Raw genomic sequence first — 57,671 nt, forward strand, 5'->3', positions numbered from 1 at the left:
CCCGAACAGAGCCGTTAAGCCCCGCACTGCCGATGGTACTGGAGTCGTTTCCGGGAGAGTAGGTAACTGCCACCTCTTGTCATTTGTAGTTGGAAGCCGTCCCCACAAGGACGGCTTTCCTGCTTTATAGGTATTATTGAGCGCGTTAACGGTTAATAATTTGCTGCTCGTGTTCTGACTGATAACAATACTTGATTACTTAGCTGACGCTACACAAAAGCCTCAAAAAAGTAAATAAGCTTATTAATGACGCTGTTACTTTTGTGCCCGTAAATCCTTTTTTGCCTGATTCAGTAGCCAAATTGCCAGGTCTTTAGCTGCTGAAAAATTCTGATAAGTTGCCGGTATCCGTCGCCCATCCGTGTATTCGTTATACAGCCAAGGATCCCCGACCGCAAAGACGGTGCCTTTTCCATACGTTGCTACGGCAATAACAACGTCATTGCCTGCTGTCAGAGAAGCTTTTGCCGGGTCTTTTAAGTCAATAATGGCTAAATCTTTAATGTAAATGACACTGGTATTTTTAAAGATGGGATGCTTTGGAGGAATATCGAGCCGTCCTTGCTCCCACTTAGTTCCTTCGACGCTGTTGCGATTCTTATCTGAAAACTTAATACCAAAAGCCTGTGCAAGTTGATTAAACCGAGGAATCTCGCAATTCGCTGTGTCATTGGCCATCATAACCAGAACGCCACCTGCTTTAACCCAGTCGCTGATTTCGTTTACATCCTGTGGACGAACGTAATTTGGTTGTTTGGTTTCCTTCTGTGTGTCAGGATCTACTATGATGTAAATATCCAAGCCGTTTAGACTAGCGGCTGTTGGCGCGGTCGTAATGGCTTGTGTGTTTGCACCCAGATCGCGGAAGATAGAACCCCAAAGCCAGAAGCCTGAATGGGTGCGATCTTCCCAGGTGTAATGAAAGCGTTCCTGACCGGTATTCGATGGGCGATATTCGTTGTTGAAAAAATAATCGAGGCCAACCGTTTTTCCTGCTCCTGTTGGCTGCTCGTCAGCAATTTCAAGTTCAACACTGGCCATAATGAACGGTCCAATGCCTTTTAGATCATTTTTCCGAATTGGTTCGCTTAAATAGTAAGCGTAGCTCCCATCCCGATACGGATCACCACCTAATCCGCCAACGCTTACAGTACCGTTGAGGCTAAGCAGACCGTCGGTATCGGTCTTGACAAATTTGTCGAGTATACACTGATACCCTTTTCGGGCATTGTTCAGCATGTTTTTAGGCAGATAACCTTTTCGAACGCCTTTTGACAGCGTATACACAAACATGCAGGAGGCAGACGTTTCAATGTAATTTCCTTGGCGGTTCCCCTGATCAATGATTTGATACCAGCCGCCGGAAGCCGGGTCCTGATACCGGACCACTACGGGCATCAGGCGTTGCAGGTAGCTTACCAACTGGGGCCGTTTAGGATGATTATCAGGAAAATAATCCAGTACGTCAACCAGCGCCATAGCGTACCAACCTAGTGCACGACCCCAGAAGTTGGGAGATTGTCCGGTCCTGGGATTAGCCCAGCGTTGTTGCCGACTTTCGTCATACCCATGGTACAGTAAGCCTGTTTTGGAATCTGCAAGGCGTTTTTCTATCAGTGCGAACTGATTAGCAATGTCATCAAAAGCCCCTGGCTCGTTGAACAAAAGGGCATATTCGGCATAAAACGGTTCGGCCATGTATAACCCATCGAGCCACATCTGGTACGGATACCGTTGTTTGTGCCAGAAACCACCTTCTTTTGTGCGGGGTTGCTCGTTAAGTTGCCGGCGAAGAAGGGCAGCCGCTTTCTGATACCGCTCACGGCCAGGCTGCGTCTGTTGGGCTAGCGTGAGCAGCACGCGGCCGGTTGTAATGTTGTCGAGATTATAATCGCTGGTTGTATACGTGCGGATACTGCCATCCTTGCCAACGAACTGATTGATGTCGTTCAGGATGTAATTGTAATACTTGCCGTCGCCGGTGCGATTCCAGACCATCTCGATAGCCTTAAGCACCAAGCCCTGTTCGTAATCCCAGCGGGCACTTTTCTGATTACCAATTACGATAGAATCTTTGTGCCGGGCCATAAAGGCGTCGGCCATTTGCTGTGACCAGGGTTTAGTCTGTGCAAAAACAGACGGACTGAAAAACAGAAAGGCAAACAGGAAACGGATCAACATGAGGGCGTTGCTTGTGTTGACCCTAAAAGCGATTAATCCAGACGAATCTACCCCTTAAAATTTACCTTGACATGCGAACCGTCGCAGTACGGCTTGTTGTTGCTTGACCCGCACCGGCAAAAGGCCGTGACGTTATGTTTCAGGGTTTCATGGCCTTCAGCATCCTTTATGCGGAGGTTGCCATATACCAGCAGCGGGCCGTTGGGCAGTGGCTCTACAATGCTTTCAGCCTGTATATCGTCTGGTCTGAGCTGCTCTTCGTTATGAAAATAGCTCAACGCCTTGGACGGACAACGGTCAACCTGTTCGATGATTCGCTCGGTAGTTGCGCCACTCATGTTTACCCAGGGGCGGGCGCGGGGATTGAACACCTCGATGAGCTGAGTCCAGCAAAGCTTGGAATGGATGCACACATTGGGTTTCCAGACCACAGTGATGTCGCCGTTGGTGTAGGTTTTGGTGATGTCGTCGGAGGGGGTCATGGTTCAATCAGGACAGTATCGAAATCGATGGGGTTTTTCAGCGCTTTATGAATAGGGCAACGATCCGCGATTTCGCGCAACCGCAGGCGTTGATCTTCCGACAAATCACCGTTCAGGATCAACTGCGTGGTGAATAACGACCGGTTACTTTCTACATCCCGGGCGTAGCCGACGTGGGCTACTGCCGATTCGAGCGGCCAGCCCTTTCGATCGGCATACATCCGCAGGGTGATCACAATGCAACTGGCCAGGGCGCTACACAGCAACTCGGTAGGACGCATGCCCCGGTCTAAGCCCCCGACATCGAACGGCTCATCGGCGACAATTACCTGGGTTTCGCCGGAAATGTGGGTTTCGTAGGGCGTACGTTCAATGCGTGCAGTTACGGTTGACATGCTGCAAGATAGCGATTTATCGGATGCACAGCCGGCGAACTACCGGCCCCATTCGGCTGGATTCTCACGCCAGGCGGCCAGCGATGTCATTGCATCGGCAGAAATATAATCCAGCGACTGAGCTTCGGTGAGTAATGCTTCGTAGTCGCTCAGACACACCAGCGATACGTTTTTGTCGGCAAAGTTCTGCGTCGCGAGCGGAAACCCGTATGTAAAAATGGCAGCCATACCCAGCACCTGAGCCCCGGCTGCACGGAGCGCATCGACTACTTTCAGCGAACTGCCACCGGTTGAAATCAGGTCTTCGATCACGACAACCCGGGTGCCAGCTTCCAGCCGACCTTCGATTTGGTTGCCCATGCCATGTTTTTTCGGCTCCGGGCGGACGTAGCAGTATGGCAGCTCCAGTACGTCGGCGACCAGTGCACCCTGTGGTATACCAGCCGTGGCAACGCCGGCAATGGCTTCTGCTGAGGGGAAATGCTGCCGAATGGCGTCGGCCAGGGCCTGTTTGATGTACGTCCGTACGTCTGGATATGAAAGCGTAATGCGGTTATCGCAGTAAATAGGCGACTGCCAGCCTGAACTCCAGGTGAACGGTTGATCGGGCCGCAGGCGAACGGCCTGTACCGTAAGCAGATGCCGGGCCACTTCGCGTTTGATGGTTGTTGGATTCAATGGGAAGAACCAGATGATTGATCGATGCTGCAAAGAAAGCATCAAAACCGGCGCGTTCGACGCGGCAGGTAAACCCCGGCCGGCAATAAATTTTCTGATTGGTGTTGATGATGTCTGCTGAATCAGAAAAATAGTTTATTTTAAACCTCACAAATCACCTTCCTTGTTAAACCTTCATCATTAATGTATCCGCTTACCCTGTCGCCGGAACTACTGTTGGAGAGCGTATTTCGGACGTCGCTCGACGGCATTTTATTATGCCGGGCCGTACGCGATGGATCAGAGGAGATCATTGATTTTACTGTAATTAAATGTAATAGCCAGGTTGCTGCTCTGACAGGTTTTACCGAAGAGCAAATACTCAACAATACAATGCTGACGCTCGACCCGGGCGGCTGTACGAATGGTATTTTTGATCAGTATGCGTCGGTGGTAACTACCGGCCAACCGGTTCGGATTGAGCATTACTTTGCGGGAAGCAATGTATGGCTGCTGCAGGCGTTGTCGAAGTTTGACGATGGGGTGCTGGTTTCTATGACCGATATCACTGCCACGAAGCTGGTTGAACAACAGCGACTTCAGGAACGTGAGTTACTACAAACCGTGCTGGATTATGCCCAGACGGGTATTGCGATCATGGACGCAGTACGGGATGACAGCGGGCGGGTAATTGATTTTGTGTTTACGGACATCAACCAGGATGCTGAGCGGATCACGAAACGGAGTCGGGCGGAATTGATAGGACAGCGCTATTCGCAGGTCTGGCCGGAGGCTGCTTCGAACGGGGTACTGGACTGGCACATTCGCGCGGCTGAGTCCGGCGAGCCCGTCAAACTGAACGGGATGAATTACCCGGTCGGCGACTACGATGGCTGGTACAATATCCGCATCCGGCCGTATGGCAACGGGGTGATCGCTACGTTCGTTGATGTCACGGCCCTTAAACAGGCGGAACTCGATAAAGAGCAGCAGGCTGAACTCCTCCGTTCGGTGCTGGACAACTCGTCGAGCCTGATTATTGCATTTGAAGCCATTCGTGACCCCAGTGACAACCGGATTGTCGATTTTCGGTACGTTGCCCAGAACGAAGCCAGCCGACAGAGCGTAGGGCGTACCGACGAGCAGGTGATCGGGCATACGATGCTTGAATACTTTCCCCACGTCCTTGAAACCGGGTTATTCAATCGGTATCTACGGGTCATCGAAACCGGTAAACCCATGCGGTTTGAGCAGGAGTATAACTATGATCAGCTAACGGGCTGGTTCGAAATCTCCGTGATGAAGTGGGGTGATGGGATAGTGCTGACGCTGGTCGACATCACGGCCAGTAAACGCCACCAGCAGGAGATTGAAGCGGCTAATCTCGGATTGCAACGCGCCAATGATAACCTGCAGCAATTTGCCTACGTAGCCAGCCATGATCTTCAGGAGCCGCTGCGCAAGATCACGGCGTTCAGTGACGTACTGGTTGATCAGTATGCCGACGTACTCGACTCGTCGGGGAAGGACATAATCCGGCGAATGCAGTCGGCTGCGGAGCGTATGTCGGAGCTGATTCGGGACGTACTGGCGTATTCGCGGGTAAGTACCCACCGCGAGCCACTCCGCCGGGTATCGCTTGCCAGAGTGTTGAAGGAGGTAGTCCGGGACCTGAATCTGGAACAGCCAACGGCCGAAATCACCATTGACGCCGATAATTTTCCTGAAGTGATCGGCGATCAGATGCAGCTTTATCAACTGTTCGAGAATTTGCTGAGCAATGCTGTAAAGTTTCAGCCGCCGGGCCAGCGGGCGCTTATCCGGATTGCTTTCAGAACCGTTATGGACCTGGATGCGCCGTTTGGCGGGCGTGGCTCGTTCTGTGAAATATGCATACAGGACAATGGAATTGGTTTCGATCCAAAATACGCCGACCGGATCTTTCAGGTTTTTCAACGCCTGCACACCCGGCAGCAATACGCTGGTACGGGCGTGGGGCTGGCCATCTGCAAACGGGTAGTCGAAAATCATAAGGGCGTTATCTACGCCAGCAGTCAGCCCGGACACGGTGCTTCGTTTCGAATTTACCTGCCTACAGTTGCCGATTAGCCCTGTACTTCGCTTGCATCTGCGTCCGCAGACCGGGTTATCCAGCGGACGCGGATTTGGTTTGTCATTCTTCCGGCGGTTCTTTACCTTCGTTAAGTCCCTTTGCGTACGTTTATGGATGCCACGCTTCCAACAGACACTGCTATTTCTGCCCTCTGGCAACTCGCATTAGATCATTCTGCCACAGGAATTGCAGTATATGAGCTCTTGGAGGACCCTTCGGGGGCGTTCCCTGACTTTCGCTTACTGATGGTGAACCGACGAGCCTCGGAAATTACTGGCGTCGATCTGCAACAGAAAGTGGGCGGGAAAGTGAGCGACCTGTTTCCGAATGTGCAGGAAACCGGCCTTTGGGAAGCCGCCCTCCAGACAATCAGAACCGGTCAGAAAAGCAGTCGGGAGTTGCTGTATACAATTCAGGAGACCGGCCAGGCGGGTTGGTACGACCTGACAATCAGTTCGGCCAACGACGGCCGGCACGTGGTGTTTTCATTCACTGAAAGTACGGAGCAGCGCGAACAGATAAGCCGCGAACTTCATCAGAACAGTTTGCTGCGGAGCATCCTCAACAGTGCGTTGAACGGTGTAATTTATTACCGGGCCATTCGTGAAGAGGTTCCCGACGACCAGAAGCCCGGCCGGATCATCGACTTTCAGGAAGTGCTGCACAACACCGTTGCTGAACAACAAACGGGGCAAACGGCGGACGATTTCAGGGATAAAACCATGCTGGAACGCTACCCGGAGCGGGGGCAAGCCGGCGAGATCGCCAATGAACTGTTCCAGGCCATGATCCGCGTGACCGAAACAGGGATTCCGGAGCGTAGGGTGCAGTACATTCCATCGCATCAAATGACTTTCGATCTGTCGATGGTTAAGCTGGAGGATGGGTTCGTGATATCGCTGCTGAATATCTCCGAACGGATTGAACAGCTCAGGCATATTGAGCAGCAGGCCCGTCAGTTCAGCGACCTGCTCGATAGCCTGGCGACCGGACTTGTTATCTATGCCATCAGGCGCAATGAAGCCGGTGCGGTCGTCGACCTGGTATACGAAAGTATCAGCCAGTCGGTGCTGAACGATATCGGACGTACCCGCGACGAGGTAGTAGGCAAAGGCGTTCAGGAGCTGTTTCCCGGCTCGACGACTACCTCGCTCTGGCAGAAATACCTGGAAGTGATTGAGACCGGGATGCCAATGCGGTTTGAGGATAGTTACCCGAAAGGCGATACGATCTATTACCTCGACATATCGGCGACTCCGTTCAGCACGGACAAACTGCTGGTCAGTTATACGAATACTAACGAGACCCGGAAAATGCTGCAGGTGCTGCGGAGCCAGGCAATTCTGTTTAATACCATGTCGCGAAACGTACCGGACGTCGGGGCGCTGGTTGTGAACAGTACCCTGCGGGTTGTGTTTGCCAACGGCGAGTTGCCCGAAGAGCTGTTTCCGCTGAACCTCCCGGCCGGCATCATCGACCGTCGGCTGGAGCAGGCATTGCGGCCAACCTACCGCACGGAACTGAAGCAGTACCTGCAGGATGCGCTGGCCGGTATCAGCCGGACACTGATTCAGCCGGTGGGCGACCGGGTCTACGAGGTCTATGTGGGCCCCGTCAACGACGAAGACGGAACCGGGGATACGCTGATGGCCATGGCCATTTACCGCAACATCAGTCAGGCCCGGCGTTATCAGCGGGAGCTGGAGCAGTCGGTGACGGAACTGAAGCGGTCGAACGAAAGCCTGGAACAGTTTGCCTACGTAGCCAGCCACGATCTGCAGGAGCCGCTGCGAAAAATTCAGGCGTTTGGCGACGTGTTACGAGGGCAGTACCTTACGGCCCTGGGCGCGTCGGGGGCCGATCTGGTCCACCGCATGCAGTCGGCAGCGGCCCGGATGTCGGACCTGATCAAAGACCTGCTCGAATTTTCACGGCTGACCAACATGCAGCAGTCGCACGAACTGGTGTCGCTGGCGTCGGTGGTTAACAGCGTCGTTCAGGATCTGGATATGATTATTCAGGAAAAGCGGGCCGTTATCGAATACGACGATCTGCCGGCCGTGATGGGTGATGCCCCGCAGTTGCACCGGTTGTTCCAGAATCTGCTGTCCAATGCGCTGAAGTTCTGCAAGGCGGACGTACCCCCCCACGTGTTTATTTCGGCGGTTATGGTTGAGGGGCGTACCATCCAAGGTGTGTTGCTGACGGACGAACGCCGGTCGTTTGTTCGGATTGATGTGAAGGACAACGGAATCGGTTTTGATGAAAAGTACATCGACCGGATCTTTACCATTTTTCAGCGGCTGCATGGCCGCAGTCAGTACCCGGGCACCGGTATTGGCCTGGCTATCTGTCGTAAGATTACGGACAACCACCGGGGCTACCTGCGTGCCACCAGCCAGGAAGGCGTAGGCGCTACGTTTCAAATCTTCCTGCCGATTGGCTGACTCCCTGCGTAGTATCCTGAGTAGTATAAATCCCGCAGCACTCCGCTTTAGGTGATATAGTCTCTGTTCGTATATAGGTCATTCCCACCTTCTTATGCAACGCCTGATTCTGTGGTTGCTCATACTAGCCGTGATGCTGAGCGCCGGCCTGCAACTACCCATTCCGCCGGCCCCGGATACCGACTGGTTTGAATACAACGGCGATGGTGCCCGGAGTCACTATTCAACGCTCGCGCAGATAACGCCCGACAATGTGACGCAGCTGCGGGTGGCCTGGACGTATGCATCGGGGGGCGCCGATACGGTGCAGAACCGGACGCAGATGCAGTGCAATCCGATTGTAGTGGGTGGCGTGCTGTACGGCGTATCGGCGGGTACGCAGGCGTTTGCGCTCGATGCGGCAACCGGCCGGGAGTTGTGGAAAACGGCCCTGTCCGACAACGGTGGCACTACCAGCCGGGGGGTTACGTACTGGACCGATGGCCAGAACGCCCGCATCTTTTTTGGAGCCGGCAAATGGCTGTATGCGCTCGACGCCCGAACGGGGGAGCCCATTGCCGGCTTCGGCGAACAGGGGCGAATCAACCTCAGAATAGGGCTGGAGCGGCCGGGCGCAGATGAGTACGTGGTGTCCAATACGCCCAACACGATTTATAAAAATCTGCTCATTGTGGGGGCACGGGTGGCTGAGTCAGAAACAGCATTGCTGGGCGATATCCGCGCGTTCGATACCCGAACGGGTAAACTCGTCTGGACGTTTCGAACCATACCGCAGCCCGGCGAAACAGGCTATGATACGTGGTCGCCACGGCCAGGGCGTCAGTACGTTGGTGGAGCCAATGCCTGGGCGGGGATGGCCATTGACCGGCAGCGGGGAATCGTTTACATCCCAACCGGCTCGGCAGCCTATGATTTTTACGGGGGGAATCGTCGGGGTACTAACCTGTTTGCCAACTGCCTGCTGGCACTGGATGCCCAGACCGGAAAGCGGTTGTGGCATTTTCAGCTCGTTCATCACGACATCTGGGACCGTGATCCACCCGCTCCGCCCAACTTGCTGACTGTAACGCACAAGGGACCCGACGGTCGGCCACGGCGGGTCGATGCCGTTGCGCAAATTACCAAGCAGGGCTACGTTTTTGTGTTCGACCGCGTAACGGGTAAGCCATTGTTTCCCATTGAGGAACGATCCGTTCCGACGGATGGCGTTGCGGGCGAACAGCCGAATCCGACGCAGCCGATCCCGATTGGACCGGATTACTTTACCCGGCAGTCGTTCACCGAAAAAGAGCTTAATTCATTTGTGGCCAATCGGGATTCGCTGGCGGACGTGATCCGACAGGCCCGAACCGGACGGGCGTATCTGCCGATCACCCAAACTCTGACCCTGTTTTATCCGGGTACCGATGGCGGAGGGCAGTGGGGTGGGGCCGCGGTCGACCCGAATGGTGTTCTTTACGTTCCGGCCAAAGAAATTCCAGTCTATACCTCGCTGGTAGAACGCCGAACCGCATCAGCCGGGACCGCGCTGACCGGTACGCAGCTGTATAACCTGCGATGTGCGGCCTGCCACGGCACCGATCGGCGCGGCAACCACGACGGTTCGTATCCGTCGCTGGTCGCGATTGACAAACGGCTGTCGGTCGATCAGGTCAGGCAGATCCTACAGAAGGGGCGCAGTATGATGCCTTCCTTTGCCCATCTGTCGGCGGCCGAACACAAAGCCCTCATTGACTTTCTGTTTCAGAACGAGTCGGCACAATCCGTAGTTTCGTCGCAGGCAACGACCGTGCCCTATCAGCATACAGGCTACAACCGCTGGTATGATGCGAATGGCTACCCGGTCAGTACCCCGCCCTGGGGAACACTGACGGCCATCGATCTGAACACTGGAAAACGGCAGTGGCAGGTACCGTTGGGCCACTATCCGGAACTGACGGCGCGGGGGGTACCGCCAACGGGAACGGACAACTACGGTGGGCCGCTCGTTACGGCCAGCCGGCTGCTGTTCATTGCCGCCAGCCGGGATGAGCAGTTCCGGGCGTTCGATACCCAGACTGGCAAGGTGTTGTGGCAAACGTCGCTGCCGGCGGCCGGATATGCGTCGCCAAGTACGTATGCCGTGGGTGGGAAACAGTACGTAGTAATTGCCTGCGGTGGCGGTAAGTTGAAGACTAAATCCGGGGACAAATACGTAGCGTTTGCGCTGCCCTGATGGGAGCGCTTACTCGGTCGTTTCCCGATTCAGGTGCACTTTCACGGTATCGATCCGCGTACCGCTCATCGACACGATCGTAAACGTGAAGGGAGAAAGCTCAATGATTTCACCTACCTTCGGCAGGTCCTCATTTTCGGCCAGAATATAGCCGCCGAGCGTATCGTAGTCTCCTTCGCGGATTGACCAGCCGTATTTTTCGTTCAGGTCGTCGATTTCGTGGCGGGCGCTGAGCAGCCAGGTCCTCTCGTCGAGCTGTCGTTCAACCCAGTCTTCGTTGGTATCGTACTCGTCCTGAATTTCTCCAAAAATCTGTTCGACCATATCTTCCACGCTGACAATGCCGGCCGTACCGCCAAATTCGTCAACGACAAGGGCGAGGCTTTTTCGCTCGGCCAGAAAGCGCATCAGCAAATCCTGGGCGGGCATCGTTTGGGGGACGGTAATGATCGGTGTCAGAATCTGTTCGATAGACGACGGCTTCTGAAACAGGGCCAGTGCGTGGCAGTAACCAATCACATCGTCGATATTTTCCCGGTACACTACAATTTTCGAGTGGCCGCTATCCTGAAAGGCTTGTCTGAGTTCTTCAAGCGTATCATCGACGGCGACGGCGGCAATCTCGGTGCGGGGCACCAGACAGTCCCGAACGCGTACGTCACGGAACTCGATGGCGTTGTTGAAAATGCGGGTATCAACCTCCAACTCTTCCTGCGTATCGGCCTTCTGGTTAAGCTGCTGAAGGTAATTGTTGAGGTCCGTCAGCCCGAAAACCGGCTTGATTTCGGTTTGCTGCCGCCCCATAACGTAGCGTATAATGAAGCGGGCGATACCAACCAGGATACGCACGATGGGCGCAATGGCCTGGTAAATTACCCACAACGGTACCGCCAGCCGCTCCAGAAACGCATCCGGGTGAATCAGGGCCAGACTTTTGGGCAGGTAATCGGCGAGAGGCAGAAAAATGACGGTCAGGATAAGGGTTTCGAGCATGATGAGCATAAACTCGCTCTCGGCCCACCCCGCCGGCAATATCGATAACAACAGAGGATTCAGTACCGTAACGCCCAGTACGGTGAACGTGACCAGAAACAGCGTATTGCCGGTGAGGGTTGTCCCGATAAAGAGGATTGGATTTTTCAGGAAGCCTGAAACCAGTTTCTCACCGAGTGGCCCCTGCTTGCTGTGAATCTCGAAGTACAACCGGTTTACAGATACGTAGGCCATCTCGACGGCGGAGAAAAATCCAGCCGTGACAAGCGCCAGCAACGCACCAAAGAGGAGGGTAAAGGATTCCATAGGAAACCGCAATCTATTTCTTTTTCTTCTTCCGATTTCGGTCGGCTTGCATCGGCTTGATGGTTGGCGACACGACTTTCTCGCGTTCCAGCCGCCGGTTTCGTATGAACTGGAATGAAAACAGAAACGCCAGACAAACCATCAGGATCCAGTAGCTTTCGGCAAAACTGGTCCGGCGGACTTCCAGTATCCACAACAGCAACGATCCGACCGCCAGCGCGATCAATATGGTTTCGGATAGTTTCATAAACAAAAACCAGTTGGTCAGCCGACCCATGCGCTCAGGCACAGCTCGGCTGACCAACTGACTTATTAACTATTACGCCATGCCCTTGTTCCGCATTTTCGAAAATTCGCGGTAGCGACGGACCGTTGCCATCAGAAAACCGATGACCAGGATGAGCGTGCCAATCCAGAGAACATTGATCAGCGGTTTTTCAAATGCTTTCAGCACGATGTAATCCCGTTGGGTCCGGTTGACGGCGAAGGTGAACTTGCCGGTACGCGGATCAATCTCGTTCAACTGAAGGCGAAGGCCAAGTTCGTCGCTCGTTTCGGCCTGGCGACCAACCATGCGGTCTTTGATGATGAATGCCGGCGACAGAATGTGCTCACCGTTTTTGTCCAGTACGCGAACGCGGGCTTTAACAGCCGCGTCGTTCGGGCCAATCTCCATGCCGTCAACTTCGGTGGTACGAACCACATCGTCCAGAATAGCCACGTAGTCGTTCAGGAAAAACGTATCCTTAATGGCTACGCTGTACGTTTCAGTTTTTTCCCAGCGGTTCTCCGCCGTAGGGTCCGGCACTGAAGATACGTAGGTGTAGAGATCGCGGCCGGTTTTTCGCTCAATGTCCGGCGACACAACCAGGCCCATTCGGTCGTTGACCTGCGCCCGGGGGTACAGCGTGAAGATTTTCCCGTCGGGTTCGCGGTATTCAACTTCGTAATACGTGTTCTCGGGATACAGCGCCAGGGTGTCGCCTTTCTTATGATACACTTTGCCGTTCACTTCAATGTCGCGCTGGGCAATGCCGTGGAAATCGCCTTCAACCACGTTTACCCACGAACGAGGGAAATAACCCGGTACGTCGCGGGCTTCAATCCGCTGGCCCCGGTACGTAAGCTGGAACTTACCCATGCGTTCGGGCTGGTTGAGCCACAGCAGGACGTTTTCCTTGTTTTCCTTGTTGTCGTTCTTGGTAAACTCGTCCTGCTTCGAGATCAGGATACCGCTGTTGTTCAGCGAAATCACCCGCGAGAAGCCCGATGAATACAAAATACCGATTAGCATGAGCGCCATACCGATGTGGGCCACTGCGCCACCCGACAGCCGGTAGTTACCCTGAGCAATGCCGATCAGGATGGAGCCGTTCGTAATCAGAGCAAACGTAGCTGACACCAGCAGCACCATGTAGATGGGATTCTTCACCTCACCAAAGGCAATCAGACCGGCGCTGATCAGCAGCGTCAGAATGGCCGGTGTTATGAGGGCATTCCAGTTCTTGTTCTCTACTTTCCGCCACCACATGTACTGGCCTACGCCCGTCAGCAGGGCGATCACCACGAAGAACCAGACCTGAAACTTATTGTAGTGCGCAATCTGATCGACAGGCAGGGCCAGGTTCGACACCTTTCCGAATGACTCCAGAATGCTGTTGTACACTGGAATCGATGTGGTCGCAATTACCTGAAAAGCCGCCAGGCACAGCACCGTAGCACCGATAAATAACCAGAATTCTTTCGTATAGACCGAAGCTTCCTGCTCATCGCTCGGAATCAGTTTCCATTTACGGGCAGCCAGCACAACCGACAGGACCACAAAGGCCAGCAGGTACACCAGCAACTGCCCCGACAGACCAAGGTCGGTGAACGAGTGAACCGATGCGTTACCGAGAATGCCACTCCGGGTCAGGAACGTAGAGTACAGAATCAGAATGAACTGAGCAATGGTCAGGATGATGGCGGTTTTGAGGCCGGTAGAGCTGCGCTTGGCGATAAGCATGGTGTGCAGCGAGGCTACCATAATCAGCCACGGTACGTATACGGCGTTTTCGACGGGGTCCCAGTTCCAGTAGCCCCCGAAGTTCAGGGTTTCGTAGGCCCAGTAGCCTCCCATCATGATACCGACGCCTAGAATCATCGCACCCAGCAGGGTCCAGGGCAGCGCCGGCCGAATCCATTCCAGCGGCTGGTTGCGCCACAGTCCCGCCATGCAATAGGCAAACGGAACCAGGGTCAGCGCAAAGCCTAAAAACAGGGTGGGTGGGTGAATTACCATCCAGTAGTTCTGAAGCAGCGGATTCATGCCTTTGCCATCTTCCGGAACAAACAGCGGATCGGTCGCGAAGATGGGCGCGTCGGGCATGGCCTCCCGAAGCAGCAGAAACGGCGATGAGCCAATCTTTAACGTATCGCCGAACACGACCCCCAGGATCATAGACGCCAGAAACGCCTGCACGAGGGCAAAAACGGTCATCATCGGCGCTTCCCACTTCCGGTTTGTGTTAATGAGAATCACGCCCAGCACCGCATTCCAGAAAATCCAGAGCAGAAAGCTTCCCTCCTGGCCATGCCAGAAACTGGAAATGATGTACTCGGCCGGGAGCGCTTTTGACGAGTAACTCCACGCGTAATGGTATTCGAAGTAGTGATTGCTGACAATGTAGAACAAGGCGGCTACGATACCGACAACCGCCACGCCATGAACGTAGAAAGCCCAGCGGGCCAGCACGCGCCAGTCGTTGCGTGGTTCGGCTGCATTGCTGGCATTGACTGCCTTGCCAGACGTAGTTTTCTTGCCGGACCTGGGGCCTTTGGACGAAACCGGAATACTGGTCCGACCAGCCCCGGCGCTCGCCACTTCGGCGTATTCGAGTTGCTCGGTCCGCTCAAACTCAACCGGAGCGTTGTCGGCCCGGCGCTGCGAAAGCGCTACGAGCAGATACGCGACGGTTGAGACCAACGCCGTTACGAACGACAGAATGACAAAGAAGTGACCGATATTACCGACCGTTGTATGTATCATTAGTTGAATGATTGAATTGCTGAATGCTTGAATGACCGAATTCAACAATTCAGTCATTCCGTCACTCAATAACTTATAGCCGTGCCGTTTTGGCTTCGTGTTCGGTGGTTTCCAGCTTACCGTCCTGGTATTTCGACGGGCATTTCAGCAGAATCTTGTTGCACTGAAAGTGATCGCCCCGCATCGAGCCGATTACGACAACCTGCTCCGAACGGTCGAAATCCTGTGGCTTCGGCGCGTTATAGACGACTTTCTGCACCCGGTTATCGTTGTCGACGAGCGTAAATTCAAAATGGTTCGGGTCGATCTGGGGCTGGTAAAACAAGCCCTCTATCTGCCCGGTGGCATTTTTCTTGAGTTTACCGACCACGTGAATCATATCGTCGTTGCCTTCCTTGGCCATCTGAGCGGCCTGGTTAAAGGTTACGTACGAACTAGCGTCGCCGGCGGTCGAGACGATGATAGCAATGGCAATGGCGATAACGATGATGCCGAAGATATGAGAAAGTTTCATTATACGTACGAATTGATGGTGAACGCCTGACCACAGTGATGGTTCATTACGGCCTGACGTTCAAGGGCTGATGTTTGTCTTTAACTTCGTTTTCCAGTTTGCCGATTTTCCGGTCAAGCTGAATCAGGTACACGATAATGCCGGCAAACACCAGCGCGATGACGGCCACAACGACCCAGATCTTACCGTCGGCCCGGAGCCGGTCGGCCATCTCAACCCCATCCGTGACAGGTTGTTGAGCGAAAAGGTTCTGGGCGGTCAGCAGAACCGTTGCCAGTGCAAGTTTGCCTTTCAGAAATAAGCTCATAATCGTAATCAGGTAACGAAAAAGGACTCCGAATCATTCCTCAATAACGGCGCGAATTCGGCTTAATCTGACCCGTAGTTCAGTAATCCAGACGCCCAGGAGTGTGAAGCCGATAACGGCCGGGTAAAACACCATCCGCATCTGGCTATTCATGTCGTACTGCCCGAATGCCGGATTACCCCCGTTGCCGGGGTGCAGTGAATCGGTCAGGCGCGGCAGAATAAATATCAGCGGAACAAAGACCGCAAACGCAAAGATGTTGTACACCGCCGAAATCCGGGCGCGTCGCTGTTCATCATCGAACGAACCGCGCAGAATCAGATAAGCAAAATACAGCAGCATCGCGACGGCGGCCCCGTTTAATTTGGGATCATTCGGCCACGGCTCCCCCCACGTAAAGTTAGCCCACATGGAGCCGGTTGCGCAGCCCAACAGACCAAATACAATACCTGTGTTGGCAAATTCAACCGCGATCCGGTCATGGTCAGCAAGGCCGCTGCGCAGGTAGCGAATCGAGAAAACGGCCGACGTAAGCAGCAAGGTCGTCATCCCAAACCAGAGCGGTACGTGGAAGTACACGTTACGGATACTTTCATTTAGAATTGGCTGCCGTGGTACATTACCCAGAACCCCCCAGAATACGGTGTAGGTGAGAATGGCAACGGCTAAAATTTTCCACCAGGAATTTTTCATCTTTCTTACAGTTTTCGGTATTCAGGGTCTGGTTTTCGATAAGGCATCGTTACGGTAGCTACTGAAGCGCCGGATACCTATCAACTACCGACCCTAACTTCGCCAAAGAAACGGAAACAGCATCCACGACAGTACGAGTACGATGGCATCAATGGCCAGCACAATCCCGATCTCATCCCAGCTTACGCTACGGTCGAGGCCGTCGATGGCGTTTTTCGATACCCGCAGCAGCATCAGCAGCAACGGCAGCACAATCGGAAAACTCAGTACGGCCATCAGGGTCGCTGAGTTCTCGGCTTTCGAAGCGATGCCTGCAATGAGCGTCAGCGAAACGGCAAAGCCAATTGCCCCCAGCACCAGGCTCAATACATACAACCCGACGTCTTGCACCGGATTACCCAGTACGGACGCGTAGACAATAAACCCCAGCCCGGCCAGCGCCAGCATCAGCACGGTATTGTACAGAATCTTCGACAGAATAATCTGCTGCGGACTGGCCAGCGTATAATAATACAAAAGCCGCCCGGCCCGTTCCTGCACAAAACTTTTGGCAATGGCATTGATGGCTGTAAAGAGCAGAATAATCCAGAACAACGTATTCCACACGATCGGTGTCAGCAGGCCACGCCGGGCGCTGAAACTCAGGTAGCACACGAACACCGCCCCGACGATGTACAACAACATGCCATTGAGTGCATAGCGCTGCCGCCATTCGAGCAGAAACTCCTTCCGCATCAACGCACCCAATTGCCGTACTGATTCAGCCATGCTGCTTCTTTTTAATGTACAAAATTACGACACAAGCAGGTAGGGTAAAAGAAATAAATTGAAGTTCGTGGATGAACTGAAAATTTTATCCAGTGAAACGGAAACCTAAACCGATGAGGAAATGCTTTCGTAAAAAATAAACCAGTGAGTATGGAGTATAGTACCCCGCTTACGCTCTGCGGCTTTTCATTTCTGGCGGGTTTTATTGACGCTATTATTGGGGGTGGCGGTCTCATTCAGACACCCGCTATGCTGTTTACGCTACCCAGCTATCCGGTGCCGACGCTGATCGGTACGACCAAGATTCCCTCGCTGGCCGGAAGTCTAATGGGCGCGACTCAGTACAGCCGCCGGGTAGCGGTGGCAGGGCGTTTCGTAGGTCCGGCGATGGCCATTGCCTTCAGCATGTCGTGGCTCGGCTCCTGGACGCTCACGCGGGTGCCGAACAGCTTCATGAAACCCCTCGCCCTGGTTATCCTGACGGCCGTGTTCTTTTACACCCTGAGCCGGAAAAACTTCGGGCAAGCCAACCAGCGTACTGTTTCGGCCGGGCAGCAACGTACCCGTATGTGGCTGATGGGGGCCCTCGTTGGGTTTTACGATGGCTTCTTCGGGCCCGGAACCGGTAGTTTTCTGGTGCTGGGCTTTATTGCCCTAATCGGGTTCGACTTCCTCAAAGCCAGTGCGCATGCCAAGTGGATCAATGCCTCGACTAACCTGGCCAGCGTATTGTTTTTTGTGAATAAAGGAACAATGCTCTACGCGCTTGCCCTGCCAATGGCCGTGGCCAACCTGTCGGGGGCGTTTTTGGGGGCAAGACTGGCCATTCTGAAAGGTAATCAGTTCATCCGGGTGTTTTTTCTGCTGATTATCGCGCTAACCATTCTGCGATTTGGCTACGATATCTTCGTCTCCATGGCCTGAGCAACGTACTGGGCCCGGGGCTCTCTTTTTCTCCGTGTCTCTGCTTGCATCATTAAACTTTCCGTCGTAATCTTGCGTTAATTTGAATGAATCTAAATAAATGTAACGCCTGACGGCGGCATCCACCGACACCATGAGCAAGCGCAGTGTTGCTGATCTGAAAATTGGAGAACGAGCCATTATCCGGTCCTTTAATGACCAGCTGATGTCGCTTAAGCTGTTGGAAATGGGCTGTCTGCCGGGGGCTGAAGTTTGTCTGCATTGCAAGGCCCCGCTGGGTGATCCTATCTGCCTGAACGTATCAGGCTACTGTTTATCCATGCGTCGGTCAGAAGCGGCTACAATTCTGATTGATAATTAGCAACATTCGTTCAGGGCCGGCCAGTTTTGGTGGCTTGCCCATGAGCCGAATACTGCGAATCCCGGCGGGGAACCGCGTACACCAATTTGAAAACGTCCCCCGTAATTGCTTTAGTTGGAAACCCGAATGCCGGCAAGTCATCGCTCTTTAATCAACTGACCGGCCTCCGCCAGAAAACCGGTAACTTTCCCGGCGTAACGGTGGATAAGAAATCCGGTCCGTGGTCAATCGACGCCCACACCGAAGCCATCGTTGTTGATCTTCCCGGCGTTTACTCAATTTACCCAAAATCGCTCGACGAGCAGATTGTCACCGATATTCTGGCCAATCCTGAGCACCCGGACTATCCGGATGTGGCTGTGGTGGTGGTCGACGCATCCAATCTACGTCGGAATCTGCTGTTATTCACCCAGGTAGCCGATCTGGGCGTACCGGTGGTGCTGGCGCTGAACATGCTCGATGTGGCCCAGAAACAACATCAGGAAGTCAATGCCGTTCGGCTGGCCATGCGCCTGGGTGTACCGGTGGTACGTATCAACGCCCGTTCGGGCGAGGGGCTGGAACCGTTGAAAAAAGCCGTTGTCACGCAATTGAATGCTCCGGCACTGCCGCGTCAGTTGTTCTTCGACCCGGCCGAACAGGTTGGCGAACTGATTGCCGACACCAAAGGCTCCTATCAGCTCGAAAACAACTACCTCGCCCTTCAGTACGTCATTCAGCACGATGGCTTCTCGTTTCTGGACCAGCAGCAGCGCCGGGGACTGGACCGCATCATCGACCGGTATCAGTTCAGGGAGCCGGAGTTTCAGGCCAGTGAGACCATTACGCGCTACCAGCGCATTGCCGATGTGATGGCGGATGCGGTTGTTGACCGCCGACCCATCGATCAGCCCACCTGGAGCCAGCGGCTCGACCGGATTCTGCTGCATCCGGTGTGGGGCTATGCTATTTTCGGCTTCATCATGCTGCTAATTTTTCAGGCCATTTTTGCCTGGGCACAACCGTTCATGGACGCTATCGATTCAGGCGTAGCCTGGTTGAATGGTACTCTGAAAGAGCAATTACCCGAGGGGCCGCTCACCGACCTGCTCACCGATGGGGTACTGGCCGGCATCGGTGGCATCCTGGTTTTCATTCCTCAAATCGCCTTCCTGTTCTTCCTGATTGCGCTCCTGGAAGAATCGGGTTATATGTCGCGGGTGATGGTCATTATGGACCGGATCATGCGCAAATTCGGGCTGAACGGCCGGAGTGTGGTGCCTTTGATTTCGGGCGTGGCCTGCGCGGTTCCGGCCATCATGGCGACCCGAAGCATCGGTACCCGGCGCGACCGGCTGATTACCATCCTGGTTACCCCACTGATGAGCTGCTCGGCCCGGCTGCCTATTTACACCATCCTGATTGCGCTGGTCGTACCTAAACAGCAGGTCCTTGGCTTTTTCAATCTTCAGGGGCTGGCCTTGATGGGGCTTTATCTGCTGGGTCTGGTCAGTGCGTTGCTGTCGGCCTATGTATTGAAGCTGGTGCTCCGGTCGAAGGAACGTAGCTTCTTTATAATGGAACTGCCGACGTTCAAACTACCCCGGTGGAACCATGTCGGGCTAACGGTCTGGGAAAGTGTTCGTTCGTTCGTGTGGGAAGCCGGTCGGGTAATTCTGGCTATTTCCATTGTTCTGTGGGTACTGGCCAGCTACGGGCCGGGCGACGCCATAGAGCAGGCTGAAAACCGGGTCCGGCAGCAGAATCCCGGTTTATCGGGTGAGTCGTTGGACAATCAGATAGCTTCCCAGCGGCTTGAGGCCTCGTATGCCGGACATTTTGGACACTTTATCGAGCCGGCCATCAAACCACTGGGCTACGACTGGAAGATTGGCATTGCTTTGCTGAGTTCGTTCGCGGCCCGCGAGGTGTTTGTTGGCACGATGTCAACCATCTACAGCATCGGCTCGGGGGACGACGACGGCACCACAATTCGGGAACGGCTTCTTACGGAGCGAAATCCCGATACCGGCGGACCGATGTATACCCCGGCGCTGTCATTTTCACTGCTGGTTTTTTACGTCTTCGCTATGATGTGTATGAGCACGCTGGCGGCTACCCAACGTGAAACCCGAAGCTGGAAATGGCCCGCCGTTCAGTTGGTATACATGAGCATTCTGGCCTACGTTGCTGCGTTCCTGACGTATCAGGCGTTGAGCTGATAGTTTATAAAAAGCAAAGGCCCGGCAAGTCATACCTGCCGGGCCTTCGTCGTGTCGGGTGCAATCACCAAAGAAGTCCTTTAGAGATTAGCGGATAGATGAAGTGATACAGGATGTAAGTGAATAGAGCGAGTGTTAATCCACCCAAGGCGGTAGTCTGATCCAGTACTAAACGACTCTTTCTGGCCGGCCGGCTCATCCGCCACTCCCGTTGTGCTACGTTTCTCATGGTATCTGGTGGTATAGATATGGTGAAGACAACGCAAATTTGGGGCCGGGCGCCGAGTTATTTTAGAGCAAAACCACGCTTCATTTATTTTACGTATAACTACCTGATCGTTTTGGTATGAACGTATAGGGATTGAATGTGAATTAAGCGAATGGACACGCTGAGCGGCTGTTTGTAGCCTTTGTACTGTGGCGATTTCTCCACATTTTTAGTAGTCTAAACTCCACACCCTTAGCTCCAGCGTAAGGCATCAATCACGTCTGAGGCAATCATACCTATAGGGCCGCGTTGTTCAGCTGCGTGGTCGCCGGCCAGACCATGCGCATATACACCCAGTACAGCCGCTTCGACCGAGTCATAGCCTTGCGCCAGTAGGGCCGTCAAGACACCTGTCAGTACGTCCCCGGTGCCGCCCGTACTTAATCCCGGATTGCCCGTCGAATTAAAGTGTACGTCACCGTCGGGGGTAGCTACGGCCGTAAAGGCACCTTTCAGCACTACAACCACCCGATACCGTTTGGCAAACTCCTTCAGGCAGTTCAGTTTTTCATAGTCATCCGCCCACGGCTGAGTCAGCCGTTCAAACTCTTTAGGGTGCGGGGTGAGAATGCTGTTAGGGGGCAGCTCAGCGAGCAGTTCACGGTTCTCAGCCAGCAGGTTAAGGGCGTCGGCATCGATCACAACCGGCTTTTTTAGGGTAGGCAGGAGTTCACGCAGCATGGTCAGGGTTTCGGGAGCTTTGCCAATGCCCGGGCCAAGACCCACCGTCGAGTACTCGGCCGGCGCGGGACTTTCTACTTCGCTCTGCCCCGTCAGCACGTACTGATGGCCGTCGGGGCGACACATGGCTTCGGGAACGGCCGTTTGCAGTACCGAGTAGCCACAACGGGGTACCTGGACCGTCAGCAGTCCGACGCCGGACCGCAGGCAGGCCCGGGAGGCTAGTACAGCCGCACCAATTTTACCGTAGCTGCCAACCAGAAGCAGCGCATGGCCGAATGTACCCTTGTGCGAAAACCGGTCGCGTTTGTGCAGCAGCAGCCGGGCTTCATGAGGAGTGGTGTAATAATACGGGGTAGGCGCCAGATCGATGTAGCGTTTGTTCAACTGGATGTTCACCAGGTGCCATTCCCCAACGTAGCGGCCGTTGCGGGGCAGTACGAAAGCTAGTTTGGGCAGTTGAAACGTAACGGTATGATCGGGTTCGATGATTACGTCGTCGGAATGATTCGGTCGGTCGGCATACAGACCACTGGCGATATCGACCGAGATCACGGTGGCCGGGGCCCGGTTAATCGCTTCGATGGTGCTCCGTACGATGCCCTCGGCCGGCCGCGACAGGCCCGATCCCAGAATGGCATCGATCACAATTTCATTGTGCCGGATGGCCGGAATGTCGGTCGAAAGTTCAATGTAGCTGATCTGTTCGGTAATCAGTTTCAGCCGCCGGTGATTGTGCATGAAGTCGTCCGATTCGCGGGGAGCATACCGTACTACGTAAATTTCGAGGGAGTATTGCCGCTCCAGGAGGAGCCGGGCGATGGCCATACCATCGCCCCCATTGTTGCCCAGGCCGCAGAAAATCTTGATGGGAGCTGTGTTGAGATACCGGGCCACAAACCATTCGACGAAGCCCTGAGCCGCTCGTTCCATGAGGTTGAGCGGGGCAATGGGTTCGTACTGGATAGTGGCCTGGTCAAGCGCGCGAATCTGGTCAACGTTCAGTATCTTCATGGAGTGCACTCAAGGTAATTTTGCAAAAGTATTTTCTGGCAGTGAGAAGTTTACTATATTTGCGGCTCATTTCGCAAATTCTTATCTGGCGATAATAGCTATTATATATACAGTCATGAACGACTTGATCAAACTGGTGGAGGACGACAACGCACAGCGTCGCACCAATCTGCCCGACTTCCGGGCCGGTGATACCGTAAACGTGCACGTCAAAATCCGCGAAGGTAATAAAGAGCGTATCCAGGTTTTCACGGGTACGGTGATTCAACGCCGGAACCCAAACACCAACGGCGAAACGTTTACCGTTCGCAAAGTATCAAACGGCATTGGTGTCGAGCGGATTTTCCCGGCTCTGTCGCCCAACGTCGACAAGGTTGAAATTGTACGTATGGGTAAAGTCCGTCGTGCGCGGTTGTTCTATCTCCGGGGTCGTCAGGGTAAGGCTGCCCGTGTGAAAGAGCGGAAAGCAAAAGTAAGACAGGCAGTAGCAGCCTAAACGCTGCCAAGCACATTGTTGAAAAGCTGCCTGCAAAGGCGGCTTTTTTTGTAAGCTATGAACTTCGTCAAATACCAGGGAACCGGCAATGACTTCGTGCTGATCGATGACCGCGACCAGCTGTTTCCGGTTGGCAATCAGGCACTCATCGAGCGGCTCTGTCACAGGCGGTTCGGCATTGGAGCCGACGGCCTGATTCTGCTCCAGAACGATCCGGACTACGACTTCCGGATGGTGTATTTCAACGCCGATGGCGCCGAGGGCAGCATGTGCGGCAACGGCGGGCGGTGTATCGTCCGGTTTGCTCACGACCTGGGCCTGTTCGACAGCGAGACCCGCTTCCGGGCCGTCGATGGTGAACACGTAGCGGTGGTGTGTGAAGAGGAAATCTTTCTGAAAATGAACAACGTAGCCGGAATGGAGCGACAACCCGGCTACACGTTCCTGAATACCGGATCGCCCCACGTCGTTGTCTTTACCGAAGACCTGGCCGCTATGGATGTGGTCGGTGAGGGCCGTCCCATCCGGTACGCTCAGGCGTTCCAGCCGGGCGGCACAAACGTGAACTTTGTGCAGGTCATGGACGACCATACGCTGTTTGTCCGCACCTATGAACGGGGCGTTGAGGACGAAACCTACTCCTGCGGTACGGGCGTAACGGCGGCCGCGCTGGTGGCACACCGGCAGTTAAACATGCCCGATCCGGTGTTTATTCAGACGCTGGGCGGCCATCTACGTGTGTCGTTTAACGCCCGGGAAGAGGGTGGATTCGACAATGTGTATCTGATTGGTCCGGCCAGGCGTGTATTTGCAGGAGCCATAACCCTTTGATTCAAGTCGCAGTTATAGGTGGTGAGGATTCATAAAAGATAAAGGTCACTACCTATGATTGTTTACAAATCGAGAGACTGGCTACCGGCTCTTTACCATTTTCATACCGGCCCGACAGCAAGAGACTTGTTAGGCAAACTGATAATCGTAGCCATCTACGTAACTACCGTTTGTATTGTTGAGATTCGGTATTATGACCTACGGCTGAAGGATACGCCCAGTTCGTTCCTCCAGGCCATGGGCATTCTGCTTAGCCTACTGCTCCTTTTTCGCAGCAATACCGCCTACGATCGTTTCTACGAAGGGCGTCGCACGTGGGGGGTTCTGGTAAACTGTTCCCGGAACCTGGCTATTTTTTACAATGCCATATTGCCCGCCGATGATACCATCAATCGACAGTTCTTTGCCAAGGCCATCTCGAACTTTCCCTTTGCGCTGAAGAATCACCTGCGCGACCGGCCCAATCCGGACGAACTGGATGTGCTGGAAGATGGCGACCGGCGTGAGCTGAGTAAAATTGAACACGGGCCGGCGAGTGTCACCAATCATCTCTGGGTGCGTACGGAAGAACTGTATCGGAAAGGGTATTTTACGGAATCGCAGCACATCAACCTGAACGAACTGCTTACCGTGCTGATGGACGTGAGCGGTATCTGCGAACGAATCAAGAGTACGCCCATTCCTTTTTCCTACAACCTGTTTATCAAGCTCTTCATCCTGCTCTACGTAGCGGTGCTGCCGTTTACCGTCATCGAAGTCTATGGTTACCTGACCATTCCGATGGTGCTGTTTGCGTCGTATATCCTCGTAGGACTGGAACTGATCGGGGAGGAGATCGAGGATCCGTTCGGGCTGGAGCGTAACGATTTACCCTTAAACCAGCTCAGTCAGCAGATTCGCGTAAACGTCCATGACATCCTGCAGATTCGTCTGCCGCACGTGGAAAAACAGGCGGCAAAAGCCGGCTTTACCATCGTAACCTAGTTCAATCCTCAACGCCCAGCAAACCGCCGTGGAGGTGGTAGATCGTTTTGTGCTGCAATTCCGGCTGGCGCAGAAAGTCCTTGGCGGCTACCCGGCTGCGAACCCCGTTGGAACAGATTACAATGAGCGTATTGTAGGATTCCAGTTCGGCTTTGCGGGCGCGAATGTCGGGCAGGGGGATGTTTACCCCGCCCAGGTTAAATTCGTCGAATTCCCACTCATCGCGCACGTCGACAACGACCGTACCCGGGCCTTCGCGCAGGGTGTCGAGGTCGGCGAGATGAATGTCCGTGTAAGGCTGTGTGGTCATACACCGACGTAACAATCAATCTCGCCGACCTGTTCGCACAAGGCTCCGCAATACAAGCAGACTAGCTTCTGACGCGGCTCTGTTCGCTCTCAGAGCCGCCCGTTTGCCGTTGCCGGAGGGTTTGTCCGCTGTTGAAGCGGTAGGCGAAGGAGATGGTAGCCACGCGGCTGTCGAGGTAACTGTACCAGCGGGCCGTGGAGTTGCCCAGTCCCTGGATGTCTCCGCCTACCTGGTTCGTATAGAACAGATCGCTGACGGCCAGTTTGAGGGTTCCTTTATTTTTCCAGACCGTTTTGGCTATTCCCGCCCGAACCTGACCAATAGGGATGATGATGAACTGCCCAACGTACGCACGGGTCTGGTACGTACCGGCCAGTTCGGCGCTCCACGAAGAGGTAAGCCGGAATTGGTTCGTTGGGGCTACGTACCAGTACGTACCGCTATTGTCTAGTTGCTGGTTGTACAGGTTAGCCTGGAAGCGGTTGTACATCACTTCCGAGTACACTTGCAGCGTCCACCATTTAACAGGCTGCCAGGTGCCGTTGAGCGCAATACCGTAGCTCACCTGTTTGCCGATGTTTCCCGGACGGCTGTAAAACACCTGATTTCCCTGCTGAATCGTTTCGAAGATGACATCCCGCGCCTGACTGTAGCGCAGCGTGGTTGTAACGGAGTTGTTGAACGTATGCGATAGCTCCAGGTTATCAGAGAACGTGGGCCGCAAATAAGGGTTGCCGCCGTAGAGCGTGAAGCGGTCCAGTGGGTACGTAAACGGATTCATCGACTGGTAGTTGGGCCGGTCAATCCGGCGGCCGTACGAAAAGCGCAGTTGATGCTTACCCGCCGAGTCGAGCCGGTAAGTCGCGTAGAACGTCGGGAAGAGGCTGTTGTACTGCCGACTGAACGAGGAATCGTTTACCATCTCGTTGCCTAGCTGCTCGCCCCGGATGGCCGTATGCTCAAAGCGCAGGCCTGCCTGCATGGTAAACCGTTTGCGCTCCAGGCTGTAGTTCAGATAACCGGCGCTGATGGCTTCGTTGTAGGTAAAGTTGTTCGAGAACTCGTAGTTGGGCCGGCGTTCATTGCCCACTACGTCGAAGAAATTCGCTACGTTGTCGGTTTCGATATCGCTGCGTTTTACCCCGGCTTCCACCTTGCTCCCTTTGGCCAGCGGATGTACGTAGTCGGCCTTCGCCGTCCGGATGTTGATTGTTGACGGCAGCGATGACTCCAGAACGGTTTTTTCGACGGGCTGTCCGGTGGCAAATACCGTGTTGGTCAGCGACTGGTCAGTGTCGGAGCCGTAGGTGAGGTAATCCAGGTTAATCGACAGCTCCCGCCCGGAACTGTCGAATTTGTAGGCGTAGTTCAGGTTGGCGCTTTTGTTGTCCAGCAGTCGGTCAGACGGAGTGAAGGCTTCTACCCGGGCCGTTACCCCACCGTTGGCGTCAAACAGGCGGGCGTTGTTGGTAACGGTAGACGTGGCTGGGTTATGAAACCCGCTTAAAACCAGTCCGAGCGTCGACTTACCGGAGACGTACCAATCTACGCCGGCCTTGAGGTTCGCGCTGTTCATCCGACGCCGGATGTATGAGTTCTGGGTAAAGCCGGATTGTTTCTGACCGGTGGGAGCGAAATACTCACGCCAGATGGTCAGGTCCTGGTACATGTTGTTGGCGTTCAGGCTGACATTCCCGAAAAAGTTAAGATTACCCGTGCGGTAGTTCAGGTTCGCGCTGTTGTTGCTGCGAAAATAGCGTCCCTGCCCATAGCTGACAGACCAGCCGCCGTTCAGGCCCCGCGCTTTGGTCTTCTTTAGCCGGATGTTGATAACACCCGCGTTGCCGGCCGCATCGTACTTCGCCGGTGGGTTGGTCATGATTTCAATCGTTTCAATCGAGCCCGACGGCAGCGACCGCAGATAATTGGCCAGTTCGCCCGCCGACAGATACGTCGGTTTATCATCAACGAACACCACCACGCCCGCACGCCCCTGCAGACTGATCACTCCGTTGGCATCTACCTGGACGCCCGGCGCTTTCTCAAGCACTTCCAGCGAGGTCGTGCCGGCGTTGCTGATGAGTGCGTCGGGGTTGACGACAACCCGGTCAATACGCTGTTCTACAAACGGCTTTTTGGCCACGACCCGGACCTCGCTCAGGCTTTTCTCGGCGGGCTGGAGGGCTATGGCCGGCAACGTAACGCCCGCGTGCTGTTCGTCCAGGGTAATCGGTTGGCTCATGTAGTTCTGGTAGCCAAGGTAACTCACCGACAGGCGAAACGTACCAGCCGATAGTTTAGCGATCGCGAATGTACCGTTGGCGTCCACCAGCGCGCCTTTGACAAACGATGAATCCGTTGAGCGAAGCAGAGAGACGACCGCCCCTTCCACGGCTTTTTGGTCAGCACCGGCCACCGACCCGGTGATGGAATAGGACTGGGCCGCGGCAAAACTGGTCGGTAGAAGTAGTAGAAGCAGGTATCGTAGCATCGTGAACGGCAGGGTTGTTGAAAAGAGTGGGGTGAACAGGCGCTGAGTCATTCGCTTTTTGGGTTTGAGAAATGGTTCGTCTTCGTTTGCTGCTTACTGGTTGTGGCAATGAATACACTGATCTGGTTTTTGACAGGGGGCACCGTTCGCAGGTACTCATATATGGCTCCGAGGTCGGTTTCTGTCATACCCGCGTACAACGTCCAGGGCATAACCGTGTTGAAGCCGTCGCCGACGGGAGGAGCTGCGAAATGCGCCAGATCGTAGGCTTTGAAGCGATTAATGAAATCCTGCCGTGTCCAGCGACCGATGCCGGTTTCGGGGTGGGGGGTGATGTTTGCCGACCGAACGACTCCGCTCTTCACCTGAACCGCCATGCCCCCGGCAAACGGCGCTTTAGGCACCAGTTTACCCATGACCCGGCGAGTATGACAGTCGGCACAGCCAGCCATCTGCGTGAGGTAGCGCCCGTAGGCAACCCCCGGCAGCGCCGTTGTATCCGTCGACAGAACGGCCCGGTGAGGCATCAGGCGTAACCCCAGCCGCAGGGGGGCTGGTACGCGGGCGGTGGGGACGTCATTGGCGACGGGGTCGAGCGTGCGCAGATACGCTACGATGGCCAGCGCATCGTCCAGCCGCATCTGGTGGTAGTTGCGGTACGGCATCAGCGGAAACAGAGGTTTGCCCTGTTTATTCACCCCGGTAGTCATGGCCACCAGCAAGTCGCCGTCCGACCACTGGTTCAGGGCCGCGGGGGTCAGGTTCCGGCCGTAGACCCGGCCCGGCAGACCGTAATTTTTTCCGTATTCTTCGCCCCCGGCCCCCAGCGTACCTGGTTTGATCGGACCGGTCAGCAGGGTCCAGTCGCGCCGGGAATGGCAATCCATACAGGCCGCTACGTGATTGGCCAGATACCGGCCGCGCTCAATCCGGGCGGGCGTAGGCTTCAGAGTGATGCTTCGGAGTGGTTCGCCCCGGTCAGTTTTGACCGAAGGGTGGACGCAGCTCGTAAGGCCGTTTAGTACCAGGAAAAAAACGAATCGAAAAGCGGGTTTCACAGCAGAGCGATCAAGGCAATCAAATTTACCCGGCGGCAGAAGCGGTGGAAAGCAGATTATGCGCGAACTACCGGTTTTACGCTCTCAACTGCTGGATACATTATCTGAATGGGGCCTGCTTCGGGCTGCTCTGGACAGGATGCTACCGGCAGGAGCGTACACTACGTGTCCTGTCCTGCCAATGTGTCAGCCAGAGGGCATCTGGAACAGGATTTGCCCTCCGCCCGTTCAGAGATATAATCAGTCAACTAGTCAACATATATGGAAGCAGTACAGAACGAAAAGGGCGATACCACGCGGGGCGAATCCACGCCGGGCGAATCCACGCGGGGCCAAATCTCGATCCATACCGAGAATATCTTCCCGATCATCAAAAAATTCCTTTACTCTGACCACGAAATTTTCTTGCGGGAACTGGTTTCCAACGCCGTCGATGCAACGCAGAAACTTCGTCAACTGGCATCGTTCGGTGAATTTTCGGGCGAGCTGGGTGATCTGAAAGTGACCGTATCGCTGAACGAGGAAGATAAAACAATCACCGTCAGCGACAACGGTATCGGTATGACGGCCGACGAAATCAAAAAGTACATCAACCAGATTGCGTTCTCCGGCGCCACCGAATTTTTAGAAAAATACAAGGACAAAACCGGGGCGGGCCAAGCGGACGACAAAGGGCAGATTATTGGTCACTTTGGCTTAGGCTTTTACTCGGCCTTTATGGTGGCTGAGAAAGTCGAGATTGTAACTAAATCATTCCGCGAAGAAGCGAGCGGGGCCGACCATTCGGGTGCCCGCTGGGTCTGCGACGGCTCAACGGAGTTTGAACTGAGTCCCGCCGACCGCGCCGAGCGGGGAACGGACGTAATTCTGCACATTGCCCCCGACTCCGAGGAGTTTCTGAACAAAGGTCGGCTGCGCGGTATTCTGGACAAATACGCCCGGTTCCTGCCCGTGCCAATCGAATTTGACGGAGATGTCGTAAACAACACCACGCCGATCTGGACCAAAGCCCCGTCGGATCTGACCGACGAGGACTATAAGACGTTCTACCGCGAACTGTATCCCATGTCGGAAGAGCCGCTGTTCTGGATTCACCTGAACGTCGATTATCCGTTCAACCTGACGGGGATTCTGTACTTCCCGCGGATTAAAAACGAATTCCGGTTCCAGCGCGAAAAAATTCAGCTCTACAGCCGGCAGGTGTTCATTACCGACGAGGTGAAGGACGTAGTGCCCGACTTCCTGATGATGCTGCACGGGGTGATCGACTCGCCCGATATTCCGCTGAACGTATCGCGCAGCTTCCTGCAGGCCGATGCCAACGTAAAGAAAATCAACGGATACATCACCCGTAAAGTAGCCGACAAGCTGAACGATCTGTTCAAAGCCGACCGGAAAGCGTTTGAAGAGAAGTTCGACGACATCGGGCTGTTCATCAAATACGGGGCCCTCAGCGACGAGAAGTTCTGGGAAAAAGCCAAGTCGTTTGTCCTGCTCAAAAATACGGAGGGGGCCTACTACACCTTCGATGAGTACCGCGAGCAATATCAGGTTAATCAGACCGACAAAAACGATACGCTCGTGATCCTGTACGCGACGGATCGCAGGCAGCAGGATGCTTATGTCGAGTCGGCGCGTCGCCGGGGCTACGACGTAGTGCTGTTCGATACCGTTATCGACCCGCACTTCATCAACAGCATTGAATACAAGCTCGAAAAAACGACCTTTAAGCGGGTTGATGCCGATACGCTGGACAAGCTGATCGACAAGGGGCTGAACAACGAAAGTGTATTGTCGGAAGACGACCGCACTAAGCTGAAGGAGCTGTTTGAGCAGGCGCTCGAGAGCAAGTCGCTGACGGTAAGCGTAGAAGCCCAGCCAACCGACGAACTGCCCGTTACCATCACGCTGCCGGAGTTTCTGCGTCGGATGAAGGATATGTCGGCGCTGGCCGGTGAGCAGTCGTTCTACGGGAACTTGCCGATGAACTACAACGTGGTCGTCAACGCCAACCACCCACTAGCCGGTAAGATCCTGGCGACGGAAAGCGAAGACGCCCGCAAAGCGCTGATCAAGCAGGTGTACGACCTGGCCCTGCTGTCGCAGAACATGCTGTCGGGAGCGGACCTGACCGCCTTCGTACGCCGGACGGTGGAGACGCTGTAAGTGATCTGAATGCGTAGACCGGGGTGGACTGCCGGATTGAGGGAAAGCCGGGGCAATGGCTCAGTGGCTGACGTCAATCAATCCGGTTGTTCACCCCGGTCTATTGTATCCGGGCGATTAGTAAAACCGGCCGTTGGTGGGCTTTTCTGCCTATGAACGCACAGAAAATGCTCGCAGTAGCCGCGGTGGGAGGGATGCTCATCGCCGGAGTCGGCTTTTTGCCGGTGAGCCCGCTTTCCATTGACCGCCCCACCGCCACGCCTACATTCAAACTGGTACCCAGCCAGACGTTTTATTTCAACTCCTTCGTCGACTGTAACATGGCCGAAGCCTGGGTTGGCGATACATTCCGGATTTTTCCGGGCAAACACGGCGAAGACCCGGTCTGGGGCTATGCCGACGACCTAAAGTTTGCCGATGGCCGAAACGCCGACGAAGCGTTCAGCCGAAAAGCCAATGAGTTTCGAACGCCCAAAATACCCGACAACGCACCCATCGGTAAAGCCGGACTACACGGGGCCGTCTGGTTTGAAACCGTTTATCAGGATGCCCGCGACCGCTCCGGCAGGACGCTCTACGCCGTTTACCACAATGAGAATTACCCCTCAACGCTTCCGTATGACCCAAAGACCGGCGAAGGCTATATCAACAAAAACTGGCCGCAGGGGTTGAAAGGCCCAACGTCGCCGGCGGCTGTATGCCGGATCGGTATCATGAAATCGACCGATGGCGGCCGAAGCTGGGATAATCGGGGACTGTTCATTGAAGACCTCCAGCCCCGGATGATCCTGAAGCCGCACAACACGTCGAACACCTTTGCCGGGGGCGTCGGCGATCCATCGGCTGTGGCCAGTGGCGATTACCTGTACCTCTTTTACGGCGAATACGGCTTTCCCGGTACGTACCAGCCGGCGGCATACCAGCCCGAAAATGAATACAAAGGCCAGTGCATCAGCGTAGCGCGTATCCGGCTGTCGGATCTGGACAACCCGGTTGGGAAGGCCCGGCGCTGGGACGGTCGTGGATTCAATGCTCCGCCCAACGGCATTGGCGCGCCCATTGCCTCGCTTCAGATTCCACGCACGGAGGGGGGCGGCCCGGCTTCGTCGCCCACGGGTGGGTTCCACTGGGGGCCGTCGGTAAGCTGGAACTCGTACCTCAACGCCTGGGTAATGCTGATGGGGAAAGTCGTCGGGCCGTCGTGGGCGGGCAGCGATATTTTCATTTCCTTCAATACCAACGCCGACCTAAGCCAGGGCGACAACGCCCAGCAGTGGAGCAAACCGCAGTTGCTGCTGAGCCGGCCCGGGCATTTTTTATGGTACCCTTCCCTGCAGCCGCTCAACACGCCCGATGACATCGCCCAGAAACGTACCTGCCTGAAGCTGGGTCAGAAAGCCCGGCTTTTTGTAAAAGACATCCTGCCCGAAAAGAGTGTGTATCTCTCGGAGTACGTGATTGAATTTGAAAAATAACCGGTCGGGCGTCTACACCCGGCCGTTACTGCTGCGCGGAAACTGCGCCGGGCTGGTACCACCAGCCTGGTTGCGGCCGGCGCGGGTAAACCACACTTTGCGCCGGCTCAGCAGCCGGGCCGCAACGAACAACAGCACCAGCACGATAACCACGAACGCAAACAACGGTAGCAGAACGGTCAGGATGGACAGGCCAAACGAGGCTATGTTCTCGCCAGTAGCCACAACCGGATTGCCGATGCCCCCCGTTGTGGCCGTAGAACCGAGCCGCAGCAGACTGGTACCGGCCTGAACGAGTCCCGCCGATCCGCCACCCAGCATCAGGCCAAGCCCCCAGTCAAGAATGGGGCTGTCGATCTGTAGAAACGACGTACCGAGCAACGTACCAGCTATGATCGATGCGGGTGTGGCAACGGTATCCAGCAGGTTATCCAGCCAGGGGATGTAGTAGGCACCAAGTTCAAAAACGGTCGCGACCGATAGCACCGCCAGAGCCGACCAGGAACTGATCCACTCAAGGCCGTCCATGGTGCCGATGACACCTAATTTAGTAGCGACGCTGGCTACGAGCAGGGGGACGAACACCCGGAAGCCGCAGCAGGCGGCTAAACCAACCCCCAGGCAGGCGCTGATAATCCATTCTATAGTCATGGTAGTACGTTGGATTTCTGGTTACAGTTTACGGTTTTCTGTTCAACAACTGGTGACGCCATTTACCGTTGAACGGAAAAACTCTAAACGGTAAACTGAAAATCGACTTCTGCTGTTACCCAGAAAACTTGCCATCTAGTCCTTTCCCGTGAACGAAGAACAGAAGAGTGGCCGCATTTTTGACTGGCCAACGCTCAAACGCCTGTACGACTTTGTACGTCCCTACCAAAGCCGATTCTACCTACTGGTGTTTATCATCCTGCTGTCGGCTTCGCTGGCACCCCTGACCCCATTGCTGATTCGGTATACGATTGACAATGAGATCGCTGAGGGCGATTATCAGGGCCTGACGCTCATGCTCGTCCTGATGATCGGCGTGCTGGTGCTCCAGGCTATCATCCAGTTTTCAAATACGTTCCTGTCGGGCTGGCTGGGGCAGCACGTCATCCGCGATATTCGCGTGCAGCTGTACCGTAAAATTCTTCACCTGCGGCTCAAGTTTTTTGATAATACGCCCATTGGCCGGCTCGTGACGCGCTCAATTTCTGACGTTGAAACCCTCGCCGATGTGTTCAGTGAAGGCATGGCTGCCATTGCCGGGGACATTCTGCAACTGGTTCTGATCGTAGCGGTAATGTTCTATACCGACTGGCGGCTGTCGGCCATCAGCCTGTCGATGATTCCGCTGATGCTGCTCAGTACGTACATTTTCAAAGAGAAAATCAAGGATTCATTCAACGAAGTGCGGGCGGCCGTGGCTAACCTGAACTCATTCGTGCAGGAACACATCACGGGCATGAGCATCGTTCAGATATTCAGCAGCGAAAAAATTGAGGCTGAAAAATTCCGGGCGATCAACAATGAACACCGCAAAGCCAACATTCGCTCGATCTGGTACTACTCCGTCTATTACCCCGTTGCCGACATCATTTCGGCGCTGGGCGTGGGGCTGGTCGTTTGGTACGGGGCCCGCGAAATCATTAACGAGGAGGTAACCTTCGGGACCGTTACGGCCTTCGTGATGTTCATCAATCTGTTTTTCCGGCCCATCCGGATGCTGGCCGACCGCTTCAATACGCTCCAGATGGGTATCGTCAGCACCGACCGGATTCTGAAACTGCTCGACAGCGACGACTACACCGTCAACAACGGAACGTACGTACCCCCGGCCATGAAAGGTGAGGTCGAGTTCAACCACGTCTGGTTTGCCTACAACAATGAGGATTACGTACTGCGCGACATTTCGTTTAAGGTCCGGGCCGGCGAAACCGTCGCGTTCGTGGGCGCTACCGGAGCCGGCAAGTCATCCATCATTAACCTGCTCAGTCGTTTCTACGACATCAACAAAGGCGAAATTCTGGTCGATGGTGTTGATGTGCACGACTATGAACTGGGTTCGCTGCGTCGGAACATCGGGGTCGTTTTGCAGGATGTGTTCCTGTTCTCCGACACCATCGAGAACAACATCACCCTTGGCGACAAACGTATCAGCCGCGAAAAAATGGTAGAAGCCGCCAAGCTGGTGGGCGTTCATGACTTCATTGAGCGGTTGCCGGGCGGATATAGCTACAACGTCATGGAACGGGGCTCTACGCTGTCGGTGGGGCAGCGTCAGTTGATTTCGTTTGTCCGGGCGATGGTGCAGGACCCGAAAATTATCGTGCTGGACGAGGCTACGTCGTCGGTAGATACCGAAACGGAGGAGATGATCCAGAATGCCATCGACAAGCTTATGAAAGGCCGTACGGCCATCGTGATCGCTCACCGGCTGTCCACGATCCAGAAAGCCAATAAAATCATCGTAGTCGATAAGGGCCGGATCGTGGAGCAGGGAACGCACGAAGAACTGCTCCAGCACGAAGGATTCTATGCGAATCTGTACCGAATGCAGTACAAGGAGGTTGTGTAAAGAGGTCAGGTTTCAAGGGCAACGTTCGAGAAGCATCAACGTTGCCCCTGAAACCTGAACATGAATTATGGATAATTACCTGGACTAAAAATAGGCGCCGTAATCCCGGACGGGACGCGTAGGTGCCTGAAGAACCGAAAAAAGCGGCCACATCAGACAGATAAATAATGTGTCTGATGGCATACCATTCATACCGTCTGTTACTTACAAAAGACTCCGGAATCCCTCTTCTTCATCTTCCGGACCGGCACCGGTGATGCCTTCGTGAATCACTTTCCGTTCGGGACCTTCGGGTTCCTGGCCTGTTGGGCCGGGGCCGGACCCATCAATGGCATAGGCAATCGAGTTCGCAAGATCATTGGAGGCCTTGTCCGGCTCTTCGTCAGCCGGTTTGGGGTATTGTTCGCCCGCCTGTTGATCAATGATCTCTTCGTCGGCGTTTGGATCAAAGTCCATGCCGGACGGAATCTGGCCCGAATCGCCGGGCGTGCTGGCATATTGAATCAGGTGTCGCATGGTTGCTGATGAGTTTAGTTACCCATTACAACCGGCTCCGGGGTATGGCTGTTCGGAAAAAATTTATTCTTCGGTAGGTTTACGAACGAGAATTTTGTCAATCCGACTTTTATCCATATCGATAATCTCGAAGGTGTAACCCTGCCACATAAACGTTTCGCCGGTTGTTGGAATGTCTTTCAGGATGTGCAGGGCGAAGCCGCCGAGCGTATCAAAGCCCGTCAGATCGCGTCGGCTCTGGGGCGAGATCGTAATGTCGAAATACGACACAAATTCATCAAACGGCAATTGAGCATCAATCAGGAAGGAGCCATCTTCGCGCTCCCGAATCTCATAATCGGAATCGGTATCATCAGCGATGTCCCCCACCAGGGCATCAACGATATCATTCAGCGTAACGATGCCCAGGATGCCACCGTATTCGTCCACGATGATGCCCACGTACTGCCGTCGCTCCCGGAACCGTTCCAGCACCTGATACGCCCGGTTATTTTCGGGAATGAACAGCGCATCGCGTTTCAGATCCATCAGCCGCAGCAGCTCAGTATCAAGGTCTTTGCCTAGAAAATCTTTGCTGTAGATCAGCCCCAGCACATCATCGACGCTGCCTTTGCAGAGGGGGTACACCGAATGCTTGGACGACATGATCCGGGCTTTGTTCTCGGCCGGGTCTTCTTCCAGATCGAGATAGGTAATCTCCTGCCGGTTGGTCATCAGGGACGTAATCCGGCGGTCGCCCAGTTGGAAAACATTCTCGACAATCTCCTGCTCGATTTCCTCGATGGTGCCGGCCGAGCCGCCTTCTTCGATCATACTCCGGATTTCCTCTTCCGTAACGGCGCTTTCGTTGGGCTTGATGCGTAACAGCCGGATCAGAATATCGCTGGAAAAGCTCAGCAGGCCAATAAACGGCGAGGTCAGCCGCGACAGCAGGATCATGGGCGCGGCCATAGTTTTGGCAATCCCCTCCGGGTTGGAGAGGCCGATGCGCTTGGGAACCAGTTCGCCCAGAACCAGCGACAGGTACGTCAGCATCAGCAGGACCAGCACAACCGCAATGGGATGGGCGTAGGGTTGGAGGGCTTCCACCTGCGCTACGTAATTCTGCACATCGGTTGTAAGCTGATCGCCCGAAAAGATACCAAGCAGAATACCGATAAGCGTAATGCCGATCTGCACCGTCGACAGAAACCGGTTCGGCGCGTTGGCCAGATCGAGTGCCACCTGTGCCCGCCGATCACCATTCTTGGCGGCCGATTCTAATTTGGATTTTCGCGACGATACCAGGGCGATTTCTGACATGGAAAAGACTCCGTTCAGAATCGTCAGCAATAAAATAATGAGTAGTTCCACAAAGGAGAGGACTTGACGTATTGCAAAAATAGCAATCGCAGGCAGTTTTTAATGAGCTGCTGCATAAGTCCTGTTTCAACTGGTTGCTGCCTGGTTGTCTTATACCACCAACACCGTCGTGTGAAGGACCAATAGTTTTGCTACTTTTGCGGCACGAACTGCTCTTGTCTGCATGATTGTCTTTATTGACGACCGACCCATTCGGCTCGTCGGCGCGAAAGCCGCATCTCAGATTCTCGATTCCACGCAACAACAAACGTTTACCGATTATGACCTGATTCTCGACGCCCGGCTGGAAATTCTGAAAGAAGAAGCCCTGCACGGACATCTTCTGGTCATGAACGCGACGCCGGCCACCATCGACCGGCTGCTCGTTCTGCTGCAAAAAGCCCGGACCAATGGATTACTGTCGGTAACGCTGGTTTGCGCCGATAAAAGTGCGTGCGAAGATGAAATAAAAAGCCATTTCAAGGTCATTAAAGCCGCCGGGGGCGTCATTGTAGACAACCTGCAAATCCTGCTCATGTACCGGCGGGGGGTCTGGGATTTACCCAAAGGAAAACTCGACGACGGCGAATCGTCGCGCGAAGGAGCCGCCCGGGAAGTGGAAGAGGAAACGGGTATCAAAGTCACAGTTGGCGAACGCATCTGCACAACCTGGCACACGTACAGCCTGAACGGTAGCCGGATCCTGAAGCGGACGAAGTGGTATCGGATGGGCGTCGTAGACGACAGCCGGATGGCTCCCCAGGCCGATGAGGACATTGAGAAACTGGCCTGGATGGATCGCCGGCAGGTGCAACTGGCCCTGACCAACTCGTTCAGTTCCATCCGCTACGTTATCGAGTCGCTCGGTACGTGGTAGTGATTGCCTACGTCTCCTGAAATTTATACGGCAGAAATGAGTCAATTTCTTTGCCGTAGCGGTGCAGATCCCGGATGATACTCGAACTGATGGGAGCCAGGTGGGGCGACGTAATCAGAAACACGGTTTCGACTTCCTCGTACACAAAGCGGTTCACCTGCGAGATGCCGTTCTCGTATTCAAAGTCGGTGGTGTTGCGCAGTCCCCGCAGCAGAAACCGGGCGCCCAACTGACGGGCTACGTTCGCCGTCAGGTCATCGTAGCTCACCACCCGCACGGCCGGGTAGTCCCGGAAGGTTTCTTCGATGAGCCGCATCATCGGCTCCAGCGCGAAATACCGCTGTTTGTTGGCATTGCGCCCGATACCGATCACAATCTCGTCGAAGAGCCGCAGCCCCCGTAGTACGATGTCTTCGTGGCCTTTTGTGAACGGATCAAAGGAGCCGGGGAATAAAGCGATTCGTTTCATGTACATAAATGACGGAAAGACCGCGAAAGATAACGGCAAAATTGTCATATCGCTACTTTGACCAGTATCAGCGTACCGTCAGACCGGTCCGGTATCTTTGAGATGACTCCTATCCTTTCAGAATAGCTTCGGGGGCGTAGTAGCGATGCCGGTAATAAACCGTATACAGGCTCACGCCCAGGAGGGTGATGATTTCGGCTAGCGGCCGGGCCAGCCAGATGGCATCCAGTCTGGTCGTAAAAAAAGGCGGCAGCACCGACAGAAGCAGGCCAATCAGAACCACCCCTTTCAGTACACTGATCAGGATTGATACCGTATACTGGCCGATTGTCTGCATGTACATGGCCAGGATAAAGTTGGGCCCCGCTACGATGTAGAGCAGGAAGCTGTACCGGATGGCGTCGGCCGCTACCTGGCGGAAAGCTGCGCCTTCTTTCCCCGCTACGACACGGACAAAACCGGTTGGAAACAACAACCCGATGCCATAGAGTGCGCTGCCCAGCGTCAGGGTAAACAACAGCGCAAACCGTAGGGTATTCTGCACCCGCTCCGGCTGTCGCGCCCCGATGTTGAAGCCAATGATAGGCTGTATGGACATCATGGAGGCCGTAAACAACCGCAGAAAAATGTTATTCAGAAAATTAATCAGACCAAAGGCCGAAATGGCCAGCACCCCATACGGCTGAAGACTTCTCGACAGCAGGAGCAGCCCCAGCGAACCGGACACTTCTGACACGAAGGACGGAAAGCCAACCCTGAAAAAACTGCGCCACTCGCTGAGATGGAGCGTAGGCCTGAAGTGCCGTACATCGAGGTGGCCGCTGCCTTTTCGCAGATAAACAAGGATGTAGACGATAGCGGCCAGCAGCGAAAGGCCCGTGGCAATGGCGGCTCCGGCAATACCGAACGGAAACACGATGACCAGCAATACGTCCAGAACAATGTTCAGCACCGACGAAAATACCGTTACGTTCTTGTTGACCTTTGGCGCGTTGTCGTTGTTGAGAAAAGTACCCCACAAAAACCGCAGAAACAGAAACGGTACAAAAACAAAGTTCCAGAAGATGTAGTCGGTCGTGAACGTCAGGATGAGCGGACTCTCCTGGCCTGCGATGAAAGTAGCGATGGGAGCGGCCAGCAGCGGAGCCCCAACGGCCAGGATACTGCCCGCGAGCAGCACCAGGGTGGTTGTAAACCGAAACACCTGCTGGGCGTGCTGATAATTTTTCGCGCCGATGCTCCTGGAAAACGTAATGCCTCCGCCAATCATCAGCGGCAGCAGCAGCGAAATGAACGCAAGCAGTATTGGGGCGTACAGCCCGACGGCCGCAATGGCTTCCTTGCCTACCTTCTGCCCTAAAATGATGCCGTTGATGAGCTGGTGCGAGGTAACCGACACCATGCTGATGAGGGTGGGAACGTAGTAGTAGAAAAAGAGGGAGCGGACTGAGTCGTTGCCCAGGTCGGTTGATTTACCCGTATCGCGCATGATCAAGAGGAAGCCGGAGCCGGATTGACTGGATGAACAATGGGATAAGCAGCTGTAGCGGAACGCCCAGCCGGGACAAACAGCCCCTTAGCTAAGCAGGCAAAGCCCGAACAGACTCAGGTAGCGGTGTTCGGGCACTTCGTCGAACTCCTCAGTCAGCGAAACACCGGGGGGCGTTTGCCCAAACGACAGATTGGGCAGAAAACGGGCCAGTTCAGCGTAGGTATCGGCGAAGGGCGTAATCTCACCATAAAGCGATACGGTCGTTGCATCAGGAACCAGTTTCAGCTCGTCGAGGATGTACAGAATGTAGTAGGCCAGGTCCTGCGCATTTTTGAAGCCAAATCGGTTGCAGTACCGTAGCTGGTGGTCGGCACGGTGGATGATGGTGACGAACTCGTTATCAAAGTACAGCCACACATTTTGTCGCGACAGCGAATGCCGGTCGAGGTTGGCGGTTGCCTGCAGCAGCGAACTGCTCTGGTGCACGAACGTTAGTGGCTGAAGCGGATATACCTCCGAAAAATAATCGGCCAGCGGATGCTCCAGGTTGAACACGGAGAGGAAACCTTCGGCCTCGTGGGCATACGACTGCGCAAATTCATGTCCCGGCAGGGTGTTACCCCGCATCAGGCCGAGATAACTGCCGGCGTACTCTTTCCGGAACAGCGGTTTGGGAATCAGCGTAAACGACGACGAGTTCACGGCAATCCGGATCTCCTGCCACGTCCGATCCTGCGCAACTCCGTTGGCATGCAGCCCGGCCGACAGCACCGGGTGCTCCCGAAACACGTCGGGCAAGACGTTCGTCAGGGGGCGCTCGGTGAGCAGAGAGGGAAAGGTGTAATCTTCGAAGTAGCACCCGCGCCTGCCGGCGTTCTGAACCAGGAAGCGAAACCGGTCGTGCCCAACTTCCATACATAGCACCGACTGCCGGGTTTTGGCCAGGTCGAATTGGTCGGAGTGAATGGCTACGGTTGGCGCTAGGGACACAGTGGTTTGCACGGGTTCAGGCAACTAAACGGTTACTGACAGGAAAAGGGTTTTAAACTTACAAAGCGGTTGCGACTTGGACAACTACTGATGCAAATACCCTCGCAGACGGAATATATCGTCGAATGACTGGCAATAGGTAAATAAAGCGTGTACTTCTTCGGGTGGGTACGATTTGATTTCTTCAAACGTCATCAGCCGCACATCCTCAATGATCTGCCCGTCGAGGCTCATTTCAGGGTCGGTGCCCTGGCGAAGCGAACCGCCCGTAGCCCGCACCGTAAAGAAGAGTTCCATGGCGTGGAGCGGGGGCTGCATGAATTCATTAACGAACAACAAATCCCCTACGTCAACCGACAGCCCGGTTTCTTCTTCAAATTCGCGGATGAGTGCTTGGGGAGCCGATTCGCCGAACTGCGCCCCGCCACCCGGCGGGCACCAGAAGGTATCGGTCGGGCCAATACCCCGGTGGCGAACCATCAGCAGGCGATCAGCCTCGTGGTAAAGACCGCAGACACGAAGCCGCAGCCGGTTTCCATATAATTTAAGCACTTCTTCGCGGGCTTTATCCAACGTTTGCGTCACGGCCTGAAACGGTTAAAAAAGAACGCAAAGATAGTACATAATTAGAAATGGATAACCCAGACGGTCGATAGTCGATACAGGTTAACAAAGAACCGACGCCCGTTTCGGCTATCGACCGCCTTGCATTAGTAAGGGCTGCCCGAAATGTAGCTTTCGAGCGACGCAATGCGGGTTTTCTGGTCGCGGATGATGGCCGTCACGACGTCGTTGATGGAAATAATACCGATGAGGTTCCCCTGCTCAACCACGGGCAGGTGGCGAATGTGCCGCTCCGACATGATGACCATACATTCGTCCAGCCGCTGATCGGGCTCAATCGTGATCACGTGGGGCGTCATTACCTCGCTGATGCTGGTGTCGGCCGAGTGGCGGCCTTTCAGGATGCCTTTGCGGGCGTAGTCGCGCTCGGAAAAAATGCCGGTGAGCTGCCCATCATCGACCACCAGCACGGCCCCGATGTTTTTGTCGGCCATGAGTTCGAGGGCTTCCAGCACCGTCTGGGTCGACGTAACGGTGTAGAGCGCGTTGACTGCTTTCCCTTGGAGAATCTGACGGATTTTCATGACAAAGAAGGGTTTAGTGGAAAGTGAAGGTAAGAAATTTGGAAGGAGGATGCAAATGGGGGGAGGAAAGGGAGGAAGGGGAGGAGGAAGGGAGGAAGGGAGGAAGGGGAGGAAGGGGAGGAAGGGAGGAAGGGAGGAAGGGGAGGAAGGGAGGAAGGGAGGAAGGGAGGAAGGGGAGGAAAGGAGGAAAGGGAGGCTATGCTCCTATCTCCTTTCCTCCCTCCTCCCTTTCCTCCTTTCCTCCGTCTTTTCCCTCTTTTCCCTTTCCTCTTTTTTTCGTAACTTAGAAGCATGAATGATACCCAAACGGCCGCGCAGTTGCTGGCCAAACGCTTCCCCTACAAACCCACTCCCGGCCAACAGCAATTTTTTGAACAGATCGGCGAATTCATTGCTCACGAAGAGTTTGAGCGGTATCGCGACTGTTTTCTGCTGCGTGGGTATGCCGGTACGGGGAAGACAACGCTGGTCGGTACGCTGATTAAAGTGCTGCCCCGGTTTGGGTATAAATCCGTACTGCTGGCTCCAACCGGCCGGGCGGCCAAGGTGATGTCCAGCTATGCCAAGAAGCCCGCTCAGACGATCCACCGGAAGATTTACCGGCAAGTGGCTGACCCCGCTTCCGGTACGCTATCGTTTCAACGGCAGAAAAATTACCACGAGAACACCCTGTTCATCGTCGACGAGGCCTCGATGATTTCCGACGAAGCGGATTTTGGCGGCAAGGGCCTGCTGACCGATCTCATCGATTTTGTGTTCGAAAACCAGGGTAACAAGCTGATGCTGGTGGGCGATACGGCTCAGTTACCACCCGTTGGTCGGGAGCTGAGCCCGGCGCTCGACCGGGGGTTTCTGATGCATTCCTTCGACATGACCGTTTTTGAGCAGGAGTTGACGGAAGTTATGCGGCAAGACGAAGAGTCAGGCATTCTGCACAATGCCACGGGGCTGCGGCAACTGCTGACCGGCATAGAGCCGACACCGGCCGCTATCGGGTTCGATGCGCTGCTGGATACCAATCCCAGGTCGTCGGTAGGCGATACGCCGTCTATTCAGCTGAATGTGAAGTCGTTCCGTGATATCTACAAGATGCCGTTGAATAAACTGGAGGATGGTATTCGCTACGCCTACGACAAATACGGCCGGGAAAATACGGCGATTATCTGCCGGTCTAACAAGACGGCTGTGCAATACAATCAGTTCGTCCGGCGGATGATCGACCAGTGTGAGGAGGAACTCGACGCGGGCGATATGCTGATGATAGCCCGTAACAACTATACCATCCTGGGCGAGGATTCACCGGCTGGGTTTCTGGCCAACGGCGAATTTGCGGAAGTGATGAAAATCCGCAACCAGGAAGAAATGCACGGTTTCCGGTTTGCTACCGTTACGCTGCGGCTGGTCGATTACGAAGAACAGCCCGATTTTGAAGCGAAGATTATCCTCGACACCCTGCATTCACCCTCGCCGTCGCTGAGTTCGGAGCAGCACAAGATGCTGTATGAGAGCGTCCAGAAGGATTATTTCTATATCAAAAGCAAGAAAGAACGCACCGAGGCCATTCGGCGCGACCCGTACCTGAACGCCCTTCAGGTGAAGTTTGCTTATGCGCTGACCTGCCACAAAGCACAGGGGGGGCAGTGGAGCGCCATCTTCGTCGATCAGGGCTTCCTGCCCGATGGGCAAGTGAATCAGGAGTTCGTGCGCTGGCTGTATACCGCCCTCACCCGGGCTACGGATGAAGCGTATCTAATGAATTTTAATCCGCAGTTTTTTGGGTGAGCGGCTTGGGGGTAAGAGACTTTTGCCAGGTCTTTGGCAATACGCTTATTGACGGTTCAGAATAAACCGCGCTGATTCCCACGTCTTGCCATTATTGATCTTCAGGAAATAAATTCCGGTCGGAAAGCTCACCATATTGAGCGTAAACCGACGCTCGGTCGGCACGGTCCGCAACACAATCTTGCCCGTTACGTCGGCCACGAAAACCTCCGTCGGGGCTTTCCTGCAGTCTACGTGCAATACGTCGCTGGTTGGGTTGGGGTAGTGCTTCCAGGAAAGCGCACTGTCCTCGTTTCCGCCGTTGAGGGCTGCGTTTGTTGAGGCAGTGCCGTCTTCATATTGCCTGGTTGTCTGCTGTGCTACGTCCCGGATAGGCTGGCAGTCGGGCGTCTGGGCAAAGCTGGTAATCAGCCGGACCAGGACCTTGTTAAGCAGTTCCACCTTATAGCTATCCGTCGTTGGAGCGATGTGTGCATCACCAATACCACTGTGGTCGGTCAGGAATACGTATGTGCCGTTGGTGGCCAATGCCCATGACCGCATCAGGTATTCGGTACTCTTGTCAATGCCGCTGGCAACAATCGGAATGATACGGATACCTTTTTCCGACGCTTTCTGAATGGATTGCTTGAGCAGGGCCCGGCTCTCATCGTCGTCGTGAGGTGGCGCGTCCAGAATGAGGAACAGTAAACGAGCTTTCGCCTGTTCGTTCCAGTTCAGCTCATGAACGGCTACGTTCAGGGCCTGATCGACGGCTTCGGGATAGTCATCGCCACCTGCGGCATTATGCCCGTTGATAAACCGGGAAATGGAATCCAGGCTTTCAGTAAAGTCCGATTTGTGGGTAAGGTAATCATCGCTGACATCCCGGTAAAAGACGCTGCTTAGCCGGATTGAACTGGCAGGAAGCAGTTCTCTGGTCCGATTGACGATGTCGCTTAGTTCTGCTTTCAGGTAATTGATCTCGTCCTGCATGGAGCCGGTGGCATCGACAACAAACGAAATGTCAACGGCCGACAAGGCCCGGCAAGGCTGGCTCACCTGAATCCGGTTGAGGCCTTTGTTGAAAAGAACCGGTTTTTTCAGGATATACGGCTGACCGTCTACGAGCGCTTCAATGAAAACCGGCTGTCCAACGGCTGCGCTATCGAACAGGTTGTTCCACAACTCACTTTTGCCGGTATTGTCTGAGCGGGAGGTCCAGAGCGATACGTTGGGGGCTGTTTTTAGAGAGACCACGGCGTTGCTGATCGGATAGCCGTCGGCCGTGGTCAGTTGAACCGAGTAACGTTCCAGCGGCCGGATGTGCCATTGTTGCTGCCAGGCCTTCAGATCCCGCTGGGCAATGTCCTGCCATAATTTCCACTTACTGTAGTCGTGAATTTCACCGGCGGTCAGTTGGCCGGCTCCTGCCTGCGGGCCTTTGTACGTCTGTCGCTGGGCGCTTGAACCGGGGCCTGATACACCTTTCGTTGACGACAGGGTAGCGACTGACCCGGTTATGTCTCGTCGGGCCATCGTTTTGTAGCCCGTAACGACTACCTCGGCCAGTGCCCGTGCATCTTCCTGCAAGAGTACGCGAACAGAGTCAGTCGTTTTTGACACTACTACCTCCTGAGTCTTATACCCGATAGAAGCCACAACGAGCGTCGTAGATGCGGTCGTGGTTGTCAGGCTAAACGTACCGGTGGGACCGGTCGTCGTACCGATAGTGGTGTTTTTCAACAGAACCGTAGCGCCCGGGACAGGAGCCTTGTCAGCGGCTGACCGAACTGTGCCGCGTACCGTCCGGGTCTGAGCAACAACTAATTGGCTGAATAGAAGAAGAAACAGGAGTAAAAAAGCCTTCATACGTCGGTTCTGGTTTAGGGTCGGATCAGGTAGCGATAGACGGTACTATGAGTCTAATTTAGTTAAAATGGTTGCTTTCAGGTGATGAACTACGAAAAAATCAAGGGTCGGCAGCCGAGATAATATCTTGGCTGCCGACCCTTGCTAAAAGAACAGTCTGACCGTTTACGCCTGCTCGTCGTCCAGGATCGTCACTTCCTGAATTTTATCCCCCTGCCGGATCTGGTCGATTACATCTAGACCGTCTACAACTTTCCCGAACACGGTGTGGTTGCGGTCGAGGTGCTGGGTGTTCTGGCGGTTGTGGCAGATAAAGAACTGCGAGCCACCCGTATTGCGGCCCCGGTGGGCCATCGACAGCACACCCCGGTCGTGGTACTGATTATCCCCTTCCAGTTCGCAGGGAATGGTGTAACCGGGACCACCGGCACCGGTGCCGGTTGGGTCGCCACCCTGAATCATGAAGTTTGGAATAACCCGGTGAAACGTGATGCCGTTATAAAAGCCTTTCTTCGCGAGCGAAACAAAGTTATCGACGGTTTTGGGGGCGTCCTGCTCGAAGAACTCAATGGTCATTGTCCCCTTGTCGGTACGCATTTCTGCCTTTCTCATGGTGATCTGTGGTCTGTTAAATCGCACAAAGATAGCAAGGTCGGTCGGATAGGTACATACAGGCTTATTGAGTAGAAAGCCGTTGGTGACTGCTCTATTAGGATTGTTGAAACTACCATGAAACGACGAACATTTGCTGGCTTATTATCTTCGTGGCCATTTGTGATGGCGGATTATAAATCCGCTGCAGGTAACATTGGAATTGGAAATCGCGATGAGCTTGCCAGTTCATTGAACCGTACTAATGCCGACGAGCGGGCGTATTGGCTGCAAACCTTACTAAAAGTGGCCGATCCGGTACTAACAGCCCTGGCGCAGAACCGCCTGAAGGCGTCCATGCCGATTGAGTCGGCACCGGGGCAGGACGCGAGCCGGAAGGTGGTCTCGCACCTGGAAGCGCTCGGTCGGACGGTGGCGGGCATCGCTCCCTGGCTTGACCTCGAAGCGGATGAGTCGGCGGAGGGCCGTTCGCGGAAGCGGTACCTGGACCTCGCGCGACAAGCCATTGCCAACGGTGTCGATCCCAAATCGCCGGATTTTCTGAATTTCACCCGAAACGGTCAGCCGTTGGTCGACGCGGCTTTTCTAGCGCACGGACTCGTGCGGGCCCCTAAAATCTGGTCTGGGCTGACCGCCGATCAGCAGAAAAACGTAGTGACTGCCCTGCAATCCAGCCGCGTCATAAAGCCGCCGTATAACAACTGGCTTCTGTTCAGCGCGATGGTCGAGGCCGCGCTCCTGAAGTTCACCGGCTCGGCCGACGAAATGCGGATGGACTACGCCATCAAGCAGCACCTGAACTGGTACAAAGGCGACGGGGCATACGGGGATGGGCCTGACTTCCACTGGGATTATTACAACAGCTACGTTATTCAGCCGATGCTGCTGGACGTAGTAAAAACTCTCCTCGACGCTGGAAAAGCCACTAAAGAACTGTACGACACGATTCTGGCCCGCGCCCAGCGGTATGCGATGGTACAGGAGCGACTCATTGCGCCAGACGGCTCATTTGCCGCCTTCGGCCGGTCGCTGGCGTACCGCTGCGGGGCGTTTCAACTGCTGGCGCAGGTAGCGCTACAGGGGCAATTGCCGAAAGAGCTATCGCTGGGTCAGGTACGTAGCGCTTTAACCGCCGTCATTCACCGGACCATGGACGTACCGGGCACGTTCAATGACAAAGGCTGGCTGCAGATTGGCTTGTGTGGTCACCAGCCCGCTATCGGCGAAACGTATATCTCGACGGGCAGCCTGTACCTGTGCTCGGTCGCGTTTCTGCCGCTGGGACTGCCCACATCCAATCCGTTCTGGTCGGCACCGGCCGAGGACTGGACCGCCAAACGTATCTGGTCAAGCCAGAGCGTTACGGCCGACCACGCTTTGAAAGGTTGACTATAGATGTTATTTGACGTGAATGATGGATAACATTTGAGCCACAATAGCCGCTGTTTGTCATCCCGATCCTTTGGTCGGGATGACAAAAAAAGCTTAATGATGGCTGAAAGGGTACTTTCAATTCACGTTAACTCACCGTCCCGCCGTTCCACACCGTTTTATCCGGGGCGATCAGCGACAGGCTGCCATCCCGGTCTTCGGCCATCAGGATCATGCCCTGCGATTCCAGGCCCATCATCTTGCGGGGAGCCAGGTTCGCCAGGAACGTCACCTGCTTTCCAATGATATCTTCAGGGGCGAAGTGTTTGGCAATGCCGCTCAGAATCTGCCGCTGGCCGGTACCGTCGTCTACTTTCAGTTTCAGGAGCTTGTCGCTTTTGGGAACTCGTTCCGCTTCCAGAATGGTGCCGATCCGGATGTCCATTTTGGCAAAGTCGTCGTAGGTGATTTCCGTTTTAGCGGCTGGTACTTCCTTAGTGGCCAGTTCATTCATACGCTTGGCGTCCAGTAATTTCTGAATTTGTTGGTTAATAGTATCGTCTTCAATCTTGGCGAACAGCAGGTCGCCCTTACCCAGCTCGTGCCCTTCGACCAGTATGTCCGCGCGACCCGCGTTGGTCCAGTCCAGCCGGTCTTTGATCAGCAACTGATCGCACAGCTTCTGGGCGGTGAAGGGCAGAAACGGCTCGCAGACAATGGCCAGGTTGGCGGTGATCTGCAACGCGATGTTCATGATCGTGTTTACCCGCAACTGATCGGTTTTAATAACCTGCCAAGGCTGGGTTTCGGCCAGGTATTTGTTCCCCAGCCGCGCCAGATCCATCAGGTAACCCAGGGCTTCGCGGAACCGGAACTGATAGATGGCCTGTCCGATCCGGTCGGGGAACTGAGCCAATTCGTCGAGCACCTCACGATCGTAATCGGTCAGGTCGCCGGCAACGGGCACTTTGCCATCGCAGAACTTCTGGGTCAGCACCACGGCCCGGTTCACGAAGTTGCCAAACACGGCCACCAGTTCGTTGTTGTTGCGGGCCTGAAAATCCTTCCAGGTAAACTCACTGTCTTTGGTTTCCGGCGCATTGGCCGCCAGCACGTAGCGCAGTACGTCCTGCTTATCAGGCAACTCCTGCAGATACTCGTGCAGCCAGACGGCCCAGTTCCGCGACGTCGAAATTTTGTCGCCCTCCAGGTTCATGAACTCGTTGGCCGGTACGTTGTCGGCCAGAATAAAGCTGCCCTCCGCCATCAGCATCGCCGGGAAGATGATGCAGTGGAATACAATGTTGTCTTTACCGATGAAGTGCACCAGTTTGGTGTGCTGATCGCGCCAGTACAACTCCCAGTCGCGGCCCTGCTCAGCAGCCCACTCTTTGGTCATCGAAATGTAGCCAATCGGCGCGTCGAACCAGACGTAGAGCACTTTACCTTCGGTGTCGGGCAGCGGTACCTTAACACCCCAGTCCAGATCGCGGGTCATGGCGCGGGGGCGCAGCCCTTCTTTCAGCCACGACTGGCACTGACCGAACACATTGGTTTTCCACTCGGTATGGCTGTTGACGTAGGCCTCAATCTGCGGCTGCATCCGGTCGAGGGGCAAATTCCAGTTCTTGGTCGTACGCAGCACCGGCTTGGAGCCCGACAGGGTTGAGTGCGGTTCAATCAGTTCGAGCGGGCTGAGGGCCGTACCACACCGTTCGCACTGGTCACCGTATGCGTTCGGATTGCCGCAGACGGGACAGGTCCCGACGATGTAGCGGTCGGCCAGAAACTGTCCCGCCACTTCATCGTAGTATTGCTCAGTCACTTCTTCCACGAAGTCGCCCTGGTCGTACAGTTTTGTGAAAAACTCCTGCGAAGTCTCGTGATGCACCGGATTGGTCGTGCGGGAATAAATATCGAACGAAATGCCGAAGTCCGCGAACGACTGTTTGATCTGGCCGTAGTATTTATCGACAACCTGCTGTGGCGATATCCCCTCTTTCTTGGCTTTAATCGTGATGGGAACGCCGTGCTCATCAGTGCCGCTGATAAAGGCAACATCCTTACCCGTCGAGCGGAGGTAGCGGACGTAGATATCGGCGGGCAGGTAACAGCCAGCCAGGTGGCCGATGTGGATGGGGCCATTGGCGTAGATCAGGGCCGCCGTAACGGTATAGCGTTGTGGATTTTCTAATGCCATATTGTGGTTTGTGGTTTGTAGTTTGTAGTTTGTAGTTAGCCCAACGACCACCACGAACTACAAACAACAAACTGATTTGGGCGCGAAATTAGCAATTCAGGGCCGAACGTTGTTATGTTTACGCAAACACGCCGGACTAGTATGGAGAACACCGAAGCCGCCACGAATAATTTCCTGAATTGGGTTGAGATCAAAAACTTCAAGTCCATCAAAGACCTGCCCCTGGCTTCCTCACCCTCGAACGCATCCTGAATGACCTCATCATTACCTAAAACGGTGTTCATCACCGGGGCAACGGGCTTCATTGGTTCTCACATCGCCCGGCGCTTCCTCGCGGCTGGTTATCAGGTCGAAGCCCTTCACCGGCCCGAGCGTAGTCATGGTATGCTGACCGACGTAGCCGACCAGATCATCTGGCACGAAGGCGACATCCTGGACATTCCTTCGCTGGAAGCGGCCCTTCTGGATGAACCGCACCGGCGAACCGGCGGCATTGACGTAATTCATGCGGCTGCCATCGTGTCGTTTACGCCAAAAGACCGCAACCGGATGGAAACGATTAACGTAGCCGGCACCGCAAACGTCGTCAACGTGTGCTTGAAAGCGGGTGTCCGTAAGCTGGGTTACGTCAGTTCCGTGGCGGCACTCGGTCGGCCGACGGCAAAAGGCCCCAGGTCTGCTAATCCGGTTATGATTACCGAAAAACAGAAATGGGAGGATTCTCCGAATAATTCAACCTACGCAAAAACGAAATACCGTGCTGAACTTGAAGTCTGGCGGGGGGTAGCCGAAGGGCTGGATGCGGTGATGGTGAATCCATCGGTGGTGCTGGGCGTCGGCGACTGGACGCGGAGCAGCCTGCAGCTAATTAAATACGTGTACGATGAAAAACGATTTTACCCCGAAGGGCTAATTAACTACGTTGATGTTCTGGACGTTGCTGAAGCGTTGTTCCAACTTATGGCACACGACCATGCCCCTGAGCCCGACGCGGCCCGTCGGTACATCCTGAACGCGGGCACCATTCCGTACAAAGACTTGTTACATAAACTGGCAACGGTGTTGGGGAAGCGACCACCGAGTGTGCGGGTGCCGCCTGTTCTGACCCGAATCCTGTGGCCATTGGAGGCTGTTCGATCGTGGGCAACGGGTAAAGCCCCCCTGATTACCCGCGAAACGGCCAGGTCGGCCAGTTCGCGTTATCAGTACGATGGACGCCGGATTGAGCAAGTGGTTGGTTTACAATACCACTCGTTAGATCAAACCCTTCGGCGCGTGGCAGACGCGCTTGGAGACCCCCAGTACCGTTCGTAAAATTTCGGTCCGGGGGTTGCGGAATTATCTTTTTCCGTTTATATTTCTACTGCCAAAGGATAAACCGCGCCGATGGCTGCGGCCCCTATCCGACCCCCACTTAACCCGCTGAGGTAACGACATGGAGCAAGAGTTTGAGGAACGAGAAGGTGATATAAAAGAGTCTATCCGGCGTTTTGAACAGATGCTGGACCAGCAGGAAAGTCAATTTTTCGACCTGGATGTGTATGAACAGATGGTCGAACACTACCTTAGCCAGGGCGATCTGGACAAAGCCCTTAAGGCCGCCGAGGCCGGTCTGGACAACTTCCCTTACGCATTGGAGCTGATGCTCGACAAGGCCCAGATTCTGGCCAATTTCCAGAAATTCGACGAATCGCTGGAGTTGCTGGAACGGGCCGGTTTGTTTAATCCGGGTGATCTCGACGTACCTTACATGCAGGGCTCAGTGCTGGGCATGGCCGGTCGCTACGAGGAGTCGGTGCAAGTGCTGGAAGAACTGCTCGATCGCGCTGAGGAAAAAGATGATATTCTGTTTCAGCTGGGGCAGAGTTATCAGAACTGGGGAAAATACGACGAAGCCATTGAACAGTATAAACAGGCTATTGCCCTGAATATCAATAACGAGAATGCCTTGTACGAACTGGCGTTTTGCCTCGACGTTACGGGTGAGCTTGAGAACAGCCTGTCCTATTACGAACAACTGATTGATGCGGACCCGTATGCCTACAATGCCTGGTATAACATTGGCATTGCCTACAGCAAACTGTCCCGGTATGCCGAAGCGGCCGAAGCGTATGAATACGCGACGCTGATCAAGGAAGACTTTGCCTCGGCGCATTTTAACCTGGGTAACACGTATATGAACCTGGGTTTGTTCGAAAAAGCCGAAGTCTGCTACCGCGAAACGCTGAAATATGAAGAAGCAACGGCCGATACGTTCTGCCACCTGGGGGCCAGTCTGGAAAAGCAGGACCGGTTGCCGGAAGCAATCAAGGAATACCGCGAGGCCATTAAGCTGGATTCCATGTGGGACGAGGCCTGGTTTGGCATCGGGGTTTGCCTGAGCGAATCCGGCAAATGGTACGAAGCCCTGCCGTTCCTGCAGAAAGCTATCAAACTGAACGATCAGAACGGCGAATATCTGCTGGCGCTGGCCGAAACAGAATATAAAATCGGCAACGTGATGTCGAGCGTGGAAGCGTTTCAGAAAGCGGCCGAGGTGGATACGACCAATCCGGACGTGTACCTGACGTGGTCGCTGGTGCCCTTCGATCAGGGCGACTTCATGAAAGCCAACGAGATCATTCAGCTGGGCATCGACGAAATGCCGAAAGAGCCGGATCTGTACTACCGTTCAGCAGTTTATTTGATTCATGCTGGGTATTATCGAGAAGCTTTGCTACATTTGGAAGCCGCTTTATCGCTCAATTACGACGCTCACGTGCAGTTGTTTGAGTTTTTTCCGGAGCTGGAAAAGCAAAAAGCGCTCTATCGAATCATTCAGCAATACCGCAAAACCTAATCCAAATAATATACCACTTAAATTAGGAAAGCCGCTGCCAGGATTGGGAGCGGCTTTTTTGTGGTTTCACTGCCGGTTCAACTGGGCTACGGCCCTGGCAATCTCGGTTTTATTGAGAAATACGTCAGCGGCTTTTTGCCCAACCTGTTCCTGATACGCATAAAACCACCGGTTTAGCTTCTGCAACGAGCTGAACCGGTGAAACTTGCCGGCATCGTCGAGGACGTAGATACGGCTGCCAATTTTTCCGCGGTCTTCATCAACAGTATAGACTTGATCCATTACCATCGTTGGGCCACTGGCCAGCTCCCGGTACAGGCGAGTACCCATCCGAACGAAGATGGTAGAGTCGGTACGGGCCGTAACCAGCGTATCGGCACCCACCAGCGCCAATCGCCGGATGCTTGAAAACCCAAATTTCTGCTGTGGGGCCTGCGCTCCGGCTCTGTAGATAAACGTTTTACGGCCGTTAAATTGGAAGCGGCCTTTCAGAGTCGTGCCGTCCCGCAACCGTATGACGCCATCGTGGTACGTATAATCGATGACAGGTCCCTGGTATACTGTTTGCGGGATATAGATCGTCTGAGGCTGTGGTTTTTTTTGCTGAGCGTTTGCCTGAACAGCTACCAGCAGGAGTAGCCCACTAATGAGTAAGCCTGATTTCATAACGATAGTTATTTATACGTAAGTAGTGGTATTTATGTAAGTTTTGATTGTAATAATTCCTGTTTAAGGTATGAAAATGTTTTAGATGTTGTACTGACAAGTGCAAATTTTATTCCGGGCCGGAATCCGGCTGACTCTTTGACCGCCGGAAGTTTTCGAGATACATATACACGTGCAGGGCATTATTGAACCGGAATGTTCTGAGCCGGTCGGCAGCATTGGTTTGTATCGAGAACTGATTCAGATAACCCAGTTCAAAGCGAATGTGGTCGTTCAGCCGGCGGCCCATAGCCACGTACGTCCGGTTCTGGTCGAACCGGGTGATGGAGCGTGAAACAACGACCATAGGTTCAAGACTGACGTGCGTGTACCACCGTTTGTCGGTAGCCGACCGTTTGAACACCGGGTTCAGCCAGCGCGCCATCGCCCGCAGCCGGATGTTGAAGCGGTCGGCCAGGACCTGCTGCGATTCGCCGTCGGACAGAAAAATATAGGTCGTAGCCAGTGTGTCGGTCTGGGAGGGCCAGCGGAGTTCAGTACGGAATCGCTGGATGAACTCGCCATCGCCTAATGGCTTTGTAATCTGCAACTGGGGAATGACACGAACTTCCTGAAAAAACGTCAGTGGCTGGTATTCGCTGGTTCGGCCCCAGTTCCACCATAACCCAACGGGTGAAAGCGACAGCCGAACGGGAGTAGAAAGCTGGTAGCTAACCCACGGCCGGAATACCTGCAGTAACGGGTACCGGAATACGTTCCAGTCGCGGCCATTATTGTCTTCAGCCTGGCGCCGGTACTGATGATCAAGCTGAAACGACCAGCGGCCTTTGGTTTTATACATCAGGTTCACCTCAGTCCAAAAGGCCTGCCGGGCGCGGGTTTCACGCTCATAGTCTTGAGCGATGAGAAGGCATGGCAGTAAAAGCAGCAGTAGCGTTAAGCTTACCGGGAAAAATCGTTTTGGCATTGTTTGTATTGGTACTAAGTTGAACCCTAACCGAAGTTAGTAGGTGAATGTTCGGTTTGGCTTTCTACACTAAATTGTTTCCACCATGAACCGCCGAACCCTTCTCCAGCAATTAACCACCGGGGCTGCGCTCAGTGCAGCCAGCCTCGCACCCGTGCCAGAAGCCCTAGCCCAGCAGCCCAGGCCCAAAACACTCAACGGCCTGCCACCCCTGACCATCACCGATGTAAAAACGATCCTGACCAGTCCGAATGGTATTCGGCTCGTTGTTGTCAAGATCGAAACCAGCGAACCGGGGCTCTATGGCATCGGCTGCGCTACGTTCACGCAGCGGGCCTACGTCGTGCACACGGCCATTGAGAAATACCTCAAGCCGTTCCTGATGGGGCGCAACGCCGACGAGATCGAGGACATCTGGCAGTCGTCGTACGTAAGTTCATACTGGCGCAACGGCCCGGTGCTGTTCAACGCCATGAGTGGGGTCGATATGGCGCTGTGGGACATCAAAGCCAAACGGGCCAACATGCCGCTCTACCAACTGCTGGGTGGTAAGTGCCGCGCCGGGGCCGACCTCTATTTTCACGCCCAGGGCAGCAGCCCGGAGGAGGTTGAGGATTCGGCCCGGGCGGCCATGGAACGGGGCTACCGGCACGTCCGGGTGCAGATGGGGTTGAAAGGCAACGCTGTCTATGGTGCCAAAGGCCCTACCGGCACGCCCGCGAGTTCGGTTGGTACGTCGGGGACGCAGGCCGGACTGGCAACGCCCGCCGTTACGGTGCCCGGTCCGACCAATCCCAAGCTGGTTTTCGATCCCAATGCCTACGTCAAAAGCGTTCCCAAACTGTTCGAACACCTGCGCGTGAAGCTGGGCGACGAGGTTGAACTGCTCCACGACATCCACGAACGGGTGAGCCTGAGTCAGGCCGTGCAGATATGCAAGACCGTAGAGCCCTACCGGCCGTTTTTCATCGAAGATCCGTTCCCGCCCGAAGACAACGATCATTTCAAACTCCTGCGCCAGCAAACGACCGTACCGCTGGCCATGGGCGAGCTGTTCAACACACAGCACGAATACGTACCGCTGATCAAGGACCGGCTGATTGACTTTATCCGGATCCACATCTCGCAGATTGGTGGCCTCAGCCCGGCCCGCAAGGTGCAGGCGATGTGTGAATTCTTCGGCGTAAAAACAGCCTGGCACGGACCCGGCGATGCCTCGCCCGTTGCGCATGCGTCGCAGCTTGCCCTCGAACTGGCCAGCTACAACTTCGGCATTCATGAAGGGTACGTGTTTCCGGAAAACACGCAGGAGGTGTTCCCGGGCTGCCCAACGGTGAAAGACGGCTACATGTATGCGCAGGAAAAGCCGGGCCACGGCGTCGAAATCAATGAGAAGGTAGCGGCAAAATTCCCGTTCCCGGATGGCCCGACGTTCGATTACAGCTGGGGGGCCACGCGGAAAAAAGACGGAACGGTTATTCGGCCTTAGGACAAGTAGACAAATATGTTATTGATAATTGTAGGTAATCAGCACGAGTTTATATTCGAGAAACAAAATATTTCTATGATCCTGGATAAATATAAACTCGTGCTATCAATTGTTTTAACCGCGCTTTTTCTAAGTGTTTCTGACACATCTGCTCAAATTACTGTACGGAATCAGATAAGCGAAAACACACCTATCGTTGATAAGGTAACAGGAAGACGTATTTCGTTTCAAGAGTATCAAGGGCTTATCAAGCCGGATCCTTATGCATACCATTTGGAGCCAGTCTATGACGAATATGGTCAAGCAAGTTCATACAAGTTACGCCGTGCTACTTCTGAGGAACATGACACCCACGGATTTGACTACCGAGATTCGACCTTACAGCTTAAGATAGGCCAGGAGATACCGTTATTTATCATGAAAGGAGCAGATGGTAAGACATATCGTTCTACTGATCTGAAAGGACAGCCCGTTGTACTTAGTTTCTGGCTTAGTCTGAATAAACCTTTTTGGACTAAGGGGCGGGCAGATGCTTTTGGTAAAGCGATTGCACCTTACCAGGTCGTTTCCCTGGGCATTATCAACAACTCTAAACAAGAAGTAGCAGATCATATTAAGGAGGAAACATTACCTTTTGTTCCCATACCTGACTCATATGGATTTGCTCGTAAATTTCAGATGTTTAGTAGTCCGGCTTTCATTGTAATAGATAAGACTGGTAAAGTAGCTGCACTTATTGAAGGAACTAAAGATGAGCAGCTAAAAACCATTTTAGAAGAAGTGACGCGTTAGCGTTATGCCTTCATCTCCTCCTGCTTGCGTTTCTTCAAATCAAACGTATGGGGCGGGAACATCATCAGGATATCGTTCTGGTCGAACGTGGTTTTCAAGGCTTTCAGGGCTTCGCTGAGCGCCAGGGGCGGGTTCACATCCGGCTGATCGATCCAGAACCAGACAAAACCCTGCACATTGTCGTTGGTGAATCCTTTGTAATACACTTCCACGCGCTTGTCTTTGCGAACAAACGGCAGCGCCTGAATGGCCTGTGCGGCCAGCTGCTGGGCTTTGGTCAGATCGTCGATGTAGGAGATGGCAAAGTTCAGTTCAATACGTCGCTGGCCGATGCGGGAGAAGTTGGTGATCGACTTCTGAAAGACGTCTTTACTGGGGATCTCGACGGTCTGGCCCTGAAAATTATCAAGCAGGATGGACCGGAGCTTAATGTCCAGTACGCGGCCCGTGAAGCCGTTGGTTTCTACAACATCGCCAACCTGAATAGGGCGGGCCAGGGCAATCATCGTACCCGAGATAAAATTGGCTGTCAGGTCCTGAAAGGCGAAACCAACGGCAAGCGCCAGCACCCCGGCGCCCGCCAGCAGCGACGTAACGGTTTTGTCGAGCCCGAGCATGCCCAGCGCTACAAACACCCCGACGGCCAAAACCACGACCTGCGCCAGGGCACCCGTCAGGTTGATGAGCGATACGTTGTTGCTGAACCGATCGAACCCGCGAATGACGATGCGACGAACGTAGCGGGATAAAAAATTAAAGATGATTACGACCAGAACAGCCGTAATAATTTCTGGAACGTAGCTAATGGCCGACCGGGTCCAGAACAGTAATTTCTGGTAGATAAGCCGGGCAGCCTGGTCAATGTCAATCATGAATTGAATGGTCGTTTCTGTGCAAAACGTTCTCCCGAACACACTTGTTTGGACAACTGAACCTCCGGCTGGATCATCGCGTTGACTAATCAGGCCGGTAATCGTACTTTTGTTCGTGCGATTGCCAATTCTATCAGCTTGATAATGACCACCCCTCACGCCCCCGTTTACTTAGACAATGCAGCAACGACCCGGCTCGATCCTGAAGTGCTGGACGCTATGCTACCTTTATTGACCGATCATTTTGGTAATCCGTCATCGATTCACAGCCACGGCCGGACGGTACGTACCGCCGTCGAGAAGGCTCGCAAAACCGTGGCGATGCTGCTGAATACGTCGCCCGCCGAAATCTTTTTTACCTCGGGCGGAACCGAAGCCGACAACACGGCTATCCGCAGCAGCATTGAAACCTACGGCCTGACGCACGCCATTACGTCGCCCCTGGAGCACCATGCCGTGCTGCATACGCTGGAACACC

The 57,671-nt window shown here is 54.4% G+C and carries 51 protein-coding genes (1 of these 51 running past the window's edge); 22 read left to right on the forward strand and 29 right to left on the reverse strand.

Annotated elements, in window-relative coordinates:
- Positions 1–255 precede the first annotated feature (255 nt).
- The 4 genes from DYU11_RS05855 to pyrE are packed head-to-tail and all read right to left on the reverse strand — an operon-like array spanning position 256 to position 3,736.
- Complete coding sequence (locus DYU11_RS05855; RefSeq protein WP_119666733.1) at positions 256–2,181, reverse strand: glycoside hydrolase family 88 protein; 1,926 nt, start codon at positions 2,179–2,181, stop codon at positions 256–258.
- Positions 2,182–2,228: 47 nt separating this feature from the next.
- Positions 2,229–2,663 (reverse strand): (4Fe-4S)-binding protein, encoded by a 435-nt coding sequence (locus tag DYU11_RS05860; protein ID WP_119666734.1) that lies wholly within the window; start codon positions 2,661–2,663, stop codon positions 2,229–2,231.
- Positions 2,660–3,058 (reverse strand): OsmC family protein, encoded by a 399-nt coding sequence (locus DYU11_RS05865; protein WP_119666735.1) that lies wholly within the window; start codon positions 3,056–3,058, stop codon positions 2,660–2,662. Before DYU11_RS05865 ends, DYU11_RS05860 begins: the two co-directional genes overlap by 4 nt.
- A gap of 39 nt (positions 3,059–3,097) precedes the next feature.
- Positions 3,098–3,736, reverse strand: a complete 639-nt coding sequence (gene pyrE / locus DYU11_RS05870) for an orotate phosphoribosyltransferase (RefSeq protein WP_119666736.1) — start codon at positions 3,734–3,736, stop codon at positions 3,098–3,100.
- A gap of 183 nt (positions 3,737–3,919) precedes the next feature.
- On the opposite strand from pyrE, the gene DYU11_RS05875 reads away from it, so the two are divergent.
- The 3 genes from DYU11_RS05875 (at position 3,920) to DYU11_RS05885 (ending at position 10,490) form a co-directional block, all read left to right on the forward strand.
- Complete coding sequence (locus DYU11_RS05875) at positions 3,920–5,824, forward strand: PAS domain-containing protein (protein ID WP_119666737.1); 1,905 nt, start codon at positions 3,920–3,922, stop codon at positions 5,822–5,824.
- 114 nt (positions 5,825–5,938) lie between these two features.
- Positions 5,939–8,275 (forward strand): ATP-binding protein, encoded by a 2,337-nt coding sequence (locus DYU11_RS05880; protein WP_119666738.1) that lies wholly within the window; start codon positions 5,939–5,941, stop codon positions 8,273–8,275.
- Between the two features lie 94 nt (positions 8,276–8,369).
- Complete coding sequence (locus DYU11_RS05885; protein WP_119666739.1) at positions 8,370–10,490, forward strand: outer membrane protein assembly factor BamB family protein; 2,121 nt, start codon at positions 8,370–8,372, stop codon at positions 10,488–10,490.
- 9 nt (positions 10,491–10,499) lie between these two features.
- Here the strand turns inward: DYU11_RS05885 and DYU11_RS05890 are convergent, their stop codons facing one another.
- The 7 genes from DYU11_RS05890 to DYU11_RS05920 all read right to left on the reverse strand — a co-directional run bounded on the left by DYU11_RS05890 (position 10,500) and on the right by DYU11_RS05920 (position 17,099).
- Positions 10,500–11,789, reverse strand: coding sequence for a hemolysin family protein (locus DYU11_RS05890; protein ID WP_119666740.1), 1,290 nt, complete (start codon positions 11,787–11,789; stop codon positions 10,500–10,502).
- 13 nt (positions 11,790–11,802) lie between these two features.
- Positions 11,803–12,036 carry a hypothetical protein gene (locus DYU11_RS05895; RefSeq protein ID WP_119667474.1) on the reverse strand — a complete coding sequence of 78 codons (234 nt, stop codon included), beginning with the start codon at positions 12,034–12,036 and terminating at the stop codon, positions 11,803–11,805.
- Between the two features lie 72 nt (positions 12,037–12,108).
- Positions 12,109–14,817: a cytochrome c biogenesis protein CcsA gene (gene ccsA / locus DYU11_RS05900; protein WP_119667475.1), complete on the reverse strand. Its 2,709-nt coding sequence runs from the start codon at positions 14,815–14,817 to the stop codon at positions 12,109–12,111.
- 73 nt (positions 14,818–14,890) lie between these two features.
- Positions 14,891–15,331: a cytochrome c maturation protein CcmE domain-containing protein gene (locus DYU11_RS05905; protein WP_119666741.1), complete on the reverse strand. Its 441-nt coding sequence runs from the start codon at positions 15,329–15,331 to the stop codon at positions 14,891–14,893.
- A gap of 46 nt (positions 15,332–15,377) precedes the next feature.
- A complete protein-coding gene (locus tag DYU11_RS05910) occupies positions 15,378–15,638 on the reverse strand; it encodes a CcmD family protein (RefSeq protein WP_119666742.1) in 261 nt (86 codons plus the stop codon).
- A gap of 33 nt (positions 15,639–15,671) precedes the next feature.
- A complete protein-coding gene (gene ccsA, locus DYU11_RS05915) occupies positions 15,672–16,331 on the reverse strand; it encodes a cytochrome c biogenesis protein CcsA (protein ID WP_119666743.1) in 660 nt (219 codons plus the stop codon).
- Positions 16,332–16,424: 93 nt separating this feature from the next.
- Entirely contained in the window at positions 16,425–17,099 is a 675-nt protein-coding gene (locus DYU11_RS05920) for a heme exporter protein CcmB (protein ID WP_119666744.1), read from the reverse strand.
- A 150-nt stretch (positions 17,100–17,249) separates the two neighbouring features.
- Here DYU11_RS05920 and DYU11_RS05925 point away from each other — a divergent pair, with 150 nt between their 5' ends.
- The 3 genes from DYU11_RS05925 to feoB all read left to right on the forward strand — a co-directional run bounded on the left by DYU11_RS05925 (position 17,250) and on the right by feoB (position 20,585).
- Positions 17,250–18,023: a sulfite exporter TauE/SafE family protein gene (locus tag DYU11_RS05925; protein ID WP_119666745.1), complete on the forward strand. Its 774-nt coding sequence runs from the start codon at positions 17,250–17,252 to the stop codon at positions 18,021–18,023.
- Between the two features lie 133 nt (positions 18,024–18,156).
- A complete protein-coding gene (locus tag DYU11_RS05930) occupies positions 18,157–18,384 on the forward strand; it encodes a FeoA family protein (RefSeq protein ID WP_119666746.1) in 228 nt (75 codons plus the stop codon).
- A gap of 86 nt (positions 18,385–18,470) precedes the next feature.
- Positions 18,471–20,585, forward strand: coding sequence for a ferrous iron transport protein B (gene feoB / locus DYU11_RS05935; protein ID WP_119666747.1), 2,115 nt, complete (start codon positions 18,471–18,473; stop codon positions 20,583–20,585).
- Between the two features lie 460 nt (positions 20,586–21,045).
- Here the strand turns inward: feoB and DYU11_RS05940 are convergent, their stop codons facing one another.
- Positions 21,046–22,548: an NAD(P)H-hydrate dehydratase gene (locus DYU11_RS05940; RefSeq protein ID WP_119666748.1), complete on the reverse strand. Its 1,503-nt coding sequence runs from the start codon at positions 22,546–22,548 to the stop codon at positions 21,046–21,048.
- Positions 22,549–22,663: 115 nt separating this feature from the next.
- On the opposite strand from DYU11_RS05940, the gene rplS reads away from it, so the two are divergent.
- From rplS to DYU11_RS05955, 3 genes are read left to right on the forward strand one after another with little or no spacing between them, the layout of a single operon-like run.
- A complete protein-coding gene (gene rplS / locus DYU11_RS05945; protein WP_119666749.1) occupies positions 22,664–23,044 on the forward strand; it encodes a 50S ribosomal protein L19 in 381 nt (126 codons plus the stop codon).
- Positions 23,045–23,101: 57 nt separating this feature from the next.
- Positions 23,102–23,875, forward strand: a complete 774-nt coding sequence (dapF, locus tag DYU11_RS05950; RefSeq protein ID WP_119666750.1) for a diaminopimelate epimerase — start codon at positions 23,102–23,104, stop codon at positions 23,873–23,875.
- Positions 23,876–23,929: 54 nt separating this feature from the next.
- A complete protein-coding gene (locus DYU11_RS05955) occupies positions 23,930–24,859 on the forward strand; it encodes a bestrophin family protein (protein ID WP_119666751.1) in 930 nt (309 codons plus the stop codon).
- 1 nt (position 24,860) lies between these two features.
- On the opposite strand, the gene DYU11_RS05960 is transcribed toward DYU11_RS05955, so the two are convergent.
- From DYU11_RS05960 to DYU11_RS05970, 3 genes are all read right to left on the reverse strand, one after another.
- Positions 24,861–25,169 (reverse strand): rhodanese-like domain-containing protein, encoded by a 309-nt coding sequence (locus DYU11_RS05960; protein WP_119666752.1) that lies wholly within the window; start codon positions 25,167–25,169, stop codon positions 24,861–24,863.
- A gap of 61 nt (positions 25,170–25,230) precedes the next feature.
- Positions 25,231–27,711 (reverse strand): TonB-dependent receptor domain-containing protein, encoded by a 2,481-nt coding sequence (locus tag DYU11_RS05965; protein WP_119666753.1) that lies wholly within the window; start codon positions 27,709–27,711, stop codon positions 25,231–25,233.
- Complete coding sequence (locus DYU11_RS05970; RefSeq protein ID WP_229365713.1) at positions 27,708–28,718, reverse strand: cytochrome c family protein; 1,011 nt, start codon at positions 28,716–28,718, stop codon at positions 27,708–27,710. Before DYU11_RS05970 ends, DYU11_RS05965 begins: the two co-directional genes overlap by 4 nt.
- Before the next feature lie 261 nt (positions 28,719–28,979).
- Here DYU11_RS05970 and htpG point away from each other — a divergent pair, with 261 nt between their 5' ends.
- Both htpG and DYU11_RS05980 read left to right on the forward strand, forming a co-directional pair.
- The gene (gene htpG, locus DYU11_RS05975; RefSeq protein ID WP_119666754.1) at positions 28,980–30,884 is read left to right on the forward strand and encodes a molecular chaperone HtpG; all 1,905 of its coding nucleotides are present in this window, start codon (positions 28,980–28,982) and stop codon (positions 30,882–30,884) included.
- Between the two features lie 194 nt (positions 30,885–31,078).
- Positions 31,079–32,359 (forward strand): glycoside hydrolase family 183 protein, encoded by a 1,281-nt coding sequence (locus DYU11_RS05980; protein ID WP_119667477.1) that lies wholly within the window; start codon positions 31,079–31,081, stop codon positions 32,357–32,359.
- Positions 32,360–32,371: 12 nt separating this feature from the next.
- Here DYU11_RS05980 and DYU11_RS05985 read toward each other — a convergent pair whose 3' ends face one another.
- On the reverse strand, positions 32,372–33,010 hold the full coding sequence (locus tag DYU11_RS05985; protein WP_119666755.1) for a DUF4126 domain-containing protein: 639 nt from the start codon (positions 33,008–33,010) through the stop codon (positions 32,372–32,374).
- Positions 33,011–33,158: 148 nt separating this feature from the next.
- Between DYU11_RS05985 and DYU11_RS05990 the strand changes: the two genes are divergently transcribed.
- Positions 33,159–34,919 (forward strand): ABC transporter ATP-binding protein, encoded by a 1,761-nt coding sequence (locus DYU11_RS05990; protein ID WP_119666756.1) that lies wholly within the window; start codon positions 33,159–33,161, stop codon positions 34,917–34,919.
- A gap of 204 nt (positions 34,920–35,123) precedes the next feature.
- On the opposite strand, the gene DYU11_RS05995 is transcribed toward DYU11_RS05990, so the two are convergent.
- Positions 35,124–35,435, reverse strand: a complete 312-nt coding sequence (locus DYU11_RS05995; protein ID WP_119666757.1) for a hypothetical protein — start codon at positions 35,433–35,435, stop codon at positions 35,124–35,126.
- Between the two features lie 63 nt (positions 35,436–35,498).
- A complete protein-coding gene (locus DYU11_RS06000) occupies positions 35,499–36,788 on the reverse strand; it encodes a hemolysin family protein (protein WP_119666758.1) in 1,290 nt (429 codons plus the stop codon).
- A gap of 172 nt (positions 36,789–36,960) precedes the next feature.
- Here DYU11_RS06000 and DYU11_RS06005 point away from each other — a divergent pair, with 172 nt between their 5' ends.
- Positions 36,961–37,653: an NUDIX hydrolase gene (locus tag DYU11_RS06005; protein WP_119666759.1), complete on the forward strand. Its 693-nt coding sequence runs from the start codon at positions 36,961–36,963 to the stop codon at positions 37,651–37,653.
- A gap of 7 nt (positions 37,654–37,660) precedes the next feature.
- Here DYU11_RS06005 and coaD read toward each other — a convergent pair whose 3' ends face one another.
- From coaD to DYU11_RS06030, 5 genes are all read right to left on the reverse strand, one after another.
- Positions 37,661–38,122, reverse strand: coding sequence for a pantetheine-phosphate adenylyltransferase (coaD, locus tag DYU11_RS06010; protein ID WP_119667478.1), 462 nt, complete (start codon positions 38,120–38,122; stop codon positions 37,661–37,663).
- A gap of 109 nt (positions 38,123–38,231) precedes the next feature.
- Positions 38,232–39,611 (reverse strand): MATE family efflux transporter, encoded by a 1,380-nt coding sequence (locus DYU11_RS06015; protein ID WP_119666760.1) that lies wholly within the window; start codon positions 39,609–39,611, stop codon positions 38,232–38,234.
- Positions 39,612–39,698: 87 nt separating this feature from the next.
- A complete protein-coding gene (locus DYU11_RS06020; RefSeq protein ID WP_119667479.1) occupies positions 39,699–40,604 on the reverse strand; it encodes a DUF3822 family protein in 906 nt (301 codons plus the stop codon).
- 84 nt (positions 40,605–40,688) lie between these two features.
- The gene (locus tag DYU11_RS06025; RefSeq protein WP_119666761.1) at positions 40,689–41,189 is read right to left on the reverse strand and encodes an NUDIX domain-containing protein; all 501 of its coding nucleotides are present in this window, start codon (positions 41,187–41,189) and stop codon (positions 40,689–40,691) included.
- Positions 41,190–41,314: 125 nt separating this feature from the next.
- Positions 41,315–41,752 (reverse strand): CBS domain-containing protein, encoded by a 438-nt coding sequence (locus DYU11_RS06030; RefSeq protein ID WP_119666762.1) that lies wholly within the window; start codon positions 41,750–41,752, stop codon positions 41,315–41,317.
- Here DYU11_RS06030 and DYU11_RS06035 point away from each other — a divergent pair.
- Both DYU11_RS06035 and DYU11_RS06040 read left to right on the forward strand, forming a co-directional pair.
- Positions 41,751–42,047, forward strand: a complete 297-nt coding sequence (locus DYU11_RS06035) for a hypothetical protein (RefSeq protein WP_119666763.1) — start codon at positions 41,751–41,753, stop codon at positions 42,045–42,047. The two genes, DYU11_RS06030 and DYU11_RS06035, sit on opposite strands and share 2 nt — an antisense overlap.
- The gene (locus tag DYU11_RS06040; RefSeq protein ID WP_119666764.1) at positions 42,044–43,534 is read left to right on the forward strand and encodes an ATP-dependent DNA helicase; all 1,491 of its coding nucleotides are present in this window, start codon (positions 42,044–42,046) and stop codon (positions 43,532–43,534) included. The genes DYU11_RS06035 and DYU11_RS06040 overlap by 4 nt, the downstream gene beginning before the upstream one ends.
- Before the next feature lie 45 nt (positions 43,535–43,579).
- Here DYU11_RS06040 and DYU11_RS06045 read toward each other — a convergent pair whose 3' ends face one another.
- Complete coding sequence (locus tag DYU11_RS06045) at positions 43,580–45,385, reverse strand: carboxypeptidase-like regulatory domain-containing protein (protein WP_119666765.1); 1,806 nt, start codon at positions 45,383–45,385, stop codon at positions 43,580–43,582.
- 165 nt (positions 45,386–45,550) lie between these two features.
- Positions 45,551–45,997: a peptidylprolyl isomerase gene (locus DYU11_RS06050; protein WP_119666766.1), complete on the reverse strand. Its 447-nt coding sequence runs from the start codon at positions 45,995–45,997 to the stop codon at positions 45,551–45,553.
- A gap of 117 nt (positions 45,998–46,114) precedes the next feature.
- On the opposite strand from DYU11_RS06050, the gene DYU11_RS06055 reads away from it, so the two are divergent.
- A complete protein-coding gene (locus DYU11_RS06055; protein WP_119666767.1) occupies positions 46,115–47,386 on the forward strand; it encodes a DUF2264 domain-containing protein in 1,272 nt (423 codons plus the stop codon).
- 130 nt (positions 47,387–47,516) lie between these two features.
- Here DYU11_RS06055 and metG read toward each other — a convergent pair whose 3' ends face one another.
- The gene (metG, locus tag DYU11_RS06060; protein ID WP_119666768.1) at positions 47,517–49,568 is read right to left on the reverse strand and encodes a methionine--tRNA ligase; all 2,052 of its coding nucleotides are present in this window, start codon (positions 49,566–49,568) and stop codon (positions 47,517–47,519) included.
- 114 nt (positions 49,569–49,682) lie between these two features.
- On the opposite strand from metG, the gene DYU11_RS33170 reads away from it, so the two are divergent.
- The 3 genes from DYU11_RS33170 to DYU11_RS06070 all read left to right on the forward strand — a co-directional run bounded on the left by DYU11_RS33170 (position 49,683) and on the right by DYU11_RS06070 (position 52,407).
- A complete protein-coding gene (locus tag DYU11_RS33170; RefSeq protein ID WP_158600221.1) occupies positions 49,683–49,820 on the forward strand; it encodes a hypothetical protein in 138 nt (45 codons plus the stop codon).
- Positions 49,821–50,882 carry an SDR family NAD(P)-dependent oxidoreductase gene (locus DYU11_RS06065; RefSeq protein ID WP_119666769.1) on the forward strand — a complete coding sequence of 354 codons (1,062 nt, stop codon included), beginning with the start codon at positions 49,821–49,823 and terminating at the stop codon, positions 50,880–50,882. It begins immediately after the preceding gene.
- A gap of 121 nt (positions 50,883–51,003) precedes the next feature.
- Complete coding sequence (locus DYU11_RS06070) at positions 51,004–52,407, forward strand: tetratricopeptide repeat protein (RefSeq protein ID WP_119666770.1); 1,404 nt, start codon at positions 51,004–51,006, stop codon at positions 52,405–52,407.
- A gap of 66 nt (positions 52,408–52,473) precedes the next feature.
- Here the strand turns inward: DYU11_RS06070 and DYU11_RS06075 are convergent, their stop codons facing one another.
- On the reverse strand, positions 52,474–53,073 hold the full coding sequence (locus DYU11_RS06075) for a hypothetical protein (RefSeq protein WP_119666771.1): 600 nt from the start codon (positions 53,071–53,073) through the stop codon (positions 52,474–52,476).
- Between the two features lie 109 nt (positions 53,074–53,182).
- Positions 53,183–54,040 (reverse strand): DUF2490 domain-containing protein, encoded by an 858-nt coding sequence (locus DYU11_RS06080; protein ID WP_119666772.1) that lies wholly within the window; start codon positions 54,038–54,040, stop codon positions 53,183–53,185.
- Positions 54,041–54,125: 85 nt separating this feature from the next.
- On the opposite strand from DYU11_RS06080, the gene DYU11_RS06085 reads away from it, so the two are divergent.
- Together DYU11_RS06085 and DYU11_RS06090 are read left to right on the forward strand one after the other, a co-directional pair.
- Positions 54,126–55,529 carry an enolase C-terminal domain-like protein gene (locus tag DYU11_RS06085; protein WP_119666773.1) on the forward strand — a complete coding sequence of 468 codons (1,404 nt, stop codon included), beginning with the start codon at positions 54,126–54,128 and terminating at the stop codon, positions 55,527–55,529.
- 75 nt (positions 55,530–55,604) lie between these two features.
- Positions 55,605–56,321 (forward strand): peroxiredoxin family protein, encoded by a 717-nt coding sequence (locus DYU11_RS06090; protein WP_158600222.1) that lies wholly within the window; start codon positions 55,605–55,607, stop codon positions 56,319–56,321.
- Between the two features lie 2 nt (positions 56,322–56,323).
- On the opposite strand, the gene DYU11_RS06095 is transcribed toward DYU11_RS06090, so the two are convergent.
- Positions 56,324–57,193, reverse strand: a complete 870-nt coding sequence (locus tag DYU11_RS06095; RefSeq protein ID WP_119666775.1) for a mechanosensitive ion channel family protein — start codon at positions 57,191–57,193, stop codon at positions 56,324–56,326.
- 144 nt (positions 57,194–57,337) lie between these two features.
- Between DYU11_RS06095 and DYU11_RS06100 the strand changes: the two genes are divergently transcribed.
- Positions 57,338–57,671: the start of a cysteine desulfurase family protein gene (locus DYU11_RS06100; protein WP_119667480.1), read on the forward strand. Its footprint extends 833 nt past the window's final position; 334 of the gene's 1,167 nt are visible here — the first part of the coding sequence; it begins with the start codon at positions 57,338–57,340; the stop codon falls past the right edge of the window.

The organism is Fibrisoma montanum, from assembly GCF_003583365.1.
GTDB classification, from domain to species: Bacteria; Bacteroidota; Bacteroidia; order Cytophagales; family Spirosomataceae; genus Fibrisoma; species Fibrisoma montanum.

Excerpts from the sequence above, each read along its gene's own strand:
- DYU11_RS05965 (WP_119666753.1), bottom strand. The coding sequence starts at position 27,711 with ATGACTCAGCGCCTGTTCACCCCACTCTTTTCAACAACCCTGCCGTTC.
- rplS (WP_119666749.1), top strand. The coding sequence starts at position 22,664 with ATGAACGACTTGATCAAACTGGTGGAGGACGACAACGCACAGCGTCGC.
- DYU11_RS05890 (WP_119666740.1), bottom strand. The coding sequence starts at position 11,789 with ATGGAATCCTTTACCCTCCTCTTTGGTGCGTTGCTGGCGCTTGTCACG.
- DYU11_RS06065 (WP_119666769.1), top strand. The coding sequence starts at position 49,821 with ATGACCTCATCATTACCTAAAACGGTGTTCATCACCGGGGCAACGGGC.
- DYU11_RS06045 (WP_119666765.1), bottom strand. The coding sequence starts at position 45,385 with ATGAAGGCTTTTTTACTCCTGTTTCTTCTTCTATTCAGCCAATTAGTT.
- DYU11_RS05980 (WP_119667477.1), top strand. The coding sequence starts at position 31,079 with ATGCTCATCGCCGGAGTCGGCTTTTTGCCGGTGAGCCCGCTTTCCATT.
- DYU11_RS05885 (WP_119666739.1), top strand. The coding sequence starts at position 8,370 with ATGCAACGCCTGATTCTGTGGTTGCTCATACTAGCCGTGATGCTGAGC.
- DYU11_RS06095 (WP_119666775.1), bottom strand. The coding sequence starts at position 57,193 with ATGATTGACATTGACCAGGCTGCCCGGCTTATCTACCAGAAATTACTG.
- DYU11_RS06070 (WP_119666770.1), top strand. The coding sequence starts at position 51,004 with ATGGAGCAAGAGTTTGAGGAACGAGAAGGTGATATAAAAGAGTCTATC.
- DYU11_RS05905 (WP_119666741.1), bottom strand. The coding sequence starts at position 15,331 with ATGAAACTTTCTCATATCTTCGGCATCATCGTTATCGCCATTGCCATT.
- DYU11_RS05855 (WP_119666733.1), bottom strand. The coding sequence starts at position 2,181 with ATGTTGATCCGTTTCCTGTTTGCCTTTCTGTTTTTCAGTCCGTCTGTT.
- DYU11_RS05940 (WP_119666748.1), bottom strand. The coding sequence starts at position 22,548 with ATGAAGATACTGAACGTTGACCAGATTCGCGCGCTTGACCAGGCCACT.
- DYU11_RS06005 (WP_119666759.1), top strand. The coding sequence starts at position 36,961 with ATGATTGTCTTTATTGACGACCGACCCATTCGGCTCGTCGGCGCGAAA.
- metG (WP_119666768.1), bottom strand. The coding sequence starts at position 49,568 with ATGGCATTAGAAAATCCACAACGCTATACCGTTACGGCGGCCCTGATC.
- DYU11_RS05985 (WP_119666755.1), bottom strand. The coding sequence starts at position 33,010 with ATGACTATAGAATGGATTATCAGCGCCTGCCTGGGGGTTGGTTTAGCC.
- dapF (WP_119666750.1), top strand. The coding sequence starts at position 23,102 with ATGAACTTCGTCAAATACCAGGGAACCGGCAATGACTTCGTGCTGATC.
- DYU11_RS05960 (WP_119666752.1), bottom strand. The coding sequence starts at position 25,169 with ATGACCACACAGCCTTACACGGACATTCATCTCGCCGACCTCGACACC.
- DYU11_RS06030 (WP_119666762.1), bottom strand. The coding sequence starts at position 41,752 with ATGAAAATCCGTCAGATTCTCCAAGGGAAAGCAGTCAACGCGCTCTAC.
- DYU11_RS05860 (WP_119666734.1), bottom strand. The coding sequence starts at position 2,663 with ATGACCCCCTCCGACGACATCACCAAAACCTACACCAACGGCGACATC.
- DYU11_RS06050 (WP_119666766.1), bottom strand. The coding sequence starts at position 45,997 with ATGAGAAAGGCAGAAATGCGTACCGACAAGGGGACAATGACCATTGAG.
- DYU11_RS06035 (WP_119666763.1), top strand. The coding sequence starts at position 41,751 with ATGACAAAGAAGGGTTTAGTGGAAAGTGAAGGTAAGAAATTTGGAAGG.
- DYU11_RS06090 (WP_158600222.1), top strand. The coding sequence starts at position 55,605 with ATGATCCTGGATAAATATAAACTCGTGCTATCAATTGTTTTAACCGCG.
- DYU11_RS06015 (WP_119666760.1), bottom strand. The coding sequence starts at position 39,611 with ATGCGCGATACGGGTAAATCAACCGACCTGGGCAACGACTCAGTCCGC.
- DYU11_RS06040 (WP_119666764.1), top strand. The coding sequence starts at position 42,044 with ATGAATGATACCCAAACGGCCGCGCAGTTGCTGGCCAAACGCTTCCCC.
- ccsA (WP_119667475.1), bottom strand. The coding sequence starts at position 14,817 with ATGATACATACAACGGTCGGTAATATCGGTCACTTCTTTGTCATTCTG.
- coaD (WP_119667478.1), bottom strand. The coding sequence starts at position 38,122 with ATGAAACGAATCGCTTTATTCCCCGGCTCCTTTGATCCGTTCACAAAA.
- DYU11_RS06055 (WP_119666767.1), top strand. The coding sequence starts at position 46,115 with ATGAAACGACGAACATTTGCTGGCTTATTATCTTCGTGGCCATTTGTG.
- DYU11_RS05925 (WP_119666745.1), top strand. The coding sequence starts at position 17,250 with ATGGAGTATAGTACCCCGCTTACGCTCTGCGGCTTTTCATTTCTGGCG.
- DYU11_RS05955 (WP_119666751.1), top strand. The coding sequence starts at position 23,930 with ATGATTGTTTACAAATCGAGAGACTGGCTACCGGCTCTTTACCATTTT.
- DYU11_RS05930 (WP_119666746.1), top strand. The coding sequence starts at position 18,157 with ATGAGCAAGCGCAGTGTTGCTGATCTGAAAATTGGAGAACGAGCCATT.
- DYU11_RS05920 (WP_119666744.1), bottom strand. The coding sequence starts at position 17,099 with ATGGCTGAATCAGTACGGCAATTGGGTGCGTTGATGCGGAAGGAGTTT.
- DYU11_RS05875 (WP_119666737.1), top strand. The coding sequence starts at position 3,920 with ATGTATCCGCTTACCCTGTCGCCGGAACTACTGTTGGAGAGCGTATTT.
- DYU11_RS05895 (WP_119667474.1), bottom strand. The coding sequence starts at position 12,036 with ATGAAACTATCCGAAACCATATTGATCGCGCTGGCGGTCGGATCGTTG.
- DYU11_RS06085 (WP_119666773.1), top strand. The coding sequence starts at position 54,126 with ATGAACCGCCGAACCCTTCTCCAGCAATTAACCACCGGGGCTGCGCTC.
- DYU11_RS05910 (WP_119666742.1), bottom strand. The coding sequence starts at position 15,638 with ATGAGCTTATTTCTGAAAGGCAAACTTGCACTGGCAACGGTTCTGCTG.
- DYU11_RS06075 (WP_119666771.1), bottom strand. The coding sequence starts at position 53,073 with ATGAAATCAGGCTTACTCATTAGTGGGCTACTCCTGCTGGTAGCTGTT.
- ccsA (WP_119666743.1), bottom strand. The coding sequence starts at position 16,331 with ATGAAAAATTCCTGGTGGAAAATTTTAGCCGTTGCCATTCTCACCTAC.
- DYU11_RS05995 (WP_119666757.1), bottom strand. The coding sequence starts at position 35,435 with ATGCGACACCTGATTCAATATGCCAGCACGCCCGGCGATTCGGGCCAG.
- DYU11_RS33170 (WP_158600221.1), top strand. The coding sequence starts at position 49,683 with ATGTTTACGCAAACACGCCGGACTAGTATGGAGAACACCGAAGCCGCC.
- htpG (WP_119666754.1), top strand. The coding sequence starts at position 28,980 with ATGGAAGCAGTACAGAACGAAAAGGGCGATACCACGCGGGGCGAATCC.
- DYU11_RS05880 (WP_119666738.1), top strand. The coding sequence starts at position 5,939 with ATGGATGCCACGCTTCCAACAGACACTGCTATTTCTGCCCTCTGGCAA.
- DYU11_RS06080 (WP_119666772.1), bottom strand. The coding sequence starts at position 54,040 with ATGCCAAAACGATTTTTCCCGGTAAGCTTAACGCTACTGCTGCTTTTA.
- DYU11_RS05865 (WP_119666735.1), bottom strand. The coding sequence starts at position 3,058 with ATGTCAACCGTAACTGCACGCATTGAACGTACGCCCTACGAAACCCAC.